This window comes from Planotetraspora phitsanulokensis, assembly GCF_016863295.1.
GTDB lineage: Bacteria > Actinomycetota > Actinomycetes > Streptosporangiales > Streptosporangiaceae > Planotetraspora > Planotetraspora phitsanulokensis.
In genome coordinates, this window is record NZ_BOOP01000057.1 from 1 (window position 1) to 45,935 (window position 45,935).

The 45,935-nt window shown below is 68.7% G+C and carries 33 protein-coding genes and 1 pseudogene; 12 read left to right on the plus strand and 22 right to left on the minus strand.

Annotated elements, in window-relative coordinates; genetic code table 11:
* Window positions 1-221 precede the first annotated feature (221 nt).
* Complete coding sequence (locus Pph01_RS41415; protein ID WP_204078747.1) at window positions 222-728, minus strand: monooxygenase family protein; 507 nt, start codon at window positions 726-728, stop codon at window positions 222-224.
* 385 nt (window positions 729-1,113) lie between these two features.
* Between Pph01_RS41415 and Pph01_RS41420 the strand changes: the two genes are divergently transcribed.
* Window positions 1,114-4,317 carry an ATP-binding protein gene (locus tag Pph01_RS41420; RefSeq protein WP_204078748.1) on the plus strand — a complete coding sequence of 1,068 codons (3,204 nt, stop codon included), beginning with the start codon at window positions 1,114-1,116 and terminating at the stop codon, window positions 4,315-4,317.
* Window positions 4,318-4,441: 124 nt separating this feature from the next.
* On the opposite strand, the gene Pph01_RS41425 is transcribed toward Pph01_RS41420, so the two are convergent.
* The 3 genes from Pph01_RS41425 to Pph01_RS41435 form a co-directional block, all read right to left on the minus strand.
* On the minus strand, window positions 4,442-5,317 hold the full coding sequence (locus Pph01_RS41425; protein ID WP_204078749.1) for a bile acid:sodium symporter family protein: 876 nt from the start codon (window positions 5,315-5,317) through the stop codon (window positions 4,442-4,444).
* 140 nt (window positions 5,318-5,457) lie between these two features.
* Window positions 5,458-6,036 carry a class I SAM-dependent methyltransferase gene (locus Pph01_RS41430; protein ID WP_239117402.1) on the minus strand — a complete coding sequence of 193 codons (579 nt, stop codon included), beginning with the start codon at window positions 6,034-6,036 and terminating at the stop codon, window positions 5,458-5,460.
* A 3-nt stretch (window positions 6,037-6,039) separates the two neighbouring features.
* Window positions 6,040-6,255 carry a 2TM domain-containing protein gene (locus Pph01_RS41435; protein WP_204078750.1) on the minus strand — a complete coding sequence of 72 codons (216 nt, stop codon included), beginning with the start codon at window positions 6,253-6,255 and terminating at the stop codon, window positions 6,040-6,042.
* Window positions 6,256-6,364: 109 nt separating this feature from the next.
* Between Pph01_RS41435 and Pph01_RS41440 the strand changes: the two genes are divergently transcribed.
* The 5 genes and pseudogenes from Pph01_RS41440 to Pph01_RS43180 all read left to right on the plus strand — a co-directional run.
* A complete protein-coding gene (locus Pph01_RS41440; protein ID WP_204078751.1) occupies window positions 6,365-7,162 on the plus strand; it encodes an alpha/beta fold hydrolase in 798 nt (265 codons plus the stop codon).
* Window positions 7,163-7,164: 2 nt separating this feature from the next.
* Window positions 7,165-10,047 carry an MFS transporter gene (locus Pph01_RS41445; RefSeq protein WP_204078752.1) on the plus strand — a complete coding sequence of 961 codons (2,883 nt, stop codon included), beginning with the start codon at window positions 7,165-7,167 and terminating at the stop codon, window positions 10,045-10,047.
* A gap of 126 nt (window positions 10,048-10,173) precedes the next feature.
* Entirely contained in the window at window positions 10,174-12,231 is a 2,058-nt protein-coding gene (locus tag Pph01_RS41450; RefSeq protein ID WP_204078753.1) for a phosphocholine-specific phospholipase C, read from the plus strand.
* 310 nt (window positions 12,232-12,541) lie between these two features.
* The gene (locus Pph01_RS41455) at window positions 12,542-13,525 is read left to right on the plus strand and encodes an alpha/beta fold hydrolase (protein ID WP_204078754.1); all 984 of its coding nucleotides are present in this window, start codon (window positions 12,542-12,544) and stop codon (window positions 13,523-13,525) included.
* A 366-nt stretch (window positions 13,526-13,891) separates the two neighbouring features.
* Window positions 13,892-14,749: pseudogene (locus tag Pph01_RS43180) on the plus strand (BTAD domain-containing putative transcriptional regulator); the annotation flags it as partial.
* A 2,016-nt stretch (window positions 14,750-16,765) separates the two neighbouring features.
* Here the strand turns inward: Pph01_RS43180 and Pph01_RS43185 are convergent.
* The 6 genes from Pph01_RS43185 to Pph01_RS41485 all read right to left on the minus strand — a co-directional run bounded on the left by Pph01_RS43185 (window position 16,766) and on the right by Pph01_RS41485 (window position 24,039).
* Window positions 16,766-17,602, minus strand: coding sequence for an ABC transporter permease (locus tag Pph01_RS43185; protein ID WP_239117403.1), 837 nt, complete (start codon window positions 17,600-17,602; stop codon window positions 16,766-16,768).
* Window positions 17,599-18,540 carry an ATP-binding cassette domain-containing protein gene (locus tag Pph01_RS41465; RefSeq protein ID WP_373315717.1) on the minus strand — a complete coding sequence of 314 codons (942 nt, stop codon included), beginning with the start codon at window positions 18,538-18,540 and terminating at the stop codon, window positions 17,599-17,601. Before Pph01_RS41465 ends, Pph01_RS43185 begins: the two co-directional genes overlap by 4 nt.
* Before the next feature lie 235 nt (window positions 18,541-18,775).
* Window positions 18,776-19,672, minus strand: a complete 897-nt coding sequence (locus Pph01_RS41470) for a helix-turn-helix domain-containing GNAT family N-acetyltransferase (protein ID WP_204078757.1) — start codon at window positions 19,670-19,672, stop codon at window positions 18,776-18,778.
* 208 nt (window positions 19,673-19,880) lie between these two features.
* Window positions 19,881-22,643 carry a bifunctional YncE family protein/alkaline phosphatase family protein gene (locus tag Pph01_RS41475; protein ID WP_204078758.1) on the minus strand — a complete coding sequence of 921 codons (2,763 nt, stop codon included), beginning with the start codon at window positions 22,641-22,643 and terminating at the stop codon, window positions 19,881-19,883.
* Between the two features lie 4 nt (window positions 22,644-22,647).
* On the minus strand, window positions 22,648-23,157 hold the full coding sequence (locus Pph01_RS41480) for an ATP-binding cassette domain-containing protein (RefSeq protein WP_204078759.1): 510 nt from the start codon (window positions 23,155-23,157) through the stop codon (window positions 22,648-22,650).
* A gap of 387 nt (window positions 23,158-23,544) precedes the next feature.
* Entirely contained in the window at window positions 23,545-24,039 is a 495-nt protein-coding gene (locus Pph01_RS41485) for a winged helix-turn-helix transcriptional regulator (protein WP_204078760.1), read from the minus strand.
* A gap of 99 nt (window positions 24,040-24,138) precedes the next feature.
* Between Pph01_RS41485 and Pph01_RS41490 the strand changes: the two genes are divergently transcribed.
* Together Pph01_RS41490 and Pph01_RS41495 are read left to right on the plus strand one after the other, a co-directional pair.
* Window positions 24,139-25,572, plus strand: a complete 1,434-nt coding sequence (locus tag Pph01_RS41490; protein WP_204078761.1) for an MFS transporter — start codon at window positions 24,139-24,141, stop codon at window positions 25,570-25,572.
* An 18-nt stretch (window positions 25,573-25,590) separates the two neighbouring features.
* Window positions 25,591-26,076, plus strand: a complete 486-nt coding sequence (locus Pph01_RS41495; RefSeq protein ID WP_204078762.1) for a pyridoxamine 5'-phosphate oxidase family protein — start codon at window positions 25,591-25,593, stop codon at window positions 26,074-26,076.
* A gap of 80 nt (window positions 26,077-26,156) precedes the next feature.
* Here Pph01_RS41495 and Pph01_RS41500 read toward each other — a convergent pair whose 3' ends face one another.
* From Pph01_RS41500 to Pph01_RS41510, 3 genes are all read right to left on the minus strand, one after another.
* Window positions 26,157-27,062, minus strand: coding sequence for a TIGR03564 family F420-dependent LLM class oxidoreductase (locus Pph01_RS41500; RefSeq protein ID WP_204078763.1), 906 nt, complete (start codon window positions 27,060-27,062; stop codon window positions 26,157-26,159).
* Between the two features lie 129 nt (window positions 27,063-27,191).
* On the minus strand, window positions 27,192-27,569 hold the full coding sequence (locus Pph01_RS41505; protein ID WP_204078764.1) for a PPOX class F420-dependent oxidoreductase: 378 nt from the start codon (window positions 27,567-27,569) through the stop codon (window positions 27,192-27,194).
* Between the two features lie 194 nt (window positions 27,570-27,763).
* A complete protein-coding gene (locus Pph01_RS41510) occupies window positions 27,764-28,363 on the minus strand; it encodes a TetR/AcrR family transcriptional regulator (RefSeq protein WP_239117404.1) in 600 nt (199 codons plus the stop codon).
* Window positions 28,364-28,445: 82 nt separating this feature from the next.
* Here Pph01_RS41510 and Pph01_RS41515 point away from each other — a divergent pair, with 82 nt between their 5' ends.
* Window positions 28,446-29,378 (plus strand): SDR family NAD(P)-dependent oxidoreductase, encoded by a 933-nt coding sequence (locus tag Pph01_RS41515; protein ID WP_204078765.1) that lies wholly within the window; start codon window positions 28,446-28,448, stop codon window positions 29,376-29,378.
* Window positions 29,379-29,468: 90 nt separating this feature from the next.
* On the opposite strand, the gene Pph01_RS41520 is transcribed toward Pph01_RS41515, so the two are convergent.
* From Pph01_RS41520 to Pph01_RS41550, 7 genes are all read right to left on the minus strand, one after another.
* Window positions 29,469-29,849 carry a VOC family protein gene (locus Pph01_RS41520; protein WP_204078766.1) on the minus strand — a complete coding sequence of 127 codons (381 nt, stop codon included), beginning with the start codon at window positions 29,847-29,849 and terminating at the stop codon, window positions 29,469-29,471.
* Window positions 29,850-29,915: 66 nt separating this feature from the next.
* The gene (locus tag Pph01_RS41525) at window positions 29,916-32,714 is read right to left on the minus strand and encodes a DUF6493 family protein (protein WP_204078767.1); all 2,799 of its coding nucleotides are present in this window, start codon (window positions 32,712-32,714) and stop codon (window positions 29,916-29,918) included.
* A complete protein-coding gene (locus tag Pph01_RS41530; protein WP_239117405.1) occupies window positions 32,711-33,703 on the minus strand; it encodes an SWIM zinc finger family protein in 993 nt (330 codons plus the stop codon). The genes Pph01_RS41525 and Pph01_RS41530 overlap by 4 nt, the downstream gene beginning before the upstream one ends.
* A 455-nt stretch (window positions 33,704-34,158) precedes the next feature.
* Window positions 34,159-34,947, minus strand: coding sequence for a YwqG family protein (locus tag Pph01_RS41535; RefSeq protein ID WP_204078768.1), 789 nt, complete (start codon window positions 34,945-34,947; stop codon window positions 34,159-34,161).
* 126 nt (window positions 34,948-35,073) lie between these two features.
* Window positions 35,074-35,670: a DUF1707 SHOCT-like domain-containing protein gene (locus Pph01_RS41540; RefSeq protein WP_204078769.1), complete on the minus strand. Its 597-nt coding sequence runs from the start codon at window positions 35,668-35,670 to the stop codon at window positions 35,074-35,076.
* Window positions 35,671-35,910: 240 nt separating this feature from the next.
* Window positions 35,911-36,297: a VOC family protein gene (locus Pph01_RS41545; protein WP_204078770.1), complete on the minus strand. Its 387-nt coding sequence runs from the start codon at window positions 36,295-36,297 to the stop codon at window positions 35,911-35,913.
* 46 nt (window positions 36,298-36,343) lie between these two features.
* Window positions 36,344-37,558: an MFS transporter gene (locus Pph01_RS41550; RefSeq protein WP_204078771.1), complete on the minus strand. Its 1,215-nt coding sequence runs from the start codon at window positions 37,556-37,558 to the stop codon at window positions 36,344-36,346.
* A 381-nt stretch (window positions 37,559-37,939) separates the two neighbouring features.
* Here Pph01_RS41550 and Pph01_RS41555 point away from each other — a divergent pair, with 381 nt between their 5' ends.
* Window positions 37,940-38,857 carry a LysR family transcriptional regulator gene (locus Pph01_RS41555; protein WP_204078772.1) on the plus strand — a complete coding sequence of 306 codons (918 nt, stop codon included), beginning with the start codon at window positions 37,940-37,942 and terminating at the stop codon, window positions 38,855-38,857.
* Window positions 38,858-38,927: 70 nt separating this feature from the next.
* On the opposite strand, the gene Pph01_RS41560 is transcribed toward Pph01_RS41555, so the two are convergent.
* The gene (locus Pph01_RS41560) at window positions 38,928-40,073 is read right to left on the minus strand and encodes an epoxide hydrolase family protein (RefSeq protein ID WP_204078773.1); all 1,146 of its coding nucleotides are present in this window, start codon (window positions 40,071-40,073) and stop codon (window positions 38,928-38,930) included.
* Between the two features lie 52 nt (window positions 40,074-40,125).
* Here Pph01_RS41560 and Pph01_RS41565 point away from each other — a divergent pair, with 52 nt between their 5' ends.
* A complete protein-coding gene (locus tag Pph01_RS41565) occupies window positions 40,126-41,076 on the plus strand; it encodes a helix-turn-helix transcriptional regulator (RefSeq protein ID WP_204078774.1) in 951 nt (316 codons plus the stop codon).
* Between the two features lie 95 nt (window positions 41,077-41,171).
* On the opposite strand, the gene Pph01_RS41570 is transcribed toward Pph01_RS41565, so the two are convergent.
* Window positions 41,172-42,509 carry an outer membrane protein assembly factor BamB family protein gene (locus Pph01_RS41570; protein ID WP_204078775.1) on the minus strand — a complete coding sequence of 446 codons (1,338 nt, stop codon included), beginning with the start codon at window positions 42,507-42,509 and terminating at the stop codon, window positions 41,172-41,174.
* A gap of 265 nt (window positions 42,510-42,774) precedes the next feature.
* On the opposite strand from Pph01_RS41570, the gene Pph01_RS41575 reads away from it, so the two are divergent.
* Window positions 42,775-45,840, plus strand: a complete 3,066-nt coding sequence (locus Pph01_RS41575) for an AfsR/SARP family transcriptional regulator (RefSeq protein WP_239117406.1) — start codon at window positions 42,775-42,777, stop codon at window positions 45,838-45,840.
* The last annotated feature ends 95 nt before the right edge of the window (window positions 45,841-45,935 follow it).

Here is a 45,935-nt window from a genome sequence, read left to right on the forward strand (position 1 = left end):
TCACGGCCGGGGCGTTTTGATCTCCAGTGACAGCAACGCAGTATGTACTTGAGGACGCCTGAGCAGCGTGACTCTCGGCCAGTCGCCCAGCGAATGCGATCAACAGCTCAAGATCTGAATCAGGCATAGCGTTGACGTGTGGTTCCAGCGCGAGCGCGTGCTTTGAGACCTGTGGACGTAAGGTTCTGTACTGCCTTGGCTCTGTGTCTTGGCCCGAGCGGCTAGGACTCGTAGAGGTCCGTCTCGCTCAGGACCGGGCTGCCGCCCTCGGTGCGTCCCAGGCGAGCCGCGGAACCGAACATGGGTCCACGAGCGCGCTGGATCCCGGCGAACCGTCCGAACCCGAGCGGCTTGGGCACGTCGTCGTAGACGGCCTCCATGCCGCCCCTGACCGAGTACGTCTCGTGCCAGAAACCGGTTCCGCCCGAGTCCCGAAGGAAGTCCAGCCACCACTGCCGATGCGGCTCGGACCGGGCAAAGGCGAGCAGCGACGGCAGGTCCCGCCAGTACTGGCGCATCCCCATGTTCATCGGGAAGAACGAGTAGTACACGGGCTCGTGCAGCAGCAGCCCGTCCGGCTTGCCCGCGACCGACTCACTGATCTTCCGGCCGAAGCTGAAGAAGGTCCGGATCCCGTACAGATGATTCACCCGCATGCCGAGGTAGAGGACCATGAGGTCGGGATAGGCGGATAGATCGACGGTCTGCCGGTTCACGCGAGTCGGCATCCAACGCTCCTTATGGCTCGGGTTACGCATGGGCTGGTGTGGGAGGCACAGGTCATGTGCCTGCGCGGACGGGTCGTCGCTTTCAAGGAGGTCACGGCAAGCGTGGAAACGCCTCATCGGCGCCCCAGTCTCAACATACGAAGGCGAACTTGACTACTACTGAACGAATATCGAAAGCAGTGAACGGCGACTTCCCTGTCGGCTGGGGCAGACGTGCTCGATCACGCCTTCCCGGCGTTCCACTCGTTCGTTCGGCCCGCCTTGAGGTGGCGTGTCTGCCGAACCTTCTACGACCAATCCTGGACCGGTAGACTCGGTGCGCACTGCGGTCCGAAACGGGTTGCAAGCGGACAAATCTGTAATGCCCATCTGGGAGTCGACAGACGTGACTGGGCCAGGCCATCCCGTTAGGCCCGACGGCGAAGGTCTGTTGGTCGGCGCCGGTTCGCTGCGCCTGCAGATCCTCGGTCCGTTGCGGCTGTGGCGCGATGGCGTCGAACTGGACGCCGGCCCCCGACAGCAGGCGCAACTGTTGGCCCTGCTCCTGGCGCGCGTGGGCCGTCCGGTCAGCACGAGAGAATTGATCGACCTGATCTGGGCCGAGGACGTCCCCGCCAGCGCGCTCAACATCATCCAGAAGTACATCGGGGCATTGCGGCGGGTGCTCGAGCCCGCGGTCCCCGCCCGGGCAGCCGGTACGTACCTGCACCGCCGCGGCGACGCGTACGTGTTCAGCGCCGGACCCGGCACGCTCGACCTCGTCACGTTCCGGGAACTCCTCGAAGCCGCCCAGGCCGCCCTCGCCGAGCAGGCTCGCGAAGTGGCGCTCGACCACTACGTCACAGCGCTCGGCCTCTGGCAGGGACCCGCGGGGGACGGACTTTCCCATGGATCGATCGCGATGCCGGTCTTGGCCGCGCTCGACGACGAGTTCCACGCCGCCTGCGCGGCAGCGGCCGAACTGGCCGTGGCGTTACATCGACCGGAGCGGGTGATCCCGCCGTTACAGTTGGCCGCGTCGATGGCGCCGTTCCACGAACCCGTACATGCCGGCCTCATCGCCACCCTCGGCGCCGCTGGACGGCAGGCGGAGGCGCTGTCAGCGTTCCACGCGGTCCGTGACCGCCTCGCCGAGGAGCTCGGCATCGACCCCGGCCCGGCGCTGCAGGCCGCCCACCTGCGCGTGCTGACGCAGACCTCAAGGCCGCCGGTGATGACAGGTACCGAGAGTGAGGGTGACCGCGCACCAGCGAGGCAGACAGCCGGCCTGGTCGGCCGGGACGAGGAGCTCGGCGTGCTGCGGCAGGCCATCCAGGCGGCGCTCACCGGCCGCACCGGGCTCGCCATCGTCGAAGGCGAACCGGGCGCGGGCAAGACGCGCCTGCTCGAAGAGGCCGCGGCCGCCGCGGACCGGCGTGGCGTGCTCGTCGTCTGGGCTTCCAGTTTGGAAGGCGACGGAACACCATCGATGTGGCCATGGGAGCAGGCGCTCACCGTTGTCCTCGACAGCCTGCCCGCGTCGGCGCGTGAGAAGTGGCGGGCCGGCGAACTCGGTCGTCTCCTCGAATCCGGAGACGATGACGCCGCGCCGCCGGTTACCGGCAGCCGTGCCCAGTTCCGCCTGTTCGAGCAGGTCGTCACTGTTATCGGTCAGGCCTCGGCGGAACGGCCGATGTTGCTCGTCATGGACGATCTTCAATGGATCGATGCCGCCTCGCTCCAGCTGTTCGGCCACGTGGTGGGCCGGCTGCCCACCGGCACCGCGATCATCGGCGCCCTTCGCGACCGCGCACCGACACCCGGCTCCGACCTTTCGCGGGCACTGGCCGCGGCCAGCCGGCTGCCCAGCCACCGCAGGATCCGGCTCGGCCCGCTCAGCCTGACCGACGTGGCCGAACTCATCCGCCGCGAGACCGGCCATGAACCCAGCACGGACATCGCCCGCAACATCCACGTTCGCACCGCCGGCAATCCGTTCTTCGTCCGCGAACTGTCGCGGCTTCTCAGCGACCGCGGCGCGCTCGGCGACGGTGACGCATCGGCCCGGGCCGGGGTGCCGTCCACCGTGCGAGACGTCGTCCGCGATCGGATGGCCGGCCTCGACGACAACGCTCGCGAACTTTTGCAGGTCGCGGCGCTGATCGGCCGCGACGTCGACCTCAGCCTGCTCGCCCGCGCCGCCGGTGCCGACGTCGCGGACTGTCTCGAACGCCTCGAACCGCTGCGCGCGCTCGGCCTGCTCGAATCGGAGCCGGAGGACCCGTTCTCGTGGCGCTTCGCGCACGACCTGGTTCGCGAATCGGTCACGGAGACCATGGCGCACGGGCGGGCCATCCGGCTGCACCTGCGGGTCGCGGACGCGCTCGAAGAAAGCCAAGCGGACGACGAGTCCATCACCGAACGCCTCGCCTTCCACCTGTGGGCCGCCAGGCACCTCGCCGACCCGGTTCGTACCGTAGAGGCGCTGAAGCGCGCCGGTCGTCGCGCGGCGGCCAAGCTCGCGTTCGCCGCCGCAGATCGGCACCTGGAATCAGCCGCCCAGATCGCGCGGACCGCCGGGCTCCCGGAACTCGAGCTCTCCGCCCTCTCGCTCCTCGCCATCGCCCCGCGTCGGCAAGCCGGGTTCGGCGGCACGACCTTCGATCTGCTGGAGCGTGCGGAACTTCTGGCCCGCCAACTCGGCCAGGAGGTAGAGGCCGCGGGCCTCCTCTTCGCTCGCCTGTTCGGGGCCTACACCTTCCTGGAGTGGGACCGCGTTCGTCTGGTCCGCCGGCTGTACGAACAAGGGGAGGCGTCCTCCGATCCGGTCGTCCGAGTGTACGGCCGGCAAGCCTGGGGCCTGCACCAGTGGGACATCGGCAACATCGGCGAGGCATACCGGTGTTTCAGCGAGAACAACCCCGCCCTTCTCGACGGGGTCGTCTCCTCGCACAGCGAGACCCCGATCCGGCGTGACGTCTCGGGTGAGTGGCCCGGCTGGCTGGCCGTCATTACGGCGCTACACGGTGACGTCGAGACGGCGGGGGCCATGATCGACGAGTGGAACGGCCCCGACGACTCGTATGCGGTCGCGACCTGGGCCTACTACATCACCATCATCGCCTCGATGGCCGGTGACGCGGGCTGGGTGATACGCACGATCGACCGGTGGACGGCCGTGGGCACCGGCCGCGCCGCCATCCAGCAGGAGCACTACATCCGGCTGAACTGGTACTGGGCCCGTGCCCTCACCGGCGACGACCCGGCCGGTATCGCGGCGGAGGCCGAACAGCTCGTGGCCGGGACGCTGGTCGACCCGCCGCGGTGGGGCGTCGCGTACCACCACGGACTGCTCGCCGAGATGTGGTTGGCCGCTGGTAGGCCGGACAAGGCGGCCATCGCCCTCGACCGAGCGGACCAGGCGCTGGAGGCCTACGGCCAACGCTACGCCGAAGGACTTGTCCTGCTGCTGCGGGCGCGCCTGCTCCACGCCCGCGGCGAACCCGCCGAAGTCGTACGAGCCGCTGCCGAAAAGGCCCGCGACCAGTCCAACGAACGCGAGTCTCACCTCTTCGCCCGCCGCGCAGAGAGGTTCCTTGCCGAGCTTTGATCGCACTGCTCAGCACGAGCGACACCGTCGCGGGCGCTCGGGCCGCAGGTCTCATGACCGTCTTACGTGGCCTGGCCGCCTTCGGTGTCAGATCACGACATCAGGCCACACGGGCCGAGAAGGGTCACAGGGCGGAGCTCGTTCGAGTTCGACGGCTGATCAACCAGCCGAACCCGGGCGCCGTGAAGAACATGACAATGCCGTACACCGCGCCCGGGATGGCGATCGCGGCACTGTTCAACAGCGCCGGGCTCAGCGCGATCGTGATGGCGAGCGCGGTGTTGTGGATGCCGATCTCGAACCCGGCCGCGGTGGCCGCGCCGTGGTCGACCCCGGCCAGGCGCGGCACGCCGTAGCCGATCAGCAGGCTCACGATGTTGAAAGCCAGCACGGCCAGCCCGACCGAGACGAAATAGTCGACGAGGTTCTCCCGCTCCCCGTACAGCACGGCGGAGATGACCGTGACCAGGACCACGACTGACAGCACCCGAACGGGGAGGTTGAGCCGCTGCGCCACCCGCGGTGCCAGCGCGCGCACGAGCATCCCGATCGCGACCGGCACGAGCACCATCACGAAGACCTGCTGCAACTTGTCGACCTGCAGCCCGAGGGTGGCCCCGCCGGGGAGGAAGTACCCGGCCGAGAGGTTCACCACGATCGGCAGGGTGACCACGACCAGCACCGAGTTGACCGCGGTGAGCGTGACATTCAGCGCGACGTTCCCGCCGAACAGGTGGCTGAACAGGTTGGCCGTGGGGCCACCGGGCGACGCCGCGACCACCATCATCCCGACCGCCAGTTCCGGCGGGAGCCGGAACGCCACCACCAGGCCGAAGCAGATCGCCGGCAGCAGCACGACCTGGCAGAGCAACGCAACCACGGCCGCCTTCGGATACTGGCCCACCCGCCGAAAGTCGTCCAGGGTCAGGCCGAGACCCAGACCGAGCATGACGATGCCGAGAGCGTAAGGCAGACTGGCCAGGACCAAGGGGGAATCCATAGCGGACCTTCTTGGGCATGCTGACAAGTTCTGGCATTCCGTGCGCCCCTTCCCTCGCCGTCCGAGCCGCCCCTGCGGGCCCGGACGTCGTCCGTCGAACGTGAGGCGCACCTGTTCGCGCACCGCACCGACCTGACCGCTCAGCGGGTGTTGGGGCGACGGCAGTAGTAGACCAGCGCGGGCGGGAGGTTGGCCCACACCGTCTGGCTGACCACGACCTCGTCGAAGCGTGACCGCAGGGATCGCAGCAGCGCCCGCGCGGGTGGTGCCCATCGGGCGTGCACGTACGCGAAGGTCGTGAACACGCCGTGCGGCGGCAGCGCGGCGGACACCGAGGACAGCACGTCACGCTGCCGGTTCTCGGTGAACGCCGCCCACGGAAGGCCGCTGACCACGACATCCGCCTCGTTGAGCCCGCGCTGCGTCAGCACCGTGGCAAGGCCGGCCGCGTCCGCGGTCACGACGTCGACCGCCGGATGGAGTTCGGCCAGCCGCCATGCGAACCGTGGGTTGATCTCGACGGCGATGTGCCGGCCGCGACCCCCGAGGCGCCGCTGGATGGCGCCGGTGAAGGCGCCGGTGCCCGGACCGAGTTCCACCACGACCGGGGAACCGGTCCGGGGCACCACCGCCGTCGCCGCCATGGCCAGCGTCGGACCACTCGGCGCGACCGCACCGACCGTCATGGGGGCGCGCACGAACTCGGCGAAGAACGACACGGCTCAGTACTCGATTCTGGATTTGGGCGGCGAGTAGACACCCCAGAAATGGAAGGCCAGCCCGATGCCCCAGAAGACGATCGACCACAGGGGCCAGAAAAAGTGGTCCGGGTTGTAGACCCACCACACGATGACCTGAGCCAGATTGCTCAGGACGTAGAAGAGCAGGTGGAACCGCAGGCCCCAGATCCGGGCGCTTTCGCTTTTCGCCGATTTCATGACCGCACGCTAAATCGGCGTACTGGACGACGATTGAATCGCTCGTTCAGTGATCGTCAAGTGCCTGGAATCAACATTGATCGCAATTCGAGGTGAAAGGTACAACATCATGACGACGACTCGCCGAGCTGTGCTGGCCGGATCCGCCGCGGTCGCGACCGGCGCGCTGCTGGGAACGTCCGAGGCGCAGGCGCTTCCCCGGACGGGAGCCAAGCCCAAACCCACGGTGGTCCTCGTGCACGGCGCGTTCGCCGACGCCTCCGGCTGGAACGGCGTCGCCGCCCAGCTCATCCGCGACGGCTATCAGGTCATCGCGCCCGCGAACCCGCTGCGCAGCGTGGCCACCGACTCCGCCTACCTGGCCAGTGTTCTCGCCACCCTCAGCGGCCCGATCGTCGTGGCCGCGCACTCCTACGGCGGGATCGTCGCCACGAACGCCGCGGCCGGCAACCCGAACGTGAAGGCACTGGTCTACGTGGCCGCGTTCGCCCCCGACGAGGGTGAGTCGCTGCTGGAACTGCAGACGAGGTTCCCGGGCAGCAAGCTCAGCGAGGCGGCGCTGGACTTCCGGCCCTACGGTGAGGGCCTCGTCGACGGCTACATCAAGAAGGAGTTCTTCCACGACGTCTTCGCCGGTGACGTACCGAAATCGACCACCGACCTGATGCACGCCGGCCAGCGGCCCGCCGACGCCCGCACCCTTGGGGAGCCCTCCGGAGCCCCGGCGTGGAAGACCATTCCCTCCTACTACCTCGTCGCCAGGAACGACCAGGTGCTGCCCGCCGAGGCGCAGCGGTTCATGGCGCGGCGGGCCGGGTCGCAGGTGCGCGAGGTCGGTGCCTCGCACGTCGCGATGATCTCCCAACCCGCCGTGACCGCCGACCTCATCAAGCACGCGGCCCGCTGATCATGTTCGTCAGCGCGTACGAAGGCCAGTGCGCCGCCGAGGAGAAACGGCACACCTCCGCCGAGAAGCCCGCCGTCAACCCCAGGCTCGCTCTGTTCGCGCTGGCACTGGGCACCTTCGCGATCGGCACCGGCGAGTTCGGCAGCAACGGCATCATCCAGCTCTTCGCCGCCGACCTGGACGTGTCGATCCCGGTCGCCACATACGCGATCACCGCCTACGCCTTCGGGGTGGTGATCGGTTCTCCGCTGATCACTCTGCTCGCCGCCCGGGTCAACCGGCGCACGCTGCTGCTCGGCCTGGTCGTGCTCTTCCTGGTGGGCAATGGGCTGTCCGCCCTGGCGCCGAACATCGTGCTGCTCGTCGTCTTCCGCTTCGTCGCGGGCAGCGTGCAGGGGGCGTTCTTCGGCGCCGGGGCGGTCGTCGCCGCGTACGTGTACGGGCCGGGCAAGGGCGGTAAGGCGTTCGCCACCGTGATGGGGGGACTCACCGTCGCCACCATCGCCGGGTCGCCGCTCGGCACCTTCATCGGCCAGCACGCCGGGTGGCGTGTCATGTACTGGACCGTGGTCGCCGTCGGCCTGCTGGCCGGCATCGCCCTGGTGGCCTGGTTGCCCCGTACCGACGACCTGCACGGCAGCCCCGTCAGGAGCGAGCTGAACGGCCTGCGCCGGATCAACGTCTGGCTGATGGTCGCCGTCGCCTCGCTCGGCATCTCCACCATCTTCGCCGTCTACACGTTCATCGGCCCCTTCGTCACCGACGCGGCGCGGCGGGACGCCGCGCTCATCCCCATCGCCCTGGCCGTCTTCGGCCTCGGCATGGCGGTCGGCAACTACCTCGGCGGGCGCGTAGCGGACCGGTACGAGCACCGGGGCCTGATCTGGGGGTACGGCGGTGTCCTGGCGCTGTTGGTGCTGATCGGCGTGGCGGGCGGCGATCTGCTGGTCCTGCTGCCGTGCCTGTTCGGCGTCGGCGCGACCATGATGTTCGCGATCCCCACCATCCAGGTCAGGTTGACCGGCTTCGCGCCGGACGCCCCGACCTTGATGGGCGCGCTCAACCTGGCCGCCCTCAACCTGGCCAACTCCCTCGGCGCGATCGGCGGCGCGGTCACCCTGGAGGCCGGCTGGGGCACCTTGTCCACGGTCTGGGCCGGTTTCGTCCTCACGTCGGCAGGTTTGCTCCTGTACGTCGTGACCGTCGCCCGGCCGAAGCGCCGCCGTCCGACCGGACCGGTCCTCGACGACGAGCAGTTCCGCCGCCGTCCGACCGGACCCGCCCTCGACGACGAGCAGTTCCGCCGCCTTGCCGGATACGGCGAGGAGGAGCACGTCGAGGCCGGCCGGAACCTGTACACCTCCGGCGACGACTCCTACGATTTCTTCCTGCTCCGGACGGCGACGGTGGACATCGTCCGGGACGCGACGTCGATCGAGCCGGAACGCCTGATCTACCGGGGCGGCCCCGGAGACTTCCTCGGCGAGCTCAACCTTCTGACCGGACAGCAGGTCTACCTGACCGCCCGGGTGACGTCCACCGGGACGGTCGTCCGCATCGGGGCGGCGCGACTGCGCCGGGCCCTCGCCGAGCAGGACGACATCGCCGGACTGCTGCTCGCGGCGTTCCAGGAGCGGCGCGAGGTCTTCCGCGCGGCGGCGGGCGGCGCTCTGGAGATCGTCGGCCGGCCGGACTCCGCGGAGACCCTGGAACTGCGCGGCTACGTGACGCAGATGCTGCTGCCCCACACCTGGCGCAGCGCCACCTCATCCACCGGGCGCTCCCTGATGACCGCGGCCGGGCTGACGGAGGCCGACCTCCCGGCGGCCATCGCCAACGGTTCGGTGGTGCGGCGCGCGACGCCGGGAACGGTCGCGCAGACGCTCGGCCTCACGTACCGGGACGGCGGAGGTCCGGTCGACCTCGTCGTCGTGGGCGCCGGTCCCGCGGGCCTGGCCGCCGCCGTGTACGGGGCGTCCGAGGGCCTGGTCACCGTGCTGCTGGATCGGAGCGGGCTCGGCGGCCAGGCCGCCAAGAGCGCCCGCATCGAGAACTACCTGGGCTTCCCGGACGGGGTCAGCGGCGTGAACCTGACCCACCTGGCCATGGTCCAGGCCCTCAAGTTCGGTGTACGCATCCACTCGCCCTGCGCTGCGAAGGGCCTCGACCTCTCCGACGAGCGGCGGCCGGTCGTCGTCCTGGAGGACGGGGCCCGCATCGAGTGCCGCGCGGTGATCGCCGCCACCGGCGCCCGATACCGGCGTCTGGACATCCCCGGATGGGCGGCGTTCGAGCAGTCCGGCTGCATCCGGTACGCCGCGACCGAGCCGGACGTCCGGGGCCACGAGGGCTGGCCGGTGACCGTCGTCGGGGGCGCCAACTCGGCCGGGCAGGCGGCCCTGTCCCTCGCCGCCCGCGGCGCGACGGTCGATCTGGTCGTCCGCGGCCACGACCTCGCAGCCCGCATGTCGGCCTACCTGACCGACCGGATCCAGGCCCATTCCCGGATCCGAGTCCACACCGGCAGCACGGTCAGCGAACTGGCCGGCGGCGACACCCTCACGTCGGTCGTCGTCGAACGGCCCGGCGAGCGGCCGGCACGGCTGGCCAGCCGTGCGCTGTTCTGCTTCGTCGGCGCCGACCCGGTGTCGGGCTGGCTGACCGGCGTGGCCAAGGCCGAGGACGGGTTCGTGCTCACTGACGTCGGGCTGCCGGCCGGATCGGCCTTGCCGTACCAGACGAGTGCACCCCGGGTCTTCGCGGTCGGCGACCTGCGCTCGGGTTCGACGAAACGCGTGGCCACGGCCGTCGGCGACGGCGCGAGCGCGGTCTCGTCCGTCCACGCCGCGCTCGCCGCCGCGCCCGATCTCAACCTGCATAGCTGATTCCTGACCATTTGATCGTTAACGCGGGTTTTGCCCTGAATTCCGAAAGAAGGGGACGGCGCGTTCTTGATCATCCGAACATACTGTCGCGGTTTTGCTTGATCTACATACCGAAGACAGGTCCTCATGACGCACGTCAACCGTAGAAGGTTCCTCCAGTTGGCCGGCGGCACCGCCGCCATGTCGGCTCTCTCCACGAGCATCGCCCAGGCGGCGGCACTCCCGGCCAACCACCGGACCAGGAGCATCCAGGACGTTGAGCACATCGTGGTTCTCATGCAGGAGAACCGCTCGTTCGACCACTATTTCGGCACCCTGAGCGGGGTACGAGGGTTCGGCGACCCGCGTTCCGTCACGTTGCCCAGCGGCAAGCCGGTCTGGTACCAGTCGAACGGCAGCCGGGACATCCTGCCGTTCCGGCCCGACGCCGACGATCTCGGCCTGCAGTTCATCCAGGACCTCCCGCACGGCTGGAAGGACACCCACGCCGCCTGGAACCACGGCAAGTACGACGGCTGGATTCCCGCCAAGGGCTCCACCTCGATGGCGTACCTCACCCGCGAGGACATCCCGTTCCACCACGCGCTGGCCGACGCGTTCACGATCTGCGACGCCTACCACTGCTCGTTCATGGGCTCGACCGACCCGAACCGCTACTACATGTGGACGGGCTACACCGGCAACGACGGCGTCGGCGGCGGACCGGTCCTCGGCAACGACGAGAAGGGCTACTCCTGGAAGACCTACCCGGAGCGGCTGGAAGAGGCCGGGGTCTCCTGGAAGATCTATCAGGACGTCGGCGACGGCCTCAACGCCGCCGGCTCGTGGGGCTGGATCAACGACGCCTACCGTGGCAACTACGGCGACAACTCGCTGCTGTACTTCAACCAGTACCGCAACGCGCAGCCGGGCAACCCGCTGTACGACAAGGCCAGGACCGGTACGAACGCCAAGCAGGGCCAGGGCTTCTTCGACATCCTCGCGGCCGACGTGAAGGCCGGCACGCTGCCCCAGATCTCGTGGATCGTCGCGCCTGAGGCGTTCACCGAGCACCCCAACTGGCCGGCCAACTACGGCGCCTGGTACATCTCCCAGGTCCTGAACGCGCTCACCGCCAACCCGGACGTGTGGAGCAAGACCGCGCTGTTCATCACCTACGACGAGAACGACGGATTCTTCGACCACGTCGTGCCGCCCTACCCGGCGTCCTCCGCCGCGGAGGGAGGCTCCACGGTGGACACCACCGGAGAGATCTACGCGGGTTCCTCCTCGATCGCCGCCGGTCCGTACGGGCTCGGCCAGCGCGTCCCGATGCTGGTGATCTCCCCGTGGAGCAGGGGCGGCTGGGTCTGCTCCGAGGTCTTCGACCACACCTCCGTCATCCGGTTCATGGAACGCCGCTTCGGCGTGCACGAGCCGAACATCTCGCCCTGGCGGCGCTCCGTCTGCGGCGACCTGACCTCGGCCTTCGACTTCGCCCGTACCGACGGCGTGGTCCCGGCCCTGCCCGACACCGCGGGCTACCTGCCGCCGGACAACAAGCGCCACCCCAACTACGTGCCCGTCGTGCCGGCCAACCCGGTGCTGCCCAAGCAGGAGGGCGGCCTGCGTTCCGCGCGGCCTCTCCCGTACGACCTGGCCGTGGACGCCATGGTCACCGAGGACCAGCTGTCACTCACGTTCACCAACGACGGCGAGACGGGTGCCTGGTTCCACGTCACGTCGAGCTCCAACCCGGCCGGGCCGTGGGCCTACACCGTCGGCGCCGGGCAGAACCTGACCGGTCAGCTCGCCCTCGCCGCCGCCGGCCAGACGGCCTACGACTTCACCGTGCACGGGCCCAACGGTTTCCTGCGGCAGTTCAAGGGCGGCGCCGGCAGCACGGACCTCGAGGTGAGCACGCGGCCCGAAGGCAAGAGCGGCAACGTGAAGGTAGTGGTGACCAACCAGGGCAGGTCCACGGTGCGGCTCACCGTCGCCGACGCCTACGACGAGCACCGCCCGAAGACCCACGTGCTCAAGCCGGGCAAGGAGTTCGTCGCCTCGGTGAACACGCACCACGCCAACAACTGGTACGACATCTCGGTGACGTCCGACCAGGACGACGCCTTCCTGCGCCGCCTGTGCGGCCACATCGAGACGGGGCGCGCCAGCACCAGCGATCCCGCCATCATCACCGGCTGACCCGGCCACGGATCGGCGGCCAGGAGAGGGACAAGCCGGGAACGGCCCTCCTGACCGCACTTGCGCATGCTCGAACGCTCCCGGCGATCATCGCTCGGGAGCGTTCGGCGTTCCGTTCCAGGGGGTGGTGACGCTGGGGAACTTGGGCGGGCCGACATCGTGGAAGTTGCTGATCCGGCAACAGGATTCGGGCGACTGGCCAGGTCAGCGGGAGGATCGGTGGTAGCGCCCGCGGAGCAGAAGGGGACGCGAAGCGGGGGGCAAGAGCACTGCCGCCGGCAGAAGCGGGCACGCCGTCTGGAGGAGACGCATGTCGCAGCACGTCGCAGAGATCACGCATCGTTCGGTGTCCGTGCCGGGCGGCCGGATTCATGTCGCGGAGCAGGGGAGCGGGCCGCTGGTGCTGCTCGTCCACGGCTTCCCCGAGTCCTGGTACTCCTGGCGCCGTCAGCTCCCGGCGCTCGCGCGGGCCGGTTACCGGGCGGTCGCGCTCGACGTCCGCGGCTACGGCCGATCCTCCAAGCCGGCCGCGGAGGACGGCTACCGGATGCTCGCTCTGGTGGAGGACAACGTCGCGCTGGTGCGCGCCCTGGGCGAGGAGTCCGCAGTGATCATCGGCCACGACTGGGGCTCGAACATCGCGGCCACGTCCGCCCTGCTGCACCCCGAGGTCTTCCGCGCGGTGGGGCTGCTGAGTGTGCCCTACGCGCCGCCCGGCGGCCCCCGCCCCACTGGCATCTTCGCTCAGATGGGCGGTGAACAGGAGTTCTACGTCTCCTATTTCCAGGAGCCTGGCCGCGCCGAGGCCGAGATGGAACCCGACGTGCGGGGCTGGCTCGCGGGCTTTTACGCGGCGCTGTCCGCCGAGACCATGCCCGGCCCCGATGCCCCCGACCCGCACTTCGTCAGCCCCGGCGCAACGCTGCGCGACCGGTTCCCCAGCGGCCGGCTGCCTTCCTGGCTCGCCGAGGACGACCTGGACGTGTACGCCGGAGAGTTCGAACGCACCGGCATGACCGGCGCGCTCAACCGCTACCGCAACATGGACCGCGACTGGGAGGACCTCACTGACTTCAACGGCGCCCCCATCAAGCAGCCCTCCCTGTTCATCGGCGGCAGCCTGGACGCCTCCACGACCTGGATGGCCGACGCGATCAACGCCTACCCGGCCACCCTTCCCGGGCTGGTCTCCTCCCACCTCCTGGACGGCTGCGGCCACTGGATCCAGCAGGAACGCCCCGAGGAGGTCAACCAGCTCCTGACCGAATGGCTCACGGCCCTGCCCACCGCTTGAAGGCCCCCCTGCCGCGTGGGCCCCGATCCGTTCGTCGAGCACACGCGGTCATGCTCCTCAAACGTCACTCGTCCGTAAGCTGAAGGTGTGTCCCCCGCACTGGTCCTGCTCGACGGCGTCCGCTGGCAGGGTGCGCGCGTAGTCGGCGACCGCGCCCAGACCCTGCTGGCCGTGCTCGCGATACACGGGCGTGCAGGGCTCAGTGACGAGCGCCTGGTCGAGGAGTTGTGGCCCGACGAGGCGCCGGCCAACCCGACGAAGGCGCTACAGGTGGTCGTCTCGCGGACCAGGGCGGCGACCTGCGCCGACCTCGTGGAGCGGATCCCGCGTGGTTACCGGCTGGGGCTGCCTGCGGGTCAGGTGGACGTGCTGCTGCTCGGTGCGCTGGTGGAGCAGGCACGGGCCGCACTCGGTGAAGACGACGTGGTGCTCGCGCGTCGGCGCGCCGAAGAGGCCATGGATCTCGTGGCCGGCGGCTTGGATGGCGGCACGGGCCCACTCGCTGAGCTGAGAGGCGTCGCCGCAGGGTGGGTGGCCGAGGCGCGACGCGTGGCGGCGGTCGCCTGGAGCCGGAGCGGCACTCATGAGGGAGCGCTGCCGTTGCTGGAGGAGGCCGCGGCCGATCGGCCGTACGACGAGGAGTTGCTCGTCTGCCTGCTGCGCAGCGAGGCCGCCGTAAGAGGTGCCGCCGCCGCTCTGGAGCGTTACGAGCGGTATCGCGCGGGTCTGGTCGCGCGGCTCGGCACCGAACCAGGGCCTGAGCTGGCCCGTGTGTACGCCGAACTCCTCGCCGTGGATCGGCCGGTGCGTGAGGGCATCCTGTTCGACGGTTCCTCGCTGCTCGGCCGCGACGGCGACATCCGTGCGGTGCACGCCTTGTTGCAGACCAACCGGGTGGTCTCCATCATCGGCCCTGGCGGGCTGGGCAAGACGCGGCTGGCTCATGTCGTCGGCAGGAACGCTGTGCAGCCCGTCGCTCACTTCGTCGAGCTTGTCGGCGTCTCCTCGCCGGAGGGCGTGGTGGGCGAGGTGGGCTCGGCACTCGGGGTCCGAGATTCGGTCAGCGGGCGTCGTGCCCTGACCGGCGAGCAGCGCTCCGACGTTCGCGCTCGGATCGCCCAGCATCTCGATCAGGCTCCGGCGCTGCTGATCCTGGACAACTGCGAGCAGGTGATCGAGGCTGTCGCCGATCTGGCGGCGTTCTTATCCGTGACGACCCGCGACCTGCGAGTGCTGATCACCTCGCGCGCCCCCTTGTCGATCCCCGCCGAACGCGTCTACCTGCTCGGCGAGCTTGCCACGGGCGACGCGGTGGAGTTGTTCCGCCAGCGCGCCACGGCCGCCCGCCCCGGTGTGCGGATCGACCAGAGAGTGGTCGAGGAGGTCGTCGCCCGCCTCGACGGCCTGCCGCTCGCCATCGAGCTGGCCGCGGCCAAGGTGCGGGTGATGTCGGTGGAGGAGATCGCGCGGCGCCTGGCGGACCGGTTCGCCCTGCTGCGCGGTGGGAACCGTACGGCCCCCGACCGGCACCAGACGCTGCTCGCGGTCATCGACTGGTCGTGGAATCTGCTGGACGAGCCAGAACGGCAGGCGTTGCGGTGGTTGTCGCTGTTCGGCGATGGTTTCCCGCTGGCCGCGGCCGAGCACGTACTCGGCCCGGACGCCCTGCACGTCGTGGACGCGCTGACCGAGCAGTCGATGCTGAGCCTCCGCGAGACGACGTACGGCCTCCGCTACCGGATGCTGGAGACCGTCAGGGAGTTCGGGCGGATGCGACTGAAGGAGGCCGGCGAGGAGGCGCCCGCTCGGACGGCGCAGCGGGACTGGGCGACGGCGTACGCTCTCGAACACGCCGTCAAGCTGTTCAGCCCGGCGCAGTTCGAGGCGGCCGACGCGTTGCGCGTCGAGGAGGGCAACCTCGCCGATCTGCTCCGGCAGGCCCTCGGCGAGTCCGATCCGGTTACGACGGTCCAGTTGCTGGCCGGCGTCGGCGCGCTGTGGTCGATCCGTGGCGACTACTTCCGGATCCTCGTTCACTGGGACGCGATCAGCCAGGTGATCGCCGGTTGGGTGCCGCCGCCGTACCTTGTCGAGGTGACCAGGGTCACCATGCTGATCACGCTCATGAACATCGCGATCGTCACCGATCGCCGCGGCGATCCGTTGCGCGAGCTCCTCCGTACGCTGCCCACCAGTGGCACGACGGATTCCCGCGTGACGGCGATGGTCACGGTGCTGCTCGCGTGCGACGCGGCCGACGGCGCCGAGATGCATCGCCGGCTGGAGGAGTTGTGCCGGAGCACCGACCATGACGTCGCCTTGGCGGCGACGCAGATGAGCGTCCACGTCTTGGAGAACGCGGGTGAGGTGATCGGGGCGATCGAGGCCGCTGAGCGGGTCCTGACGATGCTCCGTGAGGACGAGGGCCCGTGGTTCGCCGCGACCATGCGCGCCGTGCTGGCCCACCTGGTCATGCAGCTCGGCGACCGCCGGCGGGCGGTCGGACACGCGCGGACCGCCATCCCGGTGCTGAGCCGGCTCGGCGCCACCGAAGACGAGACCCAGCTACGCGCGCTGCTGCTGACCTCTGCGCTCGCCGACGGCGATCTCGACACCGCGGAGGCCGAACTCGCCGAGATCACCCGGATCAACGACAACGAGGCGGTGTTCGGCGGGGTGGTGATCGTCTCGTTGTGCGCGGCCGAGCTCGCCCTCGCCCGCGGCGGGACGGCCGCCGCGCTCGCGCAATACCGCCTGGCAGTTCTGCGGGCACGCGATCTGCGCCTGCCCGGGATGCCGAGCGCGGAGTTCACGCCGTGGTCGCTCGTCGCGGTGTCGGTCACCCTGACGGCGTACGCGTACCACGCCCCGCCGGAAGACGTCCGCTACGGCGAGGAGCTGTTCTCCGCCGTCCGGGGCTACGACATGCTGGCCGTGAAAAACCCCGTTCTCGACTACCCGCTGTGTGGCTCGATGCTCTTCGCGCTCGGCGCCTGGGGGTTGCTGCGAGGAGCCATGGCCCCCGGCGACTCGATCGGGTTGCTGGTGCTTGCCGAGCGGTTCGCTTACAACAGCCTCATGCCCAGCATGACCTTCGAGCGGATCGAACCGTACGCGGAGCGGGCCGCGCCCGGGTTGATCGCCGCCGTGCGGGCCCACTACGGCGATCGACGCGGCTCCGACCTGCTCGACGAGGCACGGAGTCTCGTCGAGCAGGTCTCCGGCCGTGACGGACGGAGGTCACATGTGCCGTTTGTAGCTGCGTACCGACAGCGGCGCGAAGATCGCCATGACGATCAGGCACGCCAGGATCGTCCAGGCCACCTCTCCGCTGACGACAGCGCGGTTGGCGAGGTCGCGGGCGGCCGTGACCAGGTGTGAGACCGGGTTGATCCGTACGAACGCGGCCAGCCAGCCGGGCAGGGTCTCGACGGGGACGAACGCGTTCGACAGGAACGTCAAGGGGAACAAGATCATCATGGAGATGCCCTGCACGGCCTGGGCGCTCCGGGCGATCGTGCCGACCCAGGTGAACACCCACGCCAGCGACCAGCCCGTGAAGATCGCCAGCAGGATCGCGGCGAGCACGCCGCCCGCTCCGCCACCCGGACGGTAGCCCATCACCAGACCCATGCCGAAGGTCAACGTGGCCGCGATCGTATAGCGGAGCAGGTCGGCCACCATCGGGCCGGCGAGCGGCGCGATCCGGGCGATCGGCAACGACTTGAACCGGTCGAAGACACCCTTCTCCATGTCCTCGCGGAGTTGCGTGCCCGTGGCCATGCACGTCGTCAACACGGTCTGGGCGAGGATGCCGGGGATCATCAGGGGGAGGTAGCTCTCCACGTCGCCGGCGATGGCGCCGCCGAAGATGAAGGCGAACATCGCGGTGAACAAGATCGGCTGCAGTGCCACGTCGAAGAACTGCTCCGGGTTGCGGCGCATCTTCTTGAGCGCCCGCCACGCCATCATCATCGTCTGGCCGAGCGTCTCCCCCATGGAGACGTGCCGCCGGGCGCCGGCCACGCGGTCGGCGGCCGTGACCACTTCGCGGGCAGGTGCGATCAGGGTGCTCATCGGTTCTCCTCCGTGCCGGTCTTGTCGTCGCCGTCCGTTTCGTGGCCGGTGAGGGCGAGGAACACCTCGTCCAGGCTGGGCTTGGCCACGCTCACCGAGGAGATCGACACTCCGGCGGCGCGAAGCGCGATCAGCACGTCCGCGGCCCGGTCGGCCTGGTCGAGGGCGACGTTGAGGCGGCCCTGCTCCGGGCTGAGGATCGGGTCGGAACCGAGGACGCGCCGCACGGTTTCCACCGCGGTGGATCCCTCGCCCGGGTCGGCGAGTTGCAACTGGAGGGCGGAGTCGCCGACCGCGGTCTTCAACTCGTCGGGGGTGCCCTCGGCGACTTTGCGGCCGTGGTCGATGACGGCGACGCGATCGGCGAGCTGGTCGGCCTCGTCCAGATATTGTGTGGTCAGCAGTACCGTGCAGCCGTCGGCGACCAGCCCGCGGATGGTGTCCCACATCTGGCCGCGCGTGCGCGGATCGAGACCGGTGGTCGGCTCGTCGAGGAAGATCAGCGGTGGCCTGGTGATCAGGCTGGCCGCCAGGTCGAGGCGCCGGCGCATGCCGCCGGAGAACTGAGCGATCGGTTTGCCGGCGGCTTCTTCCAGGCCGAACTGGGCCAACAGCTCGGTGGCGATGCGCCGGGCGCGCGGCGCGGCGATGCCCTGCAGGCGGCTGAAACGCCAGAGGTTCTCGCGGGCGGTCAGGTTCTCGTCGACCGATGCGTACTGTCCGGTGACGCCGACCAGCTGGCGGATCACGTGCGGGTTGCCGACCACGTCGACCCCGAAGATCTCGGCATGGCCCGCGTCGATCTTCAAGAGGGTGGCCAGCATCCGTAGCGTGGTGGTCTTGCCGGCGCCGTTCGGGCCGAGGACGCCGAAGATCTCACCAGGGCGTACGTGTAGGTCGATCCCGTCGACGGCACGGTGCCCGCCGAACGTCTTCATCAGCCCTTCCGCACGTACGGCCAGATCGGTTCCCTCATTGGGGGCCGGGCCGCCTCCGGTACGTCCGAGTTCTGTGATGTTCATGGCTTCACTCTCCGCGGCGCCGGTTTCACGGCACCCTCGACAGGGTTTCACCGGTTGCCGGGAGCTCCGCGGATTCGCTGAGCAGGCGCTTTGTGACGGCGGTAGACACGAGAGCACATGCCGACCACCGTCCGCACCGCCAGGTGCGTCGTCACGGTGCGAGGTGCTTCTCGAACCAGTGGTGGGCGTAGTACTCGGTGTTGTACGGCTCGATCTCGCGGTAGCCGGCCGAGCGGTACATCGCGATCGCCTCGGTGAGGTTGCCATTGGTGTCCAGCCGAATGGCGCCCCAGCCACGCTCGGCGGCGTATCGTTCCAGTTCGTCCAGCATCCGCCGCCCGATCCCGAGCCCGCGGACGGAGTCCGCCACCCAGACGCGCTTGATCTCGGCGGGTGCGTCGCGGTGGAGCTTCACCGCGCCGCAGCCGACGGGCTCGGCGTTGAGGGTGGCGAGCAGGAACACGCCGGCGGGTGGGACGAGTTCCTCGTCGTGGACCGGGTTGCTCAGTGCCGGGTCGAACCCGTCGTCGAAGCGTCGCGCGATGTCCCGGGCGTAGGCCCGCACGCACGCCCGGGCCCGCGGGTCGCCCGGGGGGCACGGCTCGATGACCACCATCGACGCGATGAGCAGCCGCTCGACCTCGGCCATCGCCGCGACGAGCCGTTCGCGGCGTTGCTCGCTGAGCGGCTCGAGGATCGACCAGGCGAGCTCGTCGGAACGCTTGTCGAGCTCGGCCCACTCGGCCCGGCCCGCGTCGGTGAGCACGGCGGCCCGTACCCGTGCGTCGCCGCCGACCTGGTCGGCCGGCGCGACGGTGACGAGCCCGTCACTCTCGAGGGTGCGCAGGAGCCGACTCAGGTACCCCGAGTCCAGCCCGAGCCGGGCCCGTAGCGCGGCGACCTCGGCGCCGCCGGGGCCGATTTCCCACAGCAGACGTGCCTGCGCGAGGGGTCGTCCGCGGGCCATGTACTCGTCGTCGAGCGCCCCGACCCGCTGTGTGACCGTCCGGTTGAACCGCCGCGCTGCGGCGATGAGTTCCGAGTCCATATATCTGACTTTAGTCAGGTATATGGCACTGCCGCAATCGTGCTCTCATGCCACCGACAGCTGACCGGGCGTTCGCACTCGGGTGAGCAGTGCTCCGTTCGGGGCGGACATCGATGGTCTGAATCCTGTATTCGCCACACAGGGGACAGAAGAGGCCCCGGGCCGGCTGTGACGCCGGCCAGGGGCCCTCCTATGTGATCCGCCTACGTCAGTCGTTGTCCGACGACGGGATGTAGGCGCCCGGAACGTCGTTCGGGGCGTAGATCTTGGCGTCACCCGGGAAGGGCTTGGTCCACCCGTGCGCCTCGTACCACGCGAAGCGCTTCATCTGCTCCGGGGGAGCGGAGTCGGCCTTGGCGCTGGGCCCGGTGAACAACTGCTTCGACTTCCAGGTCTGCCACTGCGCCGCCACCTGCTGCTCGGCCGCCGGCGCCTTCGCCGTCGTCGGCGCGGGTGCGGCGGCCGGGTTCTGCGGAGCCGGGGTGTCCAGGCCACAGGACGGCGGGGTGGACAGACCCAGGGTCAGCGAGGTCCGGTTGGGCACAGCGGTGAACGGCGTGTAGTCGGGCGTGTCGGTGAACGCCGTAGCCATCGGAGTGGCGGCGCTGTCCAGCTGGTTCATCGGGTGGATCCCGAGCATCTGCTCGATGGTGCGAACCATGGTGATCTGCGTGTAGTAGTGGCTGTCCACGGTGCCGTGCTGGGCCCAGGGGCTGATGATCTGGATCGGAGCACGGTGGCCGTCGACGTGATCGACCCAGCCCTGGGAGTCGTCCTCGACCACGAAGATCGCGGAGTCCTTCCAGTACTTGCTGTGCGAGATCTCGTCGACCATCTTGCCGACGGCCAGGTCGTTGTCGGCGACCTGGGCGGGCCCGGTCGTCGGACCGCCGGTGTGGTCGTTGGACAGCCAGAACATGTTCAGGTTCGCCGGGCCGTTCTTTTCGAAGTCCTGCTTCCAGACCTCGTACTTGTAAACGTCCGGGACGCTGGTGTCGAACTGCGGGAAGCCGGGCACCGACACCTCGTTGAGCGACGGGATCGCCGAGCCCGTCTTGATGGGGTAGGCGGAGGGCTTCCCGGTCGCGTCCATGACCTTGGCGTCGCAGTACAGGTTCTGCCAGGTCGCGCCCTCCGGCTTCTGCTCGAACGACTGGAACTCGCCGAAGTCCTTGACGGAGTTGCCGGCCGCCTGCGCACCGGTCCAGATGAAGCCGGTCTTCTGGTGGCCCAGAGCGTCGTCCTCGGTGTCGTAGCTGCGTGTGTACTCACCGGCCGAGGACTCGGTGTACTCGGGGTTGTCGGCCTGCATGATCCAGTTGTGGCCCTCGGCGGAGTTCGTGCCGGTGTCGTAGGCGTTGTCGTACAGCCCGAACTGCGTGGCCAGCGCGTGCTGGTTCGGCGTCACGTTCTCGCCGTACTGGATCAGTCTCGGGTCGTTGTTGCCCTTCGGCATGTCGCCGAAGACCTCGTCGTAGTTCCGGTTCTCCTTGACGATCAGGAAGACGTGCTTGATCGTCGAGGGGTCGCCGATCTGCACGGGGACCGGCACCGGCTTCTTGTTGGCGTGGCCCTTGCCGTTGGCGATCTTGACCGAGTTGTTGGTCCAGCCGTTCTGCTCGAAGACCTTGGCCGTGTAGGACTTGATGGTCTTGTCGTCCGGCAGCGTGAACTTCTGCAGGCTGGAGGTCGTGTCGTGGGTGCCGTGGTACCAGGCCGGCGGCGGGAAGTTGGAGGGGCTGCGCGCGTCGATACCACGCGTGTTGGAGACCAGCACGTCCTTGCCGACGGTGGTGATCTCGGAGGGGAAGTAGTCCGTCGGGAGCAGGCCGACGTAGCTGACCGGCTCCTGCGGCTTGGTGTACTTGTAGACGGCGATCGCGTTGGCGCGGCCGAGCGTCACCAGCAGGTGACCGTCGTCGGTGAGCGTCACCGCGTTGGGCTCGTAGCCGACCTCGGCCTCCGGCCACGGCTGGGTGGCGATGGTCTGGACGACCTTGTCCTTGGCGGTGTCGATGACCGACACCTCGTTGGTGGCCGTGTTGGTGACGAACACCGCCCCGTTCTTGGCGTACACGGCGGTCGGGTGCAGACCCACGTCGATGCTCGCCGGGGCGGCGGCCGGCTTCGCCAGGTCGATGACGCTGACGGTGCCGGTGGTGGTGGCACCGGTCTTCGGGTCGGCCGGAACCTGGGTGCCGTAGGAGTTGATCGTGGTCTCGCCGGGCTTGGCCGGACGCCCGCCCTCGTTGCTCACGTAGAGCTTGTCGCCGACCTTGACCATGCCACGCGGGGCGTTGCCCACGGCCCAGGTCTGCTGGATGGTCCCGGTCGCCGCGTCGATGGCGACCACGCGGTTCTGGCCGTTGACGGCGGCGTACACGGTCTTGCCATCGGCCGAGAACACCGGTGCGGCCACCAGCGCGTGCTTGGACCCGTCCGCCGGGATCATGATCGACGTCGGGTTGGCGAGGCTGCCGTCCGCGTTCACCGTGAACACGGTGTAGCCGTCGGTCCGGCCCAGCCACAGCTGCTTACCGTCGGGCGAGTACGTGGGACCTTCCTGGCCCACGTCGTTACCGGTGATGCGCAGATTCGCCGCCTTGTTGTCGCCGACGTACTGCTGCAGGGTGTAGGTCTTCAGGTCCACGATGGCGAGCGCCATCCCACCATCGGTGATCGAAGCCGCCAGGTGGGTGCCGTCCGGGCTCACCGAGGACGACATGATCTTGCCCTCGTTGAGGACCAGGCGCTCACCGATCGGCTTGATGTACTGGTCGCCGGACGTGACCAGGCCCTTGTCGGTGGTCTGGGCGACCTGGTCGTTGCCGAACACACCGGTGGAGGCGGAGGCGATGCCCCCGCCGGCGACGACCAGAGCGGCGGTGGCGGCCGCGAGGAGGTGAATACGGCGGCCGGTGGGTCGGAGTCCGAAACGGTCCTTGGTGACGCGCTGGCGCGTGACTTGCATGAAACTATTCCTTCGTCGTGCTTGTGAGCAGGTCGACGTTCCCGTCGAACTGCCACAGGGGGTTGGGCGCATCCCCGATCGGGGCGCGCACCTGGAAGTAGCCGTTCACCTCCTTCGGTCCGTCTCCGTCGGCGACGTACCGCCCGTCTGCGGTGACGTCGAGCTGGTAGATGGCGGTCCCCCCGGCGTCGTACCGGCGCAGTGAGGCCAGGGCCGAGAGGTTCTGCCGCGCGGTGAGCGAGGGATGGAGCGCTGGCCTGTCCACGAAGCCCGCGACGCCGTCGGGGACGGTGAGCGTCCGCCCGGCCGGCGTGCCCAGGATCTCGAGGCTGCCGCTGTCCGCGACCGCCAGGCCCAGCAGCAGACCGAGGAGCGTCGTCTTGCCGGCGCCGTTCGGGCCGACCAGGCCGTGGATCTGCCCGCTCGCCACGTCGAGATCGACGCCGTCGAGTGCGACCACATCACCGAAGGACCTGGTGATCCCGCGAGCCCGAGCTGCGGGGGTCCTGTGCATGTCGGTCTCCCTTGGCTTGATCTGCAGCAAGGGGAACCTAAAGATCGCGGTTTGCGCTGGCGAGGCACGCAGTCGAACTTTGGGCGAATGTCACTTAGCTGCCGATATGCCACTTAACTTGGCGATAACGGCGCAAGTCGCTGAAATGCCGCTTAACCCGGCGATAACCATTCGCGCCGGGGGATCGCGCGGTCGCACCGGTCCACGCGCTCGCCCCCTGACTCTCACTCGGTGCCGGGGCGAGGTGACTCAGAGTGCACCACGATCAGACGAGACGCCGCTCGTCGTGAGACAGGTCGAGCGGCCGCGGCTCGCGGGTGCGACCCGACCCGCCGGCAGGAACGTGCGTGGTCAGCCGGTGGAAAGCGGGTGGCGTAGTGCTTGTGGTCAGCGTCTACCCGCCAGGACGTTTCGGGCGACGGCCTTACGTTCGGCGGCTTCCCGCTCCGCCGCCTGCTGTTCAGCCGCCACGCGGACGTCGTAGGCCGCGCGGGCGGCGGCGATCTGGTTCTGGTGCTCTTCGGTCCAGGTGACCAGGGCGCGGATGGTCTCATGCAAGGTCGCGCCCATGGGGGTGAGCTCGTAGTCCACGCGCGGCGGCACCGTCGGATGCACGGTGCGGCCCACCAGACCGTCGCGCTCCAGGTGGCGCAGGGTCCGGGTGAGCATCCGCTGGCTGATCCCGTCGATCATGCGGCGTAGTTCGGTGAAGCGCAGGGTGCGCCGATCGAGCAGAGCGATGACCAGCAGCGACCACTTGTCGGCGACACGATCGAGAATCTGCCGGACCTCGCAGTCCTCCCGGGTGTCCCATTGCAGAACGTCGTAATCGCCGCCGGTATCCCCGCAGTAACCGACGGACTTCGAAGTGCCGTCTTCCATGGTCATCAATAGTGACCAACCATGCTGCTAGTTACAAGAGGGAACCGGCAGCCGTGTAAGTAACCGCGAGTCGGTCCCGTTCCCCGAGAGGAATGGACCATGTCCCCACCGAACGACCGCATGGACGTACGCGCCTGGAGCGTGCTGTTCGTACTGGGCGGAGCGATCTTCCTGGAAGGGATCGACGTGGCGATGCTGAATGTGGCATTGCCGGCGATCCGAGCAGATCTGGGTTTGTCCACAGGGATGCTCAGCGGCGTGGTCAGCGCCTACGTGCTCGGCTACGGCGGGTTCATGCTGCTGGGCGGCCGCACCGCCGATCTGCTGGGCCGCCGCCGCATGTTCCTGACCTGGCTGACCGTCTTCCTGATCTTCTCAGGTCTGGGCGGCTTGGCCACCGAAGGCTGGATGCTCCTGGTCGCCCGATTCGTCACCGGCGTCGCCGCCGCGTTCATGGCGCCCGCCGGGCTGGCGCTGGTCACCGGCAACTTCCCCGAGGGCCCGCAGCGCACCAAGGCCCTTGGGGTGTACGCCGGAACAGCCTCGGGCGGGTTCTGCCTCGGCCTTGTCGCCGGCGGCCTGCTGACCTCGATCGGCTGGAGGTGGGTATTCTTCGCCCCGGTGGCGCTGTCAGCGGTGATCTTGCTGGCGGCGATCCCCCTCCTCAAGGATTCCGGCACACCGGAGCGTTCGCGAGGCGGCTTCGACCTGGCCGGGGCGTTCAGCATCACCGGCACGATGGTGCTGCTGGTGTACGGAGTGGTCCGGCTGGAGGACCCCAGGAACGACACCTGGATCACGATCGCGGCCTTCTTCGCGGGACTGGTACTGCTGACGGCCTTCATCATGATCGAACGGCGGGCGGCCAACCCCCTGGTGAGCTTGGGGATCCTGCGCTCGGGCCCCCTCGTCCGAGCCAACCTGGGGGCGCTGCTGTTTCTCGCCTCGTTCGCCGGCTTCCAGTTCCTGGTGACCCTCTACCTCCAGGAACTGCGCGGCTGGAGCACCCTGCAAACCGGCCTGGCCATGCTGGTGATCGGCATTGACACCGTCCTGGCCCCGACTGTGACGCCGCGCCTGGTGAGCAGGTTCGGCAACGTCCGCGTGCTGTTCGGCGGGCTGGTCCTGGCAGTCGTGGCCTACGCGCTGTTCCTGCCGATCGGGCTGGACTGGGCCTACGCCGCCATGTTCCCGACCATGGTCCTGCTCGGCCTGGCGTTCTCCCTGACCTATGGTCCGCTGACCATGGCCGCCACCGAAGGCATCGACGAACACCAGCACGGCCTGGCCGGCGGCCTTCTCTACACCGCGATGCAGTTCGGCACCGCGCTGGGTCTGTCAGCGGTGACCGCCGTGAACATCGCGACGCTCGGCGACGCCACGACCTCCCAAGCGGAGCTCGACGCCGTCCGAACCGCCCTGACCGTGCCCGCAGCCGCCGCGGTCGTCGCCGTGGTGATCACGGCCTTCGGCATCCGCGCCCGCACCGGCACTCCGGACACCGCCCCAGCGCCCGCCAGGGCCTCGGCCTGACCACGATCGGAGGATCGCATGGCCACCAAGGTGACGTCGTTCACCGTCGTCGAGGAGCAGTTCAACGCCTACATCGGCGACATCGTCTACGCCACCATGACCACCGTGGACGCCAAGGGCCGTCCACGGGCGCGCGTGCTGATCCCGATCTGGGAGGTGGTCGACGGCCGCCCGGCCGGCTGGCTCGCCACCTACAGGACTCCGGTCAAGGCGGCGCACCTCGCGAAGAACCCGCACGCCACCTTCTCCTACTGGACGCCTCGCCAGAACGCCGTGAACGTCGACACCGTGGCCGAATGGATCGACGACGCGGAGATCAAGCGCCGGGTGTGGGCTCTTTACCGGAAAGGCAGCCCACACGGGGCCGGCTACGACCTGGGGAACTTCTGGAAGAGCCCCGAAGATCCCGAGCTGCACGTGCTACGACTGACCCCGTGGCGCGTCCAGGTCATCCGGGGCAGCGACCTGCACAGCAGGATCTGGCAGGCCGAAGGCACCGCCTGACGTGCACCGGAACCACCCCACATCCCTGTGGGGAGGCGCGACCGAGAATCGTGTCCCCGGCCTCGCTCGAAAGGCCGGCTCTACCGGCGATGCCTTTTCGCGAGATCCGCGAAAAGGGCGATCGTGCGGTCCTGATCTTCTGGAAGTCCGACGGGGAAGATGATCAGCTCGGTTGCCCCGGCGTCGGCGAAGCGGCCTACCGTTTCTTCGACGTGGGCCTCGTCGCCGGCGACCAGAGTGTCGTCCGGTCCTGTGGAGCCCTGCCGATCGAGCAAGGCGTGGAAGGTGGGCAGTGTCGCGGCTTGGCGGAAGTCCGTGTTGACGCGCCGGCGTGTTCCATCCACGTCCGAGGTCACGGACGCAAGCAGCCCGACGGCGATGCGTGGTGCCGCTCGTCCCGCTGCGGCGGTGGTGACGGTGGGAACCACGATCTCGCCGAGGAAGCGGGGCGTCGTCCACATCGTGAGCGCGCCGTCGGCCCGTTCGCCGGCGAGGGCGAGCATGCGAGGCCCGTTCGCGGCGAGCAGGAGGGATGGCGGGATCACGCCAGGGGCGGCGACGCCGCCGACCGCAGTGATCGATCGACCGCGGACCTCCACCTCCTCACCCCGCAGGACCGGGCCGAGGACGTCCAGGACTTCCCGTGTGTGCTGTACGGGCGGCTGCCAGGTCAGCCCGTACCTGCTTTCGACGACCGGTGCGTGGCTCGGACCTATGCCGAGCGTCAGCCGCCCACCGGTTGCGGCGTGTGCGGTCAGCGCCTGGGCGGCCAGGGCGAGAGGATGTCGTGGGTAGGTCCCCACGACGGACGTGGCCAGCTCGATGTCCGGTGCGCGGTCGCCCACTGCGGCGAACACCGTCAGCGGATCCCATCCGCCGTGCTCACCGAGCCAGAAACGCGAGAAGCCGTTCGCCGCTGCGCGCTCGATCTCCGTCAGGAGTTCCGGGATGGGCGCGGCACCGTAGCTCGACAGTCCGATTTCCATGCGGTCAGCTCCTCAGGCTCGCGCGGCGTGAACAGTGATCAGATGTTCCGGGGTCGGAAACTTTCAGTGGCGCCGCCGCACCTGCTTCGGCAGTCGACGCTCCCTCGCGTCCGGTGCACGGACGGATGGTCACAGCGTCACCTCGATCCCGATCCACGGGTCAGTGCCACCGCGGAGCCGGTTCCACCAGAACACCAACCGAGCCGCGGGATACCTGCGCGACATGAGTCTCCGGACGCGGGCCGTCTGCGTCTCGTCCAGAAGCCGGGCCGTGGCCGCCGCGCTCGGCGCGCCCTCCGCGATGCGGCCCCTGCCGTCGCATGGTGCGACCACGACGGACGTGTTGTTGCGGATGCGTTTGGCCTTGCCGCTGTCTCGCGCCGTCAACACGAACAGTTCGTCGCCGTCGACGACGAACCCGACCGGAGTCGGTACGGCCCGGCCGTTCTTGCGGAAGGTGGTCAGGCTGATGTGCCGGCCGCGGATGATCTCGTTCAGCCAGGTCATGCCGTCCTCGCCGCCATGGCGAAGCTCGCGCCTCTCCAGGCTTCCGGCATCGTCCAGCCGTGCCGCCTGGACACGTCGGCTCCGGTGTGGGGCGGTCGAGGCATGGTTCCTCCAGGTAGATTCGGGGCGCTCGTTCCGGTTAGGAATATACCGGAACGAGCGCCCCGCTTATCAAGAGCCTGGCTGCTCGGTGGTCACGTCCGGGGTTCTCGCGTTGACGTCTCGGCGGAGTCCGGTACGGCCAGGCCGGCCCGGATCACCGGGTAGACGCGGCGCATCAGTTCGCTGTCGCCGCGGAAGCGCCGCATCGCCTGCAGGCCGACGATCAGAGTCTTGATGTCGGCCGCATCCAGGTCGGGCCGTACGGTCCCCGCACGCTGGGCCTGGGTGAGGATCTCGGTCATCATTCCCGTGAACTCCTTCTCGGCGTCGGGCAGAGCCGCCGCCAGATCGAAGCCGCTCCCTGCGAAAGCTTCAGTGAGCCCCAGATCGGTCGCGCCTTGCTCGGCCATCTGGAAGAGGAACGCGTACAGCCCTTCTCCGGGGTCGGCCGCCGCCTGTGCGCGCGTCCACTCGACGATCTGCCGCAACCGGTCGGCCACGATTGCCTGGAACAACGATTCCTTGGTGGGGAAATGCCGGTACACCGTGCCCGCGCCCACTCCCGCGCGGCGGGCGATCTCGTCGATCGGGACGCCCGCACCCTCCTCGGCGAACGTCTCGTAGGCGACCTGCAACACGCGGGCCCGGTTACGGGCGGCGTCCGCGCGCAGCGGCCGGGATTTCTCAGTCACAACGGGTCTCCTTGACAACCGGGGCGCGCGTTCCGGTATGTTCCTAACCGGAACGAGCGCCCCGATTATATCTGGAGGAACCATGCCCCGACAGCGGTGGACCACCGCCGACGTGCCCGATCAGCGGGGCCGCGTCGCCGTGATCACCGGAGGCAACACCGGCATCGGCTTCGAGACCGCCAAGGTGCTCGCCGCACGCGGGGCGTCGGTGGTCCTCGCCGTACGGGACATGGACAAGGGCAAGCGGGCGGCAGCCGAGATCACGGCAGCCGCCCCAGACGCCGACGTCACGGTGCAACACCTCGATCTCGCTTCGCTGGCGTCGGTCCGCGCGGCCGCAGACGAACTGCGCTTCACCCGTGACCGCATCGACCTGTTGATCAACAACGCCGGACTCATGTACGCCCCGCAAGCGACCACGGTGGACGGCTTGGAGCTGCAGTTCGGCACCAATCACCTGGGCCACTTCGCTCTCACCGGGCTGCTGCTCGACAGAATGCTGCATGTCCCCGGCTCTCGCGTCGTCACCGTCAGCAGTGCAGGGCACCGGCAGGGCGGGCCGATCGACTTCGACGACCTCAACTGGAAGACCAGGAAGTACAGCCGGGTCGCCGCGTACGGGCACTCAAAGCTGGCCAACCTGATGTTCACCTACGAACTGCAGCGCAGGCTCGCGGGCAAGAGCGGGACCATCGCCGTCGCCGCGCACCCCGGAGGCTCCGACACTGGAGGGTCCAGAACGTCGGTTTCGCTGCAGCCCCTGTACTTCCGCGCGCTGTTCGCCCTGGTTCGGCCATTGCTGATCCAGCCCGCCGAGATGGGGGCGCTACCCCCGCTACGCGCCGCGACCGACCCGTCCGTCCAAGGCGGCCAGTACTACGGCCCCGCGGGCTTCCAGGAGAGCAAGGGGCACCCGAAGATCGTCAAGTCGAGCGCACAGTCCTACGACGAGGCCGCCCAGCGTCGGCTGTGGCTGATCTCAGAGAAACTGACCGCGGTGACGTTCCCGGTGTGACACACGCAGGTCGAGCGCACCCCCTCGTCATCCAGCACCTGCCCGGTCGTCGAGCACGCGCTGGTACACCTCGATCCGGAGTGCGGTGTCCTACTCCGGTTCGGCCAGCTGCTGGACCGACCGGGACAGTAGGCAGAACTCGTTGCCCTCCGGATCGGCCAGCACCACCCAGCTCACATCGGACGACTGTCCCACGTCTACTTGTCGCGCTCCCAGCGCCAGCAGGCGGTCGAGCTCATCGGACGACGACAGCCCGTCAGCGCGCAGATCGAAGTGCAGGCGGTTCTTGACTGTCTTGCCCTCGGGTACGGCGAAGACATCGATCATCGGCCACGACCGCTCGCTGTCGCCGATGGTGATGCCGCCGGGTTCTCGCTCGAGGATGGTCCAGCCGAGTACGGCACACCAGAAGTCGGCTACAACGTCAGGGTCGACGGCATCGATCGCGATGGCGGCGAGTCGGCTCGGCATTCGGTCATTGTCTCGCTCCGGTCAGCCCGACGTAGACGGCAACCGCGAGCTGCCTCGGCTCGAGTCCTAGGCATCCCCACTGAGAATCTGTCGGAGCCGCCTTGCCTCGGCTGCCACGCGAGCGGGCTTACGGAGCTCAGCAAGCCCGTCAAGCTCAGGGATCTTGAGGGTGCTCCCAGTCGCAGCGGCGCACTCCGAGCCGAGCACAAGCAGATCGGGCAGGCCCCTTGCACTGGGCTGGGCCGCCACAGCCGGGAGCGTTGAAGCCACTACACCGAGGACTTCACGCGGCAGTCCTGCCCGCGCCGCCTCGTTGAGCGAGGCGAGCAATCGGTTCGATTTGATCATCTGACCGATCCATAGGTCTCCCAGTAGAGCGCCGAGCTGCTTGGTGTCCAACAGGGTGCGCGTAGCAAGGGTGAAGATCGCGTCTATCGCGGCTACGCGGTTCTCCGGCCGCCCGGCAGCCAGCCCGTAAGCCACAGCAAGGTGGACGACCGGTCCGGGTCGGCCTGATGTCTCCGCCAGAAGGGGCAGAACTGGATTGATGCTTCGCGATCTGTCGGTGGCTTGCTGGTAGAGCCCAGGGATCGCGTGCGCTGCCACGATTTCGGAGTGATGTGGCAGGAGCGAGGGCCAGTAGGCCGCAGGTTCACCCGGCCCTTGCCAGCCGCCCGCGTAGCCGGCGAACGCCCGCACGTGGAATGGATCCGGTGTGGTGGTGAGCACCGTGTAGAGCGGAGATTGTCCGGGCTCGGATGCGGCACTGAAGTGGGGCGCTATCCGAGGCACCGGCATCTCGAAATTCGGGGAGCCGCTGAATTGCTCGGCATCGCCGATGTTCCGAACGGCGAAGCCTTCGAAGACCGGAAATTCGAGACGTCCAGCCCCGATATTGGCGACGAATGTTGTACCGGGTCGACCGGCTATGACCGGGTCAGTCTTGACAATCTCGCGTGCGGCTTCGACGGGCAGTCGGAGTAGTGCCTGTTCCAGATCCAACGGAAGCGGCACGGCAGCGAATTTGGCGTAGCTCTCAAGCCGCTGAACGAGTACGGCAGGGTCGATGCTTCCGTCGCCGCCTGTAGGTGTGGCGAGCAAGCACGGTATGCGTGCGCTGCCACTGACGAAATACTCGACGAGTTCGTGGGTCCGGTAGAGCGTGGCCCAATGAGGAGCCGGTGGAAACCCGTTGCGTCCGCGGTACAGCTCATCCATCACGAGGGCGCTTCGTCGGTCGCGTCCCAGCACCGCGTCGAAGAGGCAGCGCAACGCTCCGGGGACGGCACGTTGTTCCCATCCTTGAAGTTGCTCGGCTGGATAGCGGAGCGCCAAGGGTTTGAGCGCCTCAGCCAGAGCTTGTGGATCGCGGTCGTATTCGACCACGACTGCCTCCAGGATGCGTTCCGCGTCGAGCGGATCGACGGGACGATCTGCCAGTGCGGGGACGGAAAACTCGGCCAGTTCCCAGACTGACCCGATGGGCGGCGGCATGACTCGCGGCTGGTAGTCGGGCAGAGGTGGAATCTCAATGCCGGGGTGTGACGAGGTCTCCTCGGCGCCAAGAGCGCGCCGCGCTTCATCACGGAATGCGGCGTCGAGGTTGTTCGCTGCTTCCAGCAGTTCGGCCAGGAGTGCCGCGTCGGCGGCCTTCGCATGCTTGACGACCAGACGGACCGCGCGTTCCTGGACGGTGCTCCCGGGGTGCGTGAACGCAGTAGCCGCAGCACGCAGGACCTGGCCGGCTGTCGCAGGGTCACGGCGGGCGGCGGCGTCCAGCCAGGCCAGCTGTGTTGTGGCGAGATTCTTCTCCGGCCGGGCGAGGACCGCGACCGCGATGTCGAGCAGCACCTCCGTGTCGAGGCGGTCTGCATCGTCGAGGTCTCTCAGCGCCGCTTGGGCGATCTTCGCGACGGTGCCGGCGCCGCCGGCGGCGATACCGATGTATGTGCTCAGCCGGGGTGCGATCTCGTCCAACGTCGGCGCGAGTTCCTCATAGAGCATGACGAAGCCGCGCAGGTTTCCCGGCCGGTCACCGCGCAGCAGCTTGGCCAGACACAGGTCGAGCAGTTCACCGCGGTTCAGCACACCCTCATCGGTCAGCTTCGTCAGAGCTTTCGGCCATTCGTTGTCCGGACCGAATCGCGCCGCGTATTCGTCGGCGAGCGCAGTGCCGATGTCGGCGACCTCGAACAGGCGTGGAACGAACTCGGCCAGTCGCGGTTCCGCACCCAACCAGTCGAGCAGTGTGGTGTGGTGCGGAATCGATGGACGCGATCCGTGCTGCACGAGCCACTCGCGGACATCCGTACGGCCGGGCCGGTCGTAACGCACATTCCCGCCCTGACGGACCCACCCGACGATGTAACCGTCCGTCGCCGGTATCACCGCGCCAGACCAGAAGACCAGCCCATCGAGCACCTCCCACAGGTGTGGATCACCACTATCGGGAAGCCAGTTCGCCAGCCGAACCGCCAAGTCCTGCTGCCAGGCGTTGTCCCGATGCTCGGGGAGCAGGAGTTGCAGCACCGATCTGAGGTTCGGATTCGTGGAGCCCCCGCGCTCCAAGCACCAGGTCGCATCCTTCAACCAGTTGCTGGTGAGCCAGTTCAAAGCCTCTGCCGGGCTTCCAGAACTCATGATTCCGGCAAGGTAGAGCGGAGCGAGCTGATCGTAGGCCGCCGCGTACCTGCCCATGTCACCCGAGCGCAGTTCGCCGCGCAGTTCCGTGCGCAGGGCCTTGAGCTGCGGCCGGAGGTGCTTCAGTTCGGCGGGCGGAACGGAGGCCAGACGCTGAATCACTGGTTGCGGTATCCGCGCCGCGATCAACGCGCGAAGTTCTGACCACTCGATGCGGGCTGTCATATCGTCCGGTTCTCCTGAGGGTGGGTGGCAGGGTCGAGCGCCGCGGCGAGAATGTGCGTGCACGGTCCACGTCCGCCGGCGTACTCGGCCCACCATCGGCAGGTGCACGAAGCACGGTCACCGTCGAAGCGCACCTGGTAGCTGAACGAGCCGGCCCGCACAGTGCAGAGGTTCCCCGTGCGGTTCACAGCGCCCACGTCGACGAGCGAGCGGGCCGCGGCCAGGCGAGGGTTGTCCTTGATCGCACGTAGCGCGTCATAGGGCAACTCCCGGTGGAAGAACGCCGCCTCGGCGATGTCGTAGCCGACCCGCCCAGCGGTGCCGAGCTGGGTCAGCGCCGCACGGACCCGCTCACGGGACAGTCCTGAGGTCTCGGCCAGGGCATCCAGATCGATCCGGCCCTGGAAGTCGAGCAGCGCTCCCACGGTCTCGGCGTCGTCGAGCACCGTGTCCTCGGCCAGTGCCGTGAGCACCGCGCCTTCTCCGGAGAACCCGCGCGCGACCTCGGGCGAGAGAGCCAAGGTCAGTCGCATCCCAGGCAGGTCCAGCTGCCAGGCCGAGGCGGCGGGCCGCGTTCCGGTCGCACCACCCGGGCCGTACACGGTCAGTTGTCCACCGAACCGCAGCAGCGGAAGCAGTTCCTTGAGCCGATGCGTGCCGGAAAGGCCGACTGCACCCGACGCCGGCCGCGACGTGACCCGCAGCGACCGCGCCGACGGAAGTACCCACAACACCCCACGCTCTGCTTTCGGCAGCGTACGCAGGAACCGCGCCGCGTCCACGGCGGCAAGCTGCGCACGTGGATCGAATGCCGAGCAGATCGCCTGGACCTCGGCGAAGCCGCGCAGCCATCGATACGGGAGCGGCACCTTCCGCTCGACCACGGTCCCGTCGAAGGTCGTCACCGCCAGCGCCTCAGGGCCCACCTCCAGGCGCAGCGGATCGGCACCGCGTACCCGCGCGAGCGCAAGCCGAAGCGGATCGTTCACGTCAACATTCGTCGTCCCGCGAGCCAACCGCTCACCGTCCAAAGCCTCGCTCAGAACATCGAGACGCGCATAGACGCCACAGCAGGCCGAGAACGCCTCAAACCGCAGCCGCTCCCCGTCGCAGGTGACCACAGGGTCCCGCGTCCAAGTCGGGCGCGGTTGGTGATAGCGGGTGCCGGCCACATTCGCCACGGCCAACAACGCCACTGCCGCAGTCTCGGCCTCAGCCAGGTACCCGGTGAAGAACCGTGGATGTGCCGACTCCCCGCAACTGTTCGTCCCACCCGAGGTCTGCAGATCAAGCCCGCCTGTACTCGAAAGGCCGGACGCTCGCGCGTACGCATACGACTGTGAATTCGATGGCACGATTCGGACCATAACGATGCCTAACGACAATCCATGCTCAACGAGGCAGGCCCAGTGACCAGCACAAGCTGTGGGCGATGAGCCGCAGGTCAGTGCAGGTCTACCTGGAACGCGTGACGGTGGTCGGCGGGACAGGTGAAGACGCGCAGGTCTCCCCACCGGCCGACGACAACCCCTGTCTCGTCGTCGCTGGCCACGGTGAACAGGAGCGTCATGGCCGTGCCGCAGTCACCGCAGGCGAAGGTTGTGGGGTGCGTCAGGTGCCAGGTTGGCCAGCCGCCGAGTTTCCAGCCGGCGAGGCGGGCGATGACGTCACCGCCGTCGCCGGTCTCGCGGACCAGTTCCTCAAGCCGCGGACGGAGTTCTGCGGGCAGCTCCTCACGGAAAGGGAGGTCGGTCACGCGCTCAGCGGTTATGGCGCACGCCTGCGGCAGGTAGCCGTCCTCCTCATACCGCGAGGGCGCCGGTGGAGTCGCCAATTGGCTGATCACGTCAGCGGCCCGGCGCCATCGCAGCTCAAGCACAGGGCTGGCGTCGGCCTGCCGGGCCGGAGGATCCCAGTGTTCATTGGGACACCAAAGGATCTGCAAGAGGTCGATGTCGGCGGGCCACCAGGGTCCCGGCGCGTCGCGGCGGAAGATCTGTGCGACCGGCACCATGGCCGTGCCGGGCACGCCGACGGGGCTTTTCTCGTCGGGCAAGGAGCACTCGGGCCACGGTTCGTCACTCGGCCATAACAGTGGTCCGCCGATGGAACTGTTCCGGCGGTCCGGCTCTGCCCGCTCAGGATGGAGGAGGACTGCGTCGCGCGCATGGGGAGCGAGTTCGGGAAGTACGGCAAGTATCGCTTCGATCGTCGGTCTGGGGGTGCGGGTCATCGTGCCTTCCGGTCAGCTGGTCGTCGATCGCTCGCAGCGTATAGGTCAGCCGTAGCCGGCCCAGCAGGCCAGGGGCACCGCGCGAGATGTCAGGCCCGGAGATCGCGGTATCCGGGCCCTGCCGCGTCACCGGCGCGGCGCCTGCCACCGGGTGTCGAGATGGCCGTGCCGCATTCGGCCTACCAGGCGGACGTGCAGCGTCTCCGGCGTGTTGTCGCCCGCGTCCCTGCTGATCGCCAGGCTGCTGTGCCGTACCGACAGCTCGTTGGCGTCCACCACCATGCCCGGCGCGAGGACCAGCTCCACGTTGCCGCCGGTCACCCGCAGCTCGATGACCAGCTCGGGTGCGCTGCGCACCGCGCTGGTCAGGTCCAGCATCACGTCGCACCACGCGGTGCGCAGCGCCAGCCGGTGCGGCAGCGTCCACCGGCCGTCGCGGCGCACCGAGCCGTGCCGCTCCTTGATCGTGAGCAGTTCGGCGGCCGGCGTCCCGGCGAACGGCAGCGTGAGCGCGCCGTCGCTGCCTGGCACCGCGATCAGATCGGCGGTGAGCGGGGCCAGTGCGTCGATGGTGCGGGCGGCCAGTGCCGCGTCCAGCCGCTCGTCGAACTCGACCGGGTCGAGCCGGCCGTCGGCGACGGCGGCGCGCAGCAGTTCGATGACCCGGTCGCGGTCCGCGTCGGACGCGCGCAGCGCGGGTGAGCTGGACGGATCTGCCGGCATCCGGCCTCCTCGGCGGCGACGTGGTGGCACCGGGCCATCGACATTCTATGGTGGTGATGCTGTTTTGACGGGAATGGTGATCCCTCCTGCCTTCTTGCGTATTCGCCCGTCTCGCAGCGGAATCGATGACTGATTGGTCTAAGGAGACACATACGTAGGCGATTTTGCGGACCGCCACGGTCGTGGACAGCACGGCTGCGTCGATCGGGGGATCACGCGGCCGACCGATCCCGGTACGACTTACCGCTCGGTGTCCTGGGGATACCAGCGCAGTTCGACGGTATTGCGGTCGGGGTCCTGAACGTATAGCGACTGCGCGTCGCCACGCGCGCCGAACCGGCGGACCGGCCCCTCCAGCACGGTGAAGACGCCGGAATCGATTACGTGCTGCCAGTCCACAGGATCCACGACAAGGCAGATGTGGTCCACGTTCGATTCGCCACGCGGGCGGTCGACCAGGTCGATGATGGTGGATTCGTTGACCCGTACCGATGGGAAGGGCGCCTTACCCGCCCGCCACTCCGCAACCCGCACCTCCGCGAGTCCGAGTGTTTCCGAGTAGAACTCCAGTGCTCGCTCAACATCCCGCACGTTGAGAACCAGGTGATCAAACGCTTTTACGTGCACCGATGAACTCCTTTATCGACTGCCTCATCAGGATTGGAGGACTGGTTTATTCGCGGGCGGCCAAGGCATCGTCGGGGACGGTGCGTGAGGCCCTCTGGCGGGTGCTGAGTGTGAGGAGCAGCGAAGCCGCTGTCAGCGCCACGCCGAACCAGACGACACTTGTGACACCGAGATGATCGGCGAACAGTCCGCCGAAAAGCGCCCCCAGCGCAATGGATGTGTTATATGCCATGGTGTTGAGTGACATCGCGGCTTCGAAGGTGTCGGGCGCGGCGGCCTGCGTCATGTTGACCTGGCACAACTGGACGACGCCGAAGGAAACTCCCCAGAGAATCAGCGAGATCATCGAACCGGCCTGCCCGCGACCGATCGTGAGCAGCAACAGCAAGGACACCACGAGTCCCGCGCAGCCGACGATGAAGCTGCCCCTCAAATTCTTGTTCACCGTGTGTCCGGCGATGAAGTTTCCGGCCGCCCCTCCTGCGCCATAAACCATCAGCACCACGGTGATGAACAAGGGTGCGGCGGATGAAGTGCCCTCCAGGTAGGGGCGCACAAAGGTGTACGCACCGAAATGGCCGAGCACGAACAGTACGACGGTGAACAGCACCAAACGGAGCGGCACGTTCTTGAGTGGGAGCCCGAAGACCTCCCGAACAGAAACCGCGTTCGCCGACGGCAGCGATGGAATGACGGCGACGACCGCGAGGAACACCAACGCGCTGAGGCCGGCCCAGATGAGGAACGTGGTTCGCCAGTCGGTGAGGCTTTCCAGGACTGTTCCGAGCGGTATGCCCACGACCGCCGCGATCGAGATGCCGGACATCACGATCGCGGCTGCCCTGCTCGCGTGGCGTTCCGGAACGAGGCGCATCGCCATGCTCACGCCTATCGCCCAGAACACGCCGCTGGCGAATCCCATGATGAGCCGTGTCGTCAAGATCAGCGCATAGTTCGGCGAGATGGAGGTGATCACGTTTCCGAGGGTCAGTATCACCAGGAGCGTGGACAGCAGGGCGCGTCGGTTGACGCGCCTGGTCCAGGCCACGATGAACGGCACGCCCAGGCCGGCGGAGACGCCGTACAGAGTAACCATCAGTCCGGCAACGCCCACTGATATGCCCAGGCTTGTGCTTACCGGGGTAAGTAGGCCGACGGGCATCAACTCGGTGGTCAGGAAGGCGAACAGACTGGCCGTGATCGCTGAAACACCCAGCCAGGATCTGAAGGTCGAGTGCGGGCGTTCGTCGTATGTGGCCATTTTCTTCTTTCTGATTGTTTCTAGGTCGAAGGCTTTTAGATGACTGAATGAACTGCGTTATTCAGCTCCTCTTCGCTCTGACGCGTTCCTGCGCCCACAACACGAAAGTCGCGGTGGACAGCGCCGCCGAGCAGGCTCACCCCGGTCCACCCGGCTCCGGCCCAGGCAACGGAGGTCAGCAGTGATCCGGCGGCGCTGACGAAGCGGTCATGAGCGCGGAGTTGAGCCGGTTGGCCGGCCAGGGCGATGCAGTCGCGGAGGGGCCGCCGTGGTGGGCACACGCTTCAGGGTTTCCGTCATGCGTTCAAGGGTGCGCGAGCCTCGATCAATGAGTCCAACACATAATTTTCATCGTGATCGATCGTGAGGCACGATGGTTGGATGGAGCTGCAGCAGCTGAGGTATGTCGTCGCGGTCGCGGAAACCAGCAACTTCACCAGGGCGGCCGAGCGCTGCCGGGTGGTCCAATCGGCGCTCAGTCATCAGATCGCCGCTTTGGAACGGGAGCTGGGCGCTCGGTTGTTCGAGCGCACCAGCCGCCGCGTACGGCTGACGCCGGCCGGAGAGGCGTTCCTGCCTGCGGCCCGGGATTGCCTGGAGGCCGCGGACCGCGCGCGGGCCGAGGTCGCGGCCGCCAGTGGGGAGATCCGAGGACGGCTCGCCGTCGGCGCAATCCCCACGGTGGCGGCCGTCAACCTGCCGGTCGTCCTGAGGGACTACCGTCGGCGCCATCCGCGGGTGCACGTCACGCTCACCTCGGCGGGCAGCGATGCTCTGATCGAGCGGGTCCGGCAGGGCGGCGTCGACGTCGCGTTCCTCGGCCTGCCGCCCCGCGCGGAACCGAAGGGCGTCCAGAGCCGCAGGCTCGGCGGAGGCGAACTGGTCGCCGTGGTCGCACCGGATTACCCCCGGGCGGAGAACGAGGTGGACCTGCAGAGCCTGGCGGACGAACCGTTCATTGACTTCCGCGCCGGCGCGGCCGGGCGCGCACAGTCAGACGAGGCCTTCGCGGCCGCAGGGGTACGACGTGAGGTGCCCTTCGAGGTGTCGTCCGCCGACTTCATGGTCGATCTGGTACGGCAGGGCCTCGGCGTGGGCATGCTGCCGGCCGCGTACGCGCCGCGCTTCCCCGACCTGCGCATCATCCGTCTTCGCGATGCTCCCACGCGGATGGAGCACCTGATCTGGGGTAACCGACCGTCCCCGGCGGCCGTGGCCTTCCTCGAGTTGATTCGCGTTGGTCATGCGGAGAGCGTCTCTCTGCCGAGCCGCGGCGGGCGGGAGACGCTCCCTGCGTGATCACCCATTGCTTCGTTGCCGACGCTGGGCTGATCTTGCGATGCTCCGGGCCGGAACGTGCATCCGGGCTTTACCGCACCGTGCGGAAGAAGGCCCGGATGTCCTCTACGAGCAGTTCAGGCGCCTCCATGGCGGCGAAGTGGCCGCCCCGGTCGAATTCCGACCAGTGCACGACCTTGTGGTCGCGTTCGGCGATCCGGCGGACGCCCGGGTCACCCGGGAAGACGGCGACGCCGTGCGGCAGCGGCGAGTACTCGGCGGCCTTGCCCCATGACTTCTGGGTCTCCTTGTAGAGGCGGGCCGACGATGCGGCGGTCCCGGTGAACCAGTAGACGCTGATGTCGGTGAGCAACTGGTCGACGTCGACCGCGTCTTCGGGAAGTTCCCGCGCCGGGTCGGTCCACTCCTTGAACTTCTCGGCGATCCACGCCAGCTGCGCGGCGGGAGAGTCGTGCAGGCCGAACGCCAGTGTCTGCGGCCGGGTCGCCTGTATCACCGCGTAGCCCGCGCGGTCTTGGTCCTGGTACTGGCCGAGTCGGGCGAGCTCGGCCTCGGTAAGCCCCTCGAACTCGGCCGGGTCGCCCGTCGGGAAGCCGAGGCCGCCGTTGACGTGCACACCCACGACGTGCGCGGAGTCGGCGCGGCCGAGCATCGGTGAGATGACCGCGCCGCTGTCCCCGCCCTGCGCGCCGTAGCGGTGGTAGCCCAGGCGACGCATCAGCTCGGCCCACGCCCCGGCGACCCGGTTCAGATCCCAGCCGGTCTCGGTGGTCGGCCCGGAGAAGCCGAACCCGGGGATCGACGGGGCGACGACGTGGAACGCGTCGGCCGGCTCGCCGCCGTGCGCGGCAGGCTCGGTGAGCGGCCCGATGACCTTCGTGAACTCGGCGACCGAGCCGGGCCAGCCGTGCGTGATGATCAGCGGGAGCGCGTCCGGCTCGGGCGAGCGGACATGCAGGAAGTGGACGTTCTGCCCGTCGATGTGGGTCGTGAACTGCGGGAACGCGTTCAATCGCGCTTCGGCGGCGCGCCAGTCGAATCCGGTGCGCCAGTACTCGGCCAGCCGGCGCGCGTAGTCGACCGGGACGCCGTACGACCAGTCGACCCCGGGCAGTTCGTCCGGCCAACGGGTAGCGGCGAGCCGGTCGCGCAGGTCGTCAAGTTGCGCCTGCGGGACGTCGATACGGAACCGGTTGATCTGCGTGTCGTCGTTCATGTCCGTCACAGTAGGAGTCGGTTAGGACAGGTCCGGTCCTAGGATGGCCACCATGTTGGAGACATCGGCGCGGCTGCTGCGACTGCTGTCGCTCCTGCAGATGCCGAGGGACTGGCCGGGGGCGGACCTCGCCGAGCGGCTGGGCGTCTCGGCCCGGACCATCCGCCGCGACGTGGACCGGCTGCGCGAGCTCGGATACACCGTGCACGCCACCGCCGGGACGCCCGGGTACCGCCTCGGCGCCGGTACCGGGGTCCCGCCGCTGCTGCTCGACGACGACGAGGCCGTCGCGGTCGCTGTCGGACTCGGCACCGCCGCGGTCTCCGGCGTGGCGGGGATCGAGGAGACCTCGGTCCGCGCGCTGGTCAAACTCGAGCAGGTCCTCCCGCCCCGGCTCCGGCATCGCGTCAGCGCCCTGCGCTCGGCCACGGTCCCGTTGGCATCCCCGGCCGGCGCGATCGACCCGGCCCTGCTCACCGCGATCGCCACGGCCGTTCACGATCGGGAGAGCCTGCGGTTCGACTACCGTGCCCGCGACGGCGCCGAGGGCCGCCGCACCGCCGAGCCGCACCGGCTGGTGAGCTCGGGACGCCGCTGGTACCTGGTGGCATGGGACACCGGTCGGCGTGACTGGCGCACGTTCCGCGTCGACCGGATGCGGCTGCGCACGCCGAACGGGCCGCGCTTCGCTCCCCGCGAGCCGCCCGGCGGCGACCTCACCCGCTACGTGTCGGAGCAGATCTCTACCCATCCGTACCGTTACCGCGGCCGGTTCACGGTGCACGCACCCGCCGACGTCGTCGCCACCCGGATGCCGCCCACCGTCGCGGTGGTCGAACCGGCCGCGGACGACACGTGCGTGGTCAACGCCGGCTCCAACTCCCTCGACGAGCTTGCGGCGTGGGTCGCGCGACTCGGCGCCCCATTCGAGGTGCACGAGCCGCCCGAACTCATCGAACACGTCCGCGCGCTCGGCGCCCGCCTCCTCGACGCGGCGCGTTAGACGGCAGGCGGTGCGAGACGTTCGAAGGTCTGACCGCGGTCGATCGATCGGGTAGGGCCGGCCCATGTGGCCGGCCCTGCTTTTTCACCAGCGGATCAATCCGTCACGATCAACAGCCGGTCACTGCGGAGATTGAAGATCGCGGTGCCGCTCCACCCGATGCCGACCACACCGTCACGGGCCTGCCTGACGGCCAGGCGCCCAGACGTGAGGTCGCCGTCGGACGGCGGCCGGTCCGGCAGCCTCATCGAGTGCAGTAGCCGCCCGGTGTGCACGTCCAGCACGAGGAGATCGGTGCGCCCCTGCCGGGGCTGCCCCGTCCGTTCCGGCAGGGGCTGCCGCACGACGTACACCCTGTCCTGGACGATCAGGGGGCCGCCGAGGGTGGTGCCCTCGGTGGGCTCGTACGACCATGTCGGCCACCCGTCGCTCAGGCCGTACGCCTGAATGGGGTCGGAGAGGGCTCGGTCGGTCGTGGCGAGCGTCAGCAGTACGCCGCTTCCCGCACCCACCGTCACATGGTCGTCGGGGATCCGCAGCGTGTGGATCGCGGGCTTCGGACCGGAGAGGTCGACGACCGCGCCCTGACCGTATTGCTGCCAAAGACCCGTGGCCAGGGTGTGGTCGTCGGCCGGCTGAAAGTCGTTCAGCCCTTGGGGAAGCCGCCAGCGCTCGGTGCCGCGTCCTGCGTCCAGGGCGACGAGAGAGACGCTGTCGCCACCACACCGCTGGGGTGTCACGAGCACTCCGGGCATCGCATAGCGGACTCCGGACCTCCACTCGCATCCCTCGGGGGCCATGGCCGTCCACAGGAGGGCCCCGTCATTCTCCGAGAAGGCGTCCAGCCGGTGCCGATTCGCGGTCACCACCCGGCCGTCCGTCGCTCGTACGTCGTCGAAGGCAGCGGAGCCGCCGTCGTACGGGGCCTCGGCGTGCCAGCGCGGTCGCCCACTGCGCGGGTCGACGCCGACGACCACGTCGTCCTTCCACCACAGCGCCACGGTGCCGTCCGCGAAGCTCACCTCGCCGAGTTCCGCGCCGTCGCGGCCGTAGCGCCAATAGTCATTGCCGGTGCGCAGATCTCGGGCCACCACCCCGTCGCTCGACGGGTCGATCGTGAGGCCCCCGAGCACACCGTACGTGTCGGAGGTGGTCCGCATCACCCGGCTCGGCGCAGACGGCGCCTCGTTCCCCAGCGCCTCCGGGAACGCCCCCTGCGCGCCGCTGATGTGTTCGTGGAATCGCGTCAGGTGCGTCCAAACCAGCCATCCGGAGACGGCCAGCGCCAGCGCGGCGACGACGATCAACGGACCGCGTGCCGCGCGCAGGGCACGTCCGGCCGGCTCCTGCTCGCCCGCCCGGCGCTCGGGCTCCGGCATCTCCTCATGGCCCTGCCGAACCCGGCCGTCAACGCGGTCCGCTCCCTGTGACATGACCATGGACTCTAAGGGACTGGTAAGCGCCGACCCGGGGGTTTGTTTCGTCAGGGACACCACTGGAGCGCCCGCATCGACGAAGCCACCGACACCGAAGGCGCTCATGTCACCGCCGTATGGGCCGGCTCGCCTGTCGAGTAGGTGGCGGGGTAGTCGGTTGTCGCCATGGTTCGGCAAAATTGCCGATGTGCGAGTGGGATTGCTCGGGCCCTTCGAGGTCCGGAACGGTGACGGGGCTGTGGTGGAGGTTCCTGGTGCTCGGTTGCGCGCGCTGCTGGCAGCGCTCGCTCTCGAACCCGGCCGGATCGTCACGCGTGCGAGGCTGGTGGACTGGATTTGGGGGGACCAGCCGCCCGCGGACGAGGTGAATGCCTTGCAGGCTTTGGTGTCCAGGCTGCGCAGGGTGTTGCCGGACGGTGTGATCGAGGCGGATTCCGGCGGGTATCGGCTGGCCGTGGCTCCTGATGCCGTGGACGTGGGCCGGTTCGAGCGCCTGGTCGGTCAGGCCCGTGCCGCCGAGCCCGCGGCACGGGCGGATCTGCTGCACTCCGCCTTGGCGTTGTGGCGCGGTACGGCAATGGCGGACATCGCACTGCAGGACAGCGAAGCGTTCGACGCAGCTGTCGCGCGTCTGGACGAACTCCACGTTGCCGCGCTCGGGGATCGGGTGGATGCGGATATTCGCCTCGGCCGCGGCTCGGAGATGGTCTCCGAGCTGACCGAGCTGGTCGCCGCGTATCCGCTGCGGGAGGGGTTCGTGGCGGCCTTGATGCGAGCGCTCGCGGAGGCGGGGCGTGGCAATGAGGCATTGAACCTGTACCAGCGGACGCGTGAGCTACTCGCTGAGGAGTTGGGCGCCGATCCGTCGGCCGAGCTTTCCGCGCTGCACACCGCGTTGCTGCGGGGTGAGCTGGGCGAGCGGGCGGAGAGCCGCAGGACGAACCTGCGCGCGGAGCTGACGAGTTTCGTCGGCAAGGACGATGACATCTCCGCGGTCGCCAATCTGGCCATCACGCACCGGCTGGTCACCTTGACGGGGGCGGGCGGCTCCGGCAAGACACGGCTGGCCACGGAGACCGCGCGGACGATGCTCGCCGAGTTGCCGGATGGGGCGTGGCTGGTCGAATTGGCCTCGGTGCGGGCGGGCGGCGAGCTGGCGCAGGCCGCCATTACCGCGATCGGCCTGCGAGACCAGGCATTGCTCGGTGGTGCCCGGGCTGGGGACCCTACGGATCGGCTCATCACCGCGGTCCGGGATCGCGCGATCCTGCTGATCCTGGACAACTGCGAGCACGTGATCGAGGCGGCCGCGGCTTTCGCGGATCGGCTTTTGGGGGAGTGCCGGAGGCTGCGGATCGTGGCCACGAGCAGGGAACCGCTCGGTATCACCGGGGAGGTGCTGTGGCAGGTCGAGCCACTCGCGCTGCCCGCGAAGGGAGCGGAGGCCTCCGAGGTCGGGGCCTCGCCCGCGGTGCGGCTGCTGCGGGATCGCGCGGATTTGGTGCGCAAGGACATCGGCTCTGACGTGCACACCTTGTCGGCCATGGCACGGATCTGCCGGGCCCTCGACGGGGTGCCGCTGGCGATCGAACTGGCCGCGGCGCGGCTGCGCACCATGTCCGTCGATCAGCTGGCACATCGGCTCGATGACCGATTCCGTCTGTTGACCAGCGGCAGCCGTACCGTGCTTGCCCGGCACAAGACGCTGCGCGCGGTCGTGGACTGGAGCTGGGACCTGTTGACCGAGGCCGAACGCGGCGTGCTGCGGCGGCTGTCGGTGTTCTCCGGCGGGGTGAGCCTGGAAGCGGCCGAACGGGTGTGCGAGGACGAGGCGTTCGCCGGGGAGCACGTATTCGACGTGCTGACCGCGTTGATCGACAAGTCGCTGCTGGTCGCCGACGGCGAGGGCATGCCGCGCTACCGGATGCTCAACACCATCAGGGAATACGCGGCGGACCGGCTCGCCGAAGCCGGGGAAACCGACCTGGCGCGCCGGGCGCACCTTGCCTACTTCACCGAGCTGGCCGAGACCGCCGACCCGCACCTGCGCCGGGCCGAACAGCTGGAATGGCTGTCCACGCTCGAGACCGAGCACGACAACATCAGCGCGGCCCTGCGCGGGGCGATCGCCGAGGGATGGGCCCAGGAGGCGATGCGGCTGGTCGCGGCCGTGGGCTGGTACTGGTACCTCAGTGGGCACAGGGCCGAGGGCACCGAGTTGAGCATCGCCGCGGCCTCGCTGGACGGTGAGGTGTCCGATGAGGTGCGGGCGATGGCGTACGCCATCGTGACAGTGTTCGTGACCTCCGGGTACGGCGATCAGTATCAGGCGCAGGAGTGGATCCTCCAGGCGCACCGGGTCATCCAGCGCAGCGGGTATCGCCACCCGCTGCTCGGGTTCGTCGAGCCGCTGGCGCGGATGCTGCAGGAGCCGACGGAGTTCCTGCCCGCGTTCGACCCGCTCATCGCCGGCGACGATCCGTGGGTGCGCGCGCAGGCCAGGCTCTCTCGTGGCCGATTGCGGCTCACGCTCGGCCGCGACGAGACGGACGTTGACACCGACATCGAGATCGCCCTCACCGAGTTCCGCACGCTGGGTGACCGGTGGGGGATCTCCTCAGCGCTGACGTTCCTGGCCGATCGGCTCGCCATGCGCGGCGAGTTCGCACGCGCGTGTGAGCACTTCGAAGAGGCGGTCGCGGCGCTGACCGAGGTAGGCGCGGCCGAGGACGTGGTCAGTGCGCGGGCGCGGCAGGCTCAGCTGTACTGGCTGCTCGGCGACGAGCGATCCAGCACGTCCGCCATGGCGGAAGCGCGGCGGTACGCAGGCGGGATCGCCTGGCCGGACGCGCTTGCCGAGCTGGCGCTTTCGGAGGCGCAACTGGCGCGCTGGCGCGGCGAGCCGGAGCAGGCGCACGAGCACCTGGCCGCGGTGTGGGCGCTCCTGCGCGACGCGGAAATAGGCGACTCCGTCCGCGCCAAGGCCATGGACCTTTACGGCTACCTCACCGAGGATCTCGACAAGGCCCTCGCGCATCGGACCGAGGCGCTCCGCGCGGCTATGGAGTACACGTATCCACCGCTGATCGCCGAGGTGTTGATCGGGATCGCGGATCTCGCGCTTCGCCAGGGACAGTACGAGCAGGCCGTGCGACTGCTCGCGGCGAGCGACGGTGTGCGTGGTGCGTCGGATCGTTCGCTGCCGGACGTTGCCAGGATCACCGGGGACACGCGTGATCGCCTCGGTGAAACGGTGTTCACCGAGGCGATTCGTGATGGTGAGCGGCGGGATTGGCGTGAGCTGGCCGAGGTCACCCTCGCTTGGTGAACGACTTGCGGGCCCACAGGTAGCCGATCAGCGCGAGGCCGGCGCACCAGGCGATCGCGGTGATGGTCGAGCTCGTTGATGGTGTGCCGGTGAGC

Coding starts and splice junctions, on each gene's coding strand:
- Pph01_RS41480 (WP_204078759.1), bottom strand. CDS start 23,157: ATGCACAGGACCCCCGCAGCTCGGGCTCGCGGGATCACCAGGTCCTTC.
- Pph01_RS41555 (WP_204078772.1), top strand. CDS start 37,940: ATGGAGCTGCAGCAGCTGAGGTATGTCGTCGCGGTCGCGGAAACCAGC.
- Pph01_RS41425 (WP_204078749.1), bottom strand. CDS start 5,317: ATGGATTCCCCCTTGGTCCTGGCCAGTCTGCCTTACGCTCTCGGCATC.
- Pph01_RS41470 (WP_204078757.1), bottom strand. CDS start 19,672: ATGGACTCGGAACTCATCGCCGCAGCGCGGCGGTTCAACCGGACGGTC.
- Pph01_RS41465 (WP_373315717.1), bottom strand. CDS start 18,540: ATGAAGACGTTCGGCGGGCACCGTGCCGTCGACGGGATCGACCTACAC.
- Pph01_RS41570 (WP_204078775.1), bottom strand. CDS start 42,509: ATGTCACAGGGAGCGGACCGCGTTGACGGCCGGGTTCGGCAGGGCCAT.
- Pph01_RS43185 (WP_239117403.1), bottom strand. CDS start 17,602: ATGAGCACCCTGATCGCACCTGCCCGCGAAGTGGTCACGGCCGCCGAC.
- Pph01_RS41515 (WP_204078765.1), top strand. CDS start 28,446: ATGCCCCGACAGCGGTGGACCACCGCCGACGTGCCCGATCAGCGGGGC.
- Pph01_RS41485 (WP_204078760.1), bottom strand. CDS start 24,039: ATGGAAGACGGCACTTCGAAGTCCGTCGGTTACTGCGGGGATACCGGC.
- Pph01_RS41500 (WP_204078763.1), bottom strand. CDS start 27,062: ATGGAAATCGGACTGTCGAGCTACGGTGCCGCGCCCATCCCGGAACTC.
- Pph01_RS41415 (WP_204078747.1), bottom strand. CDS start 728: ATGCCGACTCGCGTGAACCGGCAGACCGTCGATCTATCCGCCTATCCC.
- Pph01_RS41450 (WP_204078753.1), top strand. CDS start 10,174: ATGACGCACGTCAACCGTAGAAGGTTCCTCCAGTTGGCCGGCGGCACC.
- Pph01_RS41520 (WP_204078766.1), bottom strand. CDS start 29,849: ATGCCGAGCCGACTCGCCGCCATCGCGATCGATGCCGTCGACCCTGAC.
- Pph01_RS41540 (WP_204078769.1), bottom strand. CDS start 35,670: ATGCCGGCAGATCCGTCCAGCTCACCCGCGCTGCGCGCGTCCGACGCG.
- Pph01_RS41560 (WP_204078773.1), bottom strand. CDS start 40,073: ATGAACGACGACACGCAGATCAACCGGTTCCGTATCGACGTCCCGCAG.
- Pph01_RS41490 (WP_204078761.1), top strand. CDS start 24,139: ATGTCCCCACCGAACGACCGCATGGACGTACGCGCCTGGAGCGTGCTG.
- Pph01_RS41440 (WP_204078751.1), top strand. CDS start 6,365: ATGACGACGACTCGCCGAGCTGTGCTGGCCGGATCCGCCGCGGTCGCG.
- Pph01_RS41435 (WP_204078750.1), bottom strand. CDS start 6,255: ATGAAATCGGCGAAAAGCGAAAGCGCCCGGATCTGGGGCCTGCGGTTC.
- Pph01_RS41535 (WP_204078768.1), bottom strand. CDS start 34,947: ATGACCCGCACCCCCAGACCGACGATCGAAGCGATACTTGCCGTACTT.
- Pph01_RS41505 (WP_204078764.1), bottom strand. CDS start 27,569: ATGACCTGGCTGAACGAGATCATCCGCGGCCGGCACATCAGCCTGACC.
- Pph01_RS41455 (WP_204078754.1), top strand. CDS start 12,542: ATGTCGCAGCACGTCGCAGAGATCACGCATCGTTCGGTGTCCGTGCCG.
- Pph01_RS41550 (WP_204078771.1), bottom strand. CDS start 37,558: ATGGCCACATACGACGAACGCCCGCACTCGACCTTCAGATCCTGGCTG.
- Pph01_RS41565 (WP_204078774.1), top strand. CDS start 40,126: ATGTTGGAGACATCGGCGCGGCTGCTGCGACTGCTGTCGCTCCTGCAG.
- Pph01_RS41525 (WP_204078767.1), bottom strand. CDS start 32,714: ATGACAGCCCGCATCGAGTGGTCAGAACTTCGCGCGTTGATCGCGGCG.
- Pph01_RS41445 (WP_204078752.1), top strand. CDS start 7,165: ATGTTCGTCAGCGCGTACGAAGGCCAGTGCGCCGCCGAGGAGAAACGG.
- Pph01_RS41495 (WP_204078762.1), top strand. CDS start 25,591: ATGGCCACCAAGGTGACGTCGTTCACCGTCGTCGAGGAGCAGTTCAAC.
- Pph01_RS41475 (WP_204078758.1), bottom strand. CDS start 22,643: ATGCAAGTCACGCGCCAGCGCGTCACCAAGGACCGTTTCGGACTCCGA.